The following is a 55,716-nucleotide window of genomic DNA, read 5'->3' as shown; positions in this document are numbered from 1 at the left end:
GCCCTCGAAACCGGCCTGAGTGAGGATCGTGACGCCGTAGTACTGGATGACGTTGATTCCGGAGATCTGGTTGATCACGGCCATGCCGAAGCCGATGGTCATGATCCGGCGAATCCATGATTCGGCGAAGAGGTCGCGGAACCGCCGACGGGACGCCCGGCTGTCGTGCTCGGCGAGGCTCCGCACGTCTTCGACGTCGCCGGACACCGGGTGGGTGACCTCATCGGTGTCGGGGTGGGGTGCGTCGGCCGCACCGTAGCGGGAGGCGTCGTAGTCCGGTGAGCCGTACACCTTCTCCCGTATGGTGCGGAGGGCCTCGAGCATCTCCCCGATGCGTCCCCGCCCGGCGAGCCAGCGCGGCGACTCCGGGACGATCGTCATGCCGACCCAGAGAGCGATGGCCGGGACGAGGCACAGGGTGAGCATCCACCGCCACGTCCCGGACTCCTCGGCGCCACCGACGCGGGCGATGAGAGCGTTGAAGCTGAAGGCGAGGAACTGGCCGAACACGACCATGAACTCGTTCTGGTTCACCACGCGACCTCGCAAGTGGGTCGGGGCGAGCTCGGCGAGGTAGATCGGGATGATGCCGGAGGCCGACCCCACGGCGAACCCCAGCACGACGCGGCAGAGCATCAGCACCACCCACGTCGGCGACAGCACTGAGCCCAGGGACCCGAGGACAAAGACCACGGCCACGATGACGACGGTGCGGTGGCGTCCGATGCGGTCGGCGATACGTCCGCCGAGGATCGCCCCGAACACCGCGCCGAACTGCAGGGCGGAGGTGACGATCCCCTCGAAGCGTTCCTCGAGGCCCAGGTCGGAGGTCAGGGACGGCAGTGCGCCGTTGATCACCCCGGTGTCGTAGCCGAAGAGCAGTCCGCCCAGGGGCAGGACGGTGACTGCCGCCCAGAAGCGCCGGTTCGGCGGTCCGGCCTTCGGTGGCGGCGGGGCCGCCCGCAACCCCTTCCGCCTGTACTGCCCTCTCTGCCGTTTCTGCCGGGTCTGCTGTTCGCTGCCGTCGTCCACGTGCGTGCACTCCTCCGTCCGTTAAGAGTTAGGAACTAATAGTTAACAGGAGGCGGGGCGCGGCTATTCCTGACGAGACAGTGCGCCTAGTGTCCCTCCGACCCCGGTGCGGGGCGACCGAGCAGGTCCGCGACGGTCTTGGACACCATCGCCGCACTGCTCATGACCGTCAACTCCAACTGTGCGTCAGCCATCGCGCTGGCCGGTCGGTGGATCAACGCACGCACCACCCAATCCGGCTGCTCCTGGCTGCCCAGATTCACCAACGCTGCCGTGGTGCCGGTGACGTTGTCATTGTGCGCCGCCACCGCCGTGGCCATCGCCTCCAACTCCGGCCGGCACAAACTCCACCCCAGGAGGGGCGATAAGTTTCTACATTCATTTACGACATATGTAGTGACTCACCTGCGCCAACGGAATTTCGCATCAGCGCTACGCCCACGTCTGATCCCCGGGCAGCCATTGTGCGAAATAGGAAACTGTTTTACGTTGAAATAACGAGCATCGTCCCACTCAGAAAGTGGTTACCTCATGCATTCCACACGTTCCCTGACGACATTTCGTCGTCGAGTATATTCGCTGGCCGCCAGCGTTTCCGTGGCCTCTGGTCTGGCACTGACGACACCATCTGCAATGGCCGACCCATCGGAAACTGCTTTCTCCGATCAGGAGGTCCGGTACCGAGAGGTATCGGCATTCCCGGACGACGTGGTCGACACCTTCGATCCCTACATTCATTTCGACGATTCACAACGCCAGTATGTGGAGCAGATCCCGTCGACCATCGCCGAAGAACATCCGGAAGACTACGCTGCAGTCATTCAGCAGATCGAATCGAAGAACAGTCTCATCCGAGAAACTGAAGGATCGCCTTACGCTCGTGCCGGCGTCACGAAATGGGAGCGGGGAAAATGGAACATCAATCCGGAACTGTGGCTGGACAGCAACGCCACTCGGCGAATATCCCTCGCCATCGCTACAGGTGGCGTCACAGAGACCGTCGTCTCGATCATGCGCCAGGTGGGGACCCGTTACGCCGCCGGCCCCATCATCGGAGCCGTATTGACGCTCGGAGGGGCGGGGATAGCATTCTGCGATCAAGGCAAGGGCGTAATAATCAGAATCCCAATGGGACACTGCAGGCCACAGTAACGATGACTGACGAGGATCAAGGAATCAAGGGCACCATTCCAGCTCGGAACATCTCCTTGGCGGTTGCCTTGGTCGGTTTACTCCTGGCGATCATCGCACTACTGACAGGATCCGCTTCGAGCGACCTCGCGAAGGCAGGATTCGCTATCGCCGTCATCGGCTGGGCGGGGTTCTTTGTCGTCACCCCCAGAAAACGGAAGTAGGCTCCCTTCTGCGACAGCAGGCTGGATTCGAGCCCTGGCCGGAAACTGCCCCGGACGCACAGAACGAGGCCCACCACAGTGTGGGCCTCGTTCTCCCGTCCGGGATCAGTCCGCGATGGCCTCCAGCGGTTTCACCCGCGACGCCTTCACCGCAGGCCATGCGGCGGCGACGACACCGACCACACCCGAGGCCACGACCATGCCCGCCACCTGCCCCCAGGGCACGGCGGTCTCGGTGAGCCCCTCACCGGCGAGGACCTCCAGGAAGGCCCAGCCCAGGCCGAGCCCCACGACCACACCGACGAGTGCACCGTAGAGGGAGATCTGCACCGCCTCGAGGGTGATCATGCGTCGCACCTGGCCGCGCAGCGTACCCACCGCCCGGAGCATGCCGATCTCCTGGCGCCTCTCGATCACGTTCAGCGCGAGGGTGTTGATGATGCCGAGCACCGCCACGATCACCGCCAGCGCCAGCAGCGCGTAGAGCACGTTGAGCATCTGGTCGATGAGCACGGCCTGCTCACCGGCGTACTCCTCCGGCGTGAGCACCTGGACCACGATCTGGTCGGCGGTGGCCTCCTCCAGCCGGTCACGCAGGGTGTCGGCGTCGACCGAACCGTCGCCGTTGACGAAGACGGCGTAGATGTTCGCCGAGGCCCCGGCCCCGAGCTGCGACGCCAGCGGTTCCAGCGCCGACCAGGACACCAGGTGCTGGCCGAAGAGCTCGTTGGGCTCGTAGGTGCCCTGCAGGGTCACCTCGCCGCTCTCACGCTCCGGGCCGTCCGGCATGCGCACGGTCAGCGGCAGTTCGTCGCCGACCGACCAGCCTTCGTCCGCGGCGACCTCCTCGTCCGCGATGACACCGGGGGTGTCCAGGGAGAGGTCGCCCTCCACTGTCTCCAGGCCGCCGGAGACCGTCGGGTCGCCGTCGATGATGCCGGTGCCGCCGCTGAACCCGCCGACGGTGACGGGCAGGAAGCCGAAGCCGGCGGCGGACTCCACCCCGTCGACGTCGCGGACGGCGTCCAGCGCGGACTGCGGCACCGGGAACGCTCCGTTGGACGGCCCGGACAGGACGTAGTCCGACTGGACCGAGTCGCCGATGAACCCGCTGATGGAGGCCTTCATCGAGGCGCCGAGCATCCCGATGCAGGCGACCAGCGCCACGCCGAGGGTCAGCGCGAAGGCGGTGGTGGCGGTACGCCGGGGGTTGCGTCCGGAGTTGGTGGCCGCGAGTCGGCCGACCTGACCGAACGGTGCCCCGATGACCCCGCCGATGGCCCTGACCACGGGGATCGACAGCGCCGGGGACAGCAGGAAGGTGCCCAGCACCACGCCGAGGGCGCCGACGCCGACCAGTGCCGCGCGAGGCCCCGTGTCGGACCCGCTGAGCAGCACGCCGGCCAGCGCGGCGGCCACGCCCAGGAGGAAGAGTCCGACACCCACGGTGGTGCGTCCACGCAACGGTGAGCTGGACGACTGGTCGCCGCTGCGCATCGCCTCGACCGGGCGCACCGCGCCGGCACGTCGGGCCGGGGCCCACGCCGAGACCACGGTGACGATCACCCCGAGGATCAGCGGCAGCAGGACGGAGCCCCCGGTGACGTCCACGCCGGTGTTGGGCAGGCCGGCGCCGGTCGCGCCGATCACGGCGTAGATGGCGTGGGTCAGGCCGACTCCGGCGAGCACGCCGAGCAGGGACCCGATGACCCCGACCACGACCGCCTCGAAGACGACCGACACGGTGAGCTGCCTGGACGCCACACCCAGGGAACGCAGCAGGGCGAACTCGCGCATGCGCTGCGCGACGATCATGGAGAAGGTGTTGGCGATGATGAAGGTGCCGACGACCAGGGCGATTAGCCCGAAGGCGATGAGGAAGTAGTTGACGAAGCTGAGCGCCTCGTCGATCTGCGCCGCCTGCTCGTCGGCGACCTGCCCGCCGGTCTTCACGTCGACGTCCCCGAGTTCAGGGTGGTCGGCGGCCAGCGCGTCGGTGACCTGGGTGGCTAGGGTGTCCGGGCTGGTGCCCGGGGTGGCGGCGAGGGAGAATTCGCGGCCGGTGTCGCCGTCGGTGAAGGTGTCCACGTAGGCGGGCTCGTCCATCATCAGGCCGAGGAACCCGCCGCCGTCGATGTCGATGTCGTAGACGCCGGACACCTGGACCCGGTGGCTGCCGGTGGGGTCGACCACGGTGAGCGACTGCCCCACGGTGAGGTCGTGTTCCTCGGCGGCGGTGCTGTTGACGGCGACCTCGTCGGGGCCGCGCGGCGACCGGCCGTCGACGATGCCGGTCTCCGGGCCGACGGCGTCGTCCGGGTCGTACCAGGGCATGACGAACGCCGGTGCCCCGCCGGTCTGCAGGGTCTCCGGGGTGCCGTTCCCGCTCTCGGGGTCGACGGCGACGACGACGGTGGTCTGGTCGCTGAGGTTCACCTTCCCCACACCGGGGACCTCGGCGAGGTCCCCGGCCAGGTCCAGGGGCAGTGCCGCCCCGGACTGCGGGGCGGACACGACGACGTCGATTCCCTTGGTGGTGGACTCGGTCAGCGTGTCGAAGGTCTTCTGCAGCGAGGAGGTGAACATCAACGACCCCGCGATGAACGCGGTGCCGAGCACCACGGCCAGGACGGTCAGGACGAGGCGGATCTTGTGGGCGGCGAGGTTGCGCAGCGAGACGCGGCGCATGGTGGACACGGAGGTGCCGGAGGATGCAGCGGACATGGCGTCTACAACCCCTCGATACCGGTCATCGTGGTCAGGATCTGCTCCACGTCCGGGTCGCGCAGCTCGTGGACGATCCGGCCGTCGGCGAGGAAGACCACACGGTCGGCGTAGGCCGCGGCCTTGGCGTCGTGGGTGACGATGACCACGGTCTGGTCGTCGCGGTCCACGGCGGTGCGCAGGATGTCGAGGACCTCCGCCGAGGAGTTGGAGTCCAGGTTGCCCGTCGGTTCGTCGCCGACGATGATCTCGGGTCGGGCGACGAGGGCTCGGGCGCAGGCGACGCGCTGCTGCTGGCCACCGGAGAGTTCCGAGGGCCGGTGGCCCAGCCGGTCGGTCAGTCCGAGGCGGGAGGTGATCTCCGCGAACCACTCCTTGTCCACCTTGTCCCCGGCGATGTCGATGGGCAGGGTGATGTTCTCCGCCGCGGTGAGCGTGGGTACCAGGTTGAAGGACTGGAAGATGAATCCCAGCCGGTCGCGTCTCAGTGCGGTCAGTGCCTTGTCCCCCAGCCGGGAGATGTCTGTGTCACCGAGGAACGCCGAGCCGGAGGTGGGGCTGTCCAGGCCTGCCATGCAGTGCATCAGGGTGGACTTGCCGGAGCCGGACGGCCCCATGATCGCGGTGAACTCGCCGCGGGTGAAGTCGACGGTGACGTCGTCCAGGGCGGTGACGCGGGTGTCGCCCGCGCCGTAGGTCTTCGTCAGGCCCTCGGCGCGGGCGGCGGAGTGTGCGGTGGTGACGGTCGTCCGGGATTCCACTGGTCTGGTCCTCTCTCGCGGTGGGGGAGAACGGTTCTCCCCGTCGTTACCTCACGAGAGTAGGGGGCCGTGGACGCCAGCACATCCGGGATGCCCCTGAGAAACGTCCCTGAGAAACCTCCCTGAGAGGTGTCCCTGAGAAAAGTCCCCGGGGCGGGGCACCCGACGGGACCTACCCGAGGCCGTCCACGACCTGCCCGCCCCTGATGACGTGGCGCAGGTGGCGGTCGGGTGCGGCGAGCACCTCGATGTCCTGCTCCGGGTCTCCGTCGACGATGATCAGGTCGGCGTGGGCGCCTCCGGCGAGGGTGCCGATCTCGCCCTCCATGTGCAGCAGTCGCGCGGCGGTGCTCGTGGCGCTGCGGATCACGTCGAGGTTCGGGATCACCTGCGCCCGGATCCGGAACTCGTCGAGCTGGCGGTACTGCAGGCCGCCGAGCAGGTCACTGCCGTAGACGATGTTGACCCCGGCGCGGTAGGCCTTCTCGAGGTTGTCGACGGCGGCGAGGCGGACCTCGTCGAGCTTCTTCAGCGACGCGGGCGACAGGCCGGAGGCGTCCCCTGCCTCGTACATCGCCTGGTAGGTGATGATGGTGGGCACCAGGTAGGCGTCGTTCTCCACCAGCAGGCGGATGGACTCGTCGTCGATGAGGTTGCCGTGCTCCACACACCGCACGCCCTCCTCCAGGGCCGCGTTGACGGCCCTGGGGTGGTAGGCGTGCACGGTGACGTAGCGGTTGTGGTTCTCCGCCTCGACGACGGCGGCCCGGATCTCCTCGCGGGTGTACTGGACGGCGGAGATCTCGTCCGCCGGTGAGGCGACACCGCCGGAGACCAGCACCTTCAGGTGCTGTGCGCCCTTGCGGAACTCGTCGCGGGCGGCGTGCCGGACGGAGTCGACGCCGTCGACGACGCGGGCGAAGTCCGGTGAGAGCTGGCAGCACCCGCAGGAGTCGTCGTTGAGGGTGCGGAAGTCCCCGTGGCCGCCGGTCTGTGACAGGGCCTTGCCCCCGAAGATCAGGCGGGGTCCGGGGAGGAGCCCCTCCTCGAGGGCGCGGGCCATCCCGTGGTCGGCGCCTCCGACGTCCCGCACGGTGGTGAAGCCGCGTCGCAGCATGTCCCCGGCGGAGAGCAGGGCGCGCACGGTGGCGTAGCCCGGTGACCAGTTCGCCCGGTCTGCACTGTCGGTGGAGGTGATGAGGATGTGCACGTGGGCGTCGACGAGTCCGGGCATCACCGTGGCACCGGCGGCGTCGATCACCTCGACCCCGTCGTCGGCGGCGGGTGGTTCACCGGTGCCGGTGGCGGTGATCCGTCCGTCCCTGACGTCGATCCAGGCGCCGTCCCGGCGTTCGCCGGTCTCGGGCTCGAGGGTGTGCGCGTTGATGATGCGGATGCTCATTCAGGTGTCTCCTTTGCAGACGACGGTGGTTGTTACAGGGTGGTACAGGTGGCGCGGCGCGCCCCTAGTCGGGGACGTCCTCGTTGAGGGCGCGTCCGGAGGTCTTCTCGCCGAAGGCCACGATGAAGACGACGGCGACGGCCAACGCTCCGACGAGGACGAGGAAGACGTTGGTGAAGCCGATGGAGGCGTACATGTAGCCGATGGCGATGGGGGCGGTGATCGCCCCGATACGGCCGACGGCCGAGGCCACACCCATGCCTGTGGCACGGATGGAGGTCGGGTAGAGCTCGGAGGTGTAGGTGTAGTACACCGCGGCGACACCGTTGGTGAAGGCCGCGAGCAGCGACGAACCGAGCAGCAGCATCCCGACGTTGCCGGCCAGGGCGATGATCACGGCCGAGACCGTGGCACCGGTGGCGTAGATGGCGATCAGCCACTTACGTTCCATCCGGTCGATCAGCATGCTCGCCACGTAGTAGCCCGGGATCTGGGCCAGGGCAGTCACGAAGGAGAAGAGGAACGACCCGGTCAGGCTGAAACCCTTGGCGGTGACCAGCAGTGCCGGGAGCCAGCTGGAGAAACCGTAGTTCACGCCGGTGAGGATGAACCAGAGGACCCAGATCACCATGGTGGTGCGGAACAGCGGTCCTCTCCACAGCGCAGCGAGGGTGGATAACGGCCCGCGGCTGGACACCCTGGCCTCGGACTCCAGGTTGTCCCCGCCGACCGCCTTCGGTGCCGGTGCCTCGGCGGCGATGGCGGCGTTCTTCTCGGGCTCGACTCCACTGCGGCGTTCGAACTCCTCGATGACCGCGGTCGCCTCCTCGATCCGCCCCTTGGACAGCAGGAAACGGGGGGACTCCGGCAGGGCGCGACGCCACCAGAGCAGCAGGATGACGGGCAGCGCGGCGACCACGGCGGCGATGCGCCAGCCGACCTCGGGGTTCGGGGAGATGATGATCGGGGCGAGGACACCGGCGAGGATGTAGCCGAAGGCCAGGAAGCCCACGGTCCGGGACACGAACTTCCCGCGCACCCGCGCCGGCAGGAACTCGGAGATGTAGGGGGCGATCAGGGCGGTTTCCGCGCCGATGCCGATTCCCGACAGAGCCCTCCAGATGAACAGCTCGGCCACGGAGTTCGCCGTTCCCATCAGGAGGCTGCACGCGGAGAAGATCAGCAGCGCTGTCATCATCAGCTTGCGGCGGCCGAACCTGTCGGCGAGGACGCCGGAGACCAGTGCCCCGACGAGGTAGCCGAAGAAGATCGACGACAGGAGCCAGCCGGACACTGATTCGGGAATCGCCCAGATGACGATCAGCGCTGAGAGCGCGTACCCCATGAGCTGGCCGTCGAAGGAGTCGAAGGTGTAGCCGAGGCCGCCCATGACCATGAGACGGCGGTGCGGCTTGCCGGGCTCGAGCTTGTCGAGACGTGCGAGTAGTTCTTCCTGCTGGGCGCTCGATGCGCCCGTCGATGTGGTCATCACGACCTCCATTCACTTTCGGTGTGGAATGCACCACTAGATGTATGACGTGATCCATGCAACACTTGGAACATGACTTGTCTCACACTTCTCACACTCCGGGTCCCCGCGGGGCGCGGCACCGACGTTGTCCGTTACTACGGGACCGCGGGCATCCTGGAGGCCTCCGGCGCCACATCCACCACACTCGGGCTGCGTTCCGCCGCTGACGACAGCGAGAGCGGCGAAGCCGGCGAAGGCTGCGAGGGCGGCGGCACCACCGACACCGTCCTCGTCGTCGCCGAATGGCCGGACCGGCAGGCCTACGCGGACTGGCAGGCGGATCCGGTCCGGGAGTCCTTCTCGGCGGGGATCCTCGCCTGCGCAGGTGATATCGTGTCTGCAACAAGCGAGATATTCGAGATTGTCTGACGGGTCCGGCCGGGTACCGCCGGACCATGGAGAGAACGGGGCACCCGCGGTGACGGTTGAGACCTTGCTCGAGGAGCGGGCCGCACGCTCACCCCTCGGAACCCAGGCGGAGCGGGTGGTGCGGATCATCGCCCGGATGCCGCAGTTCGCCTCGTACGCCTCCGCCCGCGAGGTCGCCGAGCGTGCCGGGGTGAACGTCTCCACGGTGGTGCGCACCGCACAGCAGCTCGACTTCGACGGGTGGGCCGACCTGCGGCAGCGGGTCCGTTCGGAGTACCTCGACTCCATCTCCTCCACCGAGCCGGAGCGCGCGACCGCCTCGGACGCCGTCTCGCTGGGGCTCCGTCAGGACATGACGAACCTGTCTGCCGCGTCGACACCGGAGAACATCCGGGCGATCAACGCCATCGCCGACGCCATCCACACCGCACGGCGCACCGTCGTCATCACCACCGGTTCCGGTGCCGGCCCGGCGCAGATCCTCTCCTACCTGGGGTCCATCCACGGGTACGACATCCAGGTCGCCGCCGGCCCGGCGACGACCCAGGCCGTCGCGGTCTCCCACATGGACGAGCGCGACTGCCTCATCGTGATCAACGTGTGGCGTCTGACCAAGGCGCTGCGCGACCTCACCGAACTGGGCCGTGACAAGGGTGCGACGGTCGGCGTCCTCACCGACCTGCAGTCGTCCCCCCTGACGGACGCGGCCGACCACGTGATCCTCACCCCGATCGAAGGGGCCGACGCGACGCCGTCGCTGACCGCCATCGTCTCCGTCGTCCAGGCGATCCTCGCCGTGCTCGCACGGTCGGCGTCCCGCTCCTCCCTGGCCGCGGTCGAACGCGCCTGGGACTCGCTGGGGCTCATGGACGACCGGTCATAGCTCCGTCTGACCCGCCCCGGCAGCCTAGGTCGTGCTGCGCTTCACCTGCCACGCCACGGCACGACCGATGGTGCGGAGCGTGAAGAGGTACGGGATCCGCGTGAAGCGCTTGGAGTACCAGCTGAACGTGGCGATGCCGTCGGGGGTGACCACGGACCGTCGCGCCCCGATCCCCTTCACCGCGCGCCGTGCGATGATCTCCGAGGTCAACCAGGTCTTGCTGAGCAGGACGCGGGCGACGGCGTCCATCGCGTCATCGTCACCGATGAGCGAGTCCGACAGGCCGGACTTGAAGAACTGCGGGCAGATCACGGTGGTGCTGATCTTCCGGTGCCGCAGCTCGGCGTCCATCGTCTCCCCGAGGGCGACGGTGGCCGCCTTCGTCGCGTTGTACGTCGCCATCGCCGGTGCGTGGACCAGGCCGGCCGCGGAGGCGGTGAGCACGACCCGCCCGCCCTTGCTGATCTTCGGGACGAAGGCCCGCAGTGCGCGGACGGAGCCGAGGAGGTTGATGTCGAGGGCCTTCTGCCAGGTGTCCATCCTCGTCTCGGTGATCCGGCCGCCGATGGCGATGCCGGCGTTGCTGACGAGGATGTCCAGGGCGTCGACGGAGTCCGCCGCGTCCTGCCAGTCCTCGTCACGGGTCACGTCGAGCCGGCGGTAGCTCCAGTCGCCGTCCAGCCCCCGGACGGCCGACGGGGCCTCCTCGTGGAGGTCGGTGAGGATCACCCGGTCGCCCTTGGCCAGGAACTGCCGGGAGATCTCCAGCCCGAGGCCGGAGGCGGCTCCGGTCACCAGCACTGTACGGGGTCCGTTCTTCTCGGGCATGAACATCGTCAGTTCACCGTCTCCTTCTGGTTCGCGTCAGTGCGGTTCTCGTCCTGGGGCGTCGCCCAGACCCCGAGCAGGAAGCGCTGGTACTGTTCCGCGAACTCCTGCGGGTACTCGAGCTGGGGCATGTGGCCGCAGTCGTCGAAGACCACCGCGTCCCGCACGTCGATCTGCTCGAGCCCGGCGCGGAAGTCCGAGTACGGCAGGATCAGGTCCTTCCGGCCCCAGGAGAGCATGACCGGGGTGGTCCCGGCGGTGGCCCTGTTGAACCGTGCGATCAGGTCACGGCGCCAGCCTTCCCGGATCCCGAGCGGGGTCCCGAGCTGCCGGACGAAGGAGTAGAAGGTCGGGGTGCGGTGCGGGTGGCGGGCGATGCGTCCCTGGAGTGCGACCCGTCGGCGCGTGGCCGCTCCGGGACGACGCAGGATGACGTGCTCGACCGGCTGGTGGATCGCCCGCAGCCGCGTGGTCGCGGCATTGAGCCGTCCCAGGCCGGGCACGGCGATCAGGCGCAGCAGGGGTGTGGTGCTGTCGCCGAACCCGGCGGGGTCGACGAGGGAGACGCTGGCGACGTCGTCAGGACGCTGTGCGGTCATCTCCATCGACAGTGCCCCGCCCAGGGAGTTGCCCACCAGGTTGACCCGGGACTCCCCGAGCTCGTCGAGGACCTTCCACAGCAGGTCTGCGGTGTCGGCGAGTGTCACCCGGGCCGCGGGGTCGCTGAACCCGAAGCCGGGGATGTCCAGGGCGACGTACCTGCTGTTCTCGCCGATGAGGACCGCCTGGTCGTCCCAGTCCTCCAGGGAACGCCCGATGCCGTGGATCATGACCACGGCCCCCTCGGCAGCACTGTCGGCGCCGGACGGACCGCCGCGCCGCACCCGCACCGTCCGGCCGTCCACGGTGACGGTCTCGGTCGGCGGGAGCGACCGCGTGTCGGTGGCGACGAAGGGGCTGTCGACGCTGACGGTCTGCACGTCCGGCCCCGGACGGGCGGCGCCGGCCTGCTGCAGGCAGTGCTCCCCGAACACCATGTCGCGGCGCTGGTCCCCGAAGGCCAGGTCGGGGAGCTCGGCGAGGTAGTTCTGCGTGTACTGCCAGGGGGAACCGTCGCCCTGGGTGGGCAGCCGGTGCTCCCCACGCCTGATGTAGCCGGCGTCGAAGTCGAGCAACGGGCGGTCGTTGCGGCCCGGCACCAGGGCGGGGCTGTAGTACTCCTCGCCGGTCTTCCACAGCTTGACCATGTAGCGGGACACCATGTCCGAGCGCAGTGTCCAGGACGCGTTCACGTAGCCGACGGTGAAGCTGAAGTTCGGCAGGCCGGCGAGCATGATGCCCCGGTAGAAGACCTGCCGGTGGTTGTCGAGGGGTTCGCCGTCGATGCTGAGGGTGCCGCCGCCGAAGACCTCGATCTCCAGGCCCGTCGCGGTGACGATGATGTCGGCCGGCAGTTCCCGGCCGGACGACAGTCGGACACCGTCGGCGGTGAACCGGTCGATGGTGTCGGTGACGACGTGGGCGTTGCGCTTCAGCGCGGAGAAGATGTCGCCGTTGGGCGCCTTGCAGACGCGCTGGTCCCAGGGGTTGTAGCGGGGGGTGAAGTGCTCGTCGATCTGGTCCTTGGAGAGGTAGGGGCGCTGCATCAGTCGCAGTGCCTTCTTGAACAGCCACGGGGCGCGCTGGGCGACCACGAACTGCGCCATGTCCCGGGCGGCGTGGTTGAAGCGGGCCACACGGTACGCCGGCCCGTCCGGCAGCAGTGTCTTCCAGATGCGGCTGATGAAGTCGACCTCGGGCAGCGGGGCGACGTAGCTGGGGCTGCGCTGCAGCATGGTGACGTCCGCCCCGGCCTTCTCGAGGGCGGGGACCAGGGTGATCGCGGTGGCGCCGGAACCGATGACCACGATGCGGCGCCCTTCGCAGTCGAGGTCCGCCGGCCACTCCTGGGGGTGGATGATCTGGCCGGTGAAGTCCTCTTCACCGGGGAAGTCGGGACGGAAGCCCCTGCCGTGGGAGTAGTAGCCGGAGGCGTAGTGGACCCGGCGGGTGTAGATGGTCCGCTCCCCCTCCGCGGTCACGGAGGTGACGGCGTAGAGGTTCTTGTCGGTCTGCCAGTCGGAGTCCCTGATCCAGGACCCGGTCCGCAGACGTTCCAGGGCACCGCAGTCGCGTGCGACGTCGCGGATGTACTCCTTGATGTCCGGGCCCTGCCCCAGGGTCCCCTTGTGGGGCCAGGGGCGGAAGGGGAACCCGAAGGTGGCCATGTCCGAGTCGGAACGGATGCCCGGGTAGGTGAAGGTGTGCCAGGTTCCGCCGAGGTCGTCGTGGGTGTCGTGGATCTCCCACGACCAGTGGGGGAAGTTCTGGGCGACGTGGTGGGCGAGGTCGATGCCGGAGAGGCCTGCGCCCACGATCAGGAGATCGAGGGGCTGGTCGGGTGTGCCGGATTCTGTATTCATGACTACACCATAGTTATGTCTCCGGAACGATAGCGGTTATCCGTTGAATTCCGCCGGGTCCGGGCCCGTGCGCAGTCCCCGGTCGAGGCTGTCGAGCACCTCGAGGTCCCGGTCACCCAGGGTGACGTCGACGGCGCCGAGGTTCCCGGCGATCCGGGCCGGGGTGACGGACTTCGGGATCACGATGCGCCCCTGCTGCAGGTGCCACGCCAGGACGACCTGTGCCGGGGTGGCACCGTGGGCCTCGGCGATCCGCACCACGGCGGGGTCGGCGAGCGCCGCGCCCTGCCCCAGGGGGCTCCACGCCTCGGTGAGGACGCCGTGGCTGGTGTTGGCCGCGACGGTCTCCCGGTTCTGCAGTGCCGGGTGGAGCTCCACCTGGTTGACGGCGGGGACGGTCCCGCCGAGGTCCACGACGCGCTGCAGGTGCTCCGGGAGGAAGTTCGAGACGCCGACGGACCTGGTCAGGCCGGCGTCACGGACCTCCTCCATGCCTTCCCAGGCACGGAGGTAGTTGTCGGTGGCGGGGGCGGGCCAGTGGATGAGGAACAGGTCGACGGAGTCGAGGCCGAGCCGCTCCAGGCTGGCCTCCAGGCCGGGGCGGACCCCGTCCCGGGAGAGGCCGTCCACCCAGAGCTTGGTGGTGATGAACAGGTCGTCGCGGTCGATACCGGACTCGGCGACGGCACGGCCGACGCCGGCCTCGTTGCCGTAGACGGCCGCGGTGTCGATGCTGCGGTAGCCGGCCTCCAGGGCGGTGGCGACGGCGCGGTGGGCGTCGTCGTCCGGGACCTGGAAGACGCCGAAGCCGAGCTGCGGCATGGTGGTGGAGTCGTTGAGGGTGACGGTGGGGATCATGGTTGTCTTCTTTCTGGGTGTCGGGAAAGTTCAGGCAGGGACGGGGACGGCCGGTGCCGCGGCAGCGGTGTCCCGGGCGAACTCGCCGCCGCGGACGCGGGTCGCGATGACCAGCAGGCCGAGGCCGAGCACGGTGACGACCGCGCCGACCCACAGCGGGGAGGTGTAGCCGAGGCCGGCGGCGAGGGCGAGCCCGGAGAGCCACGCGCCGACGGCGTTGCCGACGTTGAAGGCGGCGATGTTCGCACCCGAGGCCAACGTCGGGGCGTCGGACGCGAAGTTCATGATCCGCATCTGCAGTCCGGGTACCGTCGCGAACCCGACGCCGCCCATCAGGCCCAGGGCGATGACGGTGGCCACCTGGCTGGTGGCGGTGAGGGCGAACGCCACGAGGATCACGGTGAGGACGCTGAGCAGCACGACGAGGGTGACGCCGAGGTTGCGGTCGGCGGCGCGTCCCCCGGCGAGGTTGCCGATGAACAGGCCCACGCCGAAGATCACGAGCAGCCACGGCACGGTGGAGGACGAGAAGCCGGAGACCTCGGTCAGGGTGAAGGCGATGTAGGTGAAGGCACCGAACATGCCGCCGTAGCCGAGGACGGTCACCGCCATCGACAGCCAGACCTGCCGGGAGCGGAACAGGGCGAACTCCTGCCGCACCGACCCTGCGTTGGCGGGGGTGGCGGGCACGAGCGCGGTGATCGCGGCCAGGGCGACGATGCCGATGGCGGTGATCGCCCAGAACGTGGCACGCCAGCCGAAGGCCTGGCCGATGAAGGTCCCCAGCGGCACGCCGGCGACGTTGGCGATGGTCAGCCCGGCGAACATCACCGAGATCGCTCCGGCGCGTCGGGCCGGGGCGACGAGGTCGGCGGCGACGACGGCGCCGATGCCGAAGAAGGCACCGTGGCACAGTGCGGCGACGACGCGTCCGGCGAGCATGACCCCGTACGTGGGCGCGAGGGCGGACATCAGGTTGCCGGCGACGAACAGCACGAGCAGGCCGAGGAGGGCCTTGCGCCGCTCCAGGCCGCGCAGGGCGACGGTGAGGATGATGCCGCCGACGGCGACGGAGAGCGCGTAGCCGGAGATCAGGTACCCGGCGGCGGTGTCGGTGACACCGAAGTCGGCGGCGACCTCAGGCAGCAGGCCCATGATCACGAACTCGGTGAGTCCGATGCCGAACCCGCCGAGGGCCAGCGCGTAGAGGGCAGCAGGCATGATGGATGACGTCCTTTCCTTGCGAATGCATCAGTTGCACGTGCAGTAGTTGCAGGCGCAACGTTGAAGATACTTGCACACGCGGGATATGAGCGCAAGTCGGCTATAGTGGTCCGCATGAGCATTTCCGACGACGCGGTCGAGATCCGCACCCGCGGCTGGCGCACCCTCGCCGCACTGCACGGCGCCATCGACACAGCCCTGGAACGGGCGCTGAAGGAACACCACGACCTCTCCGTCGTCGAATTCGCCGTGATGGACTCCCTGGACCGCCAGGACGGCTGGCACATGCGCATGGCACAGCTCGCCCGCGCCGCCGCCCTCTCCCCCAGCGCCACGACACGGCTGGTCAGCAGGCTGGAGAACCGCGGACTGCTGCGCCGCATCCTCTGCGACGACGACCGCCGCGGCATCTACACCGAGCTCACCGACGAAGGCCGGGACCTGCTCAACGCCGCCCGTCCCACCCACGACCGCACCCTGGAGGCGGCGCTGGACGAGGCGTCCACCGTCCCGGAACTCGCCCCCCTGGCGGACGCGCTGCACGCCGGCAGCTTCCGGTAGGCAGACAGGGCAGGCGGGACAGACGGGGCAGACGGCCCCCTGCCACGGCTACGCTGGTCACCATGGACACGACACGGCAGGTGCAGATCACGTTCGACTGCCGGGAGCCGGCGACGGTGGCGGAATTCTGGAAGGCGGCCCTCGGCTACGTCGACCCACCGGTACCGCCGGGATTCGGCTCCTGGGAGGACGTCGACGCCTCCCTTCCCGAGGAGGAACGGGGGTCCACCTGGGCATGCCAGGACCCTGCGGGGGTCGGACCCCGCCTCTTCTTCCAGCGGGTGCCTGAACCGAAGACCGTGAAGAACCGCGTGCACCTCGACGTCCGCGTCGGCACCGGCCTGCACGGCGACGAGCGGGTCACCGCCCTCGAGACCGAGGCCACCCGGCTCGAGGCACTCGGCGCGCGCCGCCTGCGGCTGCTGCCGGCCGACGGCGTCAACGAATCCTGCCTGGTCATGCAGGATGTCGAGGGCAACGAGTTCTGTCTCGACTGAAAGGCCCCGTCCATGACCGCAGAGACCTGGAGCATCCCGCACCCCTCCCTCGGGCTCATCGAGGTGGTCACCGGCACCGGCGAGGAGCTGCACGCCCTGGACCCGGGTTTTCCGCGGGGGAAGCCCACCTCGACCACCCGTCGTCTCCTCGTGCGGGCCGGGGGGACTGTCGTCGCGAGGAGGAAGACCCTGGGCAACGTGAAGGTCGACCTCTCGAAGGCGACCCTCGGCGACGAGGGGAAGTTGCCCGCCGCCGGCGAGTACGGCCACCCGGAGGGAATCGTCCGTCCACTCCTGGAGATCGAGTCGAACTGGGCGGACACCTGGGTCCGCAGCGTCACCGTCCGAGTCAGGGACACCGTCGTCCTCCTCGACGCACCCGCGGGCTCACGAGCCGCGAAACGGCAGGCGGCGATGGAACGCTCCGCATTCAAGCGGTGGCTCTACCCGACTCTCGCCGGTGTGGGCAAAGGCGGCTGGGCGATGGGGGTCATCATCTTCGGCCCCCTGGTCGCGGGACTGCTGCGCCGGCTGTGGCAGTGGCTGTCGCAGTACCTCCCCGACTGGCACATCACCCTGCCGTCCATACCGTGGCCGGACATCACCCTGCCCTCCTTCACCCTGCCGTCGATCCCCTGGCCGGACATCTCCCTGCCCAGTTGGGACGCACCCTGGTGGGTGGACTTCCTCGCCGAGTACTCGAAGGTGTGGGTACCGGTCCTGATCGGCATCGCGGTGGGTGTCGCCGCGATCCGGAACCACCGGCGTTCGGAGCGGACGAAGGTGGAGTGGGAGGCGGCGCAGGCGGCACGTACCGACGCCGCACGCTCCGCCGTCGCCGCGACGCTGGAAGCGCCGACGGTCCGGGCGGCGCGGGTGTTCCGGGCCAGGATGGAGCGGATGGCGGCGTCCGACGTCGGGTGAGGGTGAGGCAAGGCGCAGGCGGTTCCCCGCCACCGCGCGTACCGTGGCGTCATGTCGCACACCGCCGCACTCAGCCAGAAGGCCCGCCTGCTCCTCGACCTGCACCACCGTTCCGCACCCCTGGTCCTGCCCACCGTGTGGGACGTCTGGAGCGCCCGACTCGCCGAGGACGCCGGCTTCGACGGCCTCACGGTCGGGTCGCACCCTGTCGCCGACTCCCTCGGCTACCCCGACGGTGAGAACACCCCGGTTGACCTGTACTTCGAGGTCGTCGCCCGCATCACCGCCTCGGTCTCCGTCCCGGTCTCGGTGGACGTGGAGTCCGGTCTCGGCCTCCAGCCGGCTGAACTCGTGCAGCGGGTGCTGGAGGCCGGGGCCGTCGGCGTGAACATCGAGGACACCGTCCATTCGGAGGACCGTTACCGCAGTCCTGAGGAGCATGCCGCCTACATCGCCGCCGTCCGCGCCTCCGCCGACGCGCAGGGGGTGCACCTGGTCATCAACGGGCGCACCGACGCCTTCACCAAGGACGGGGAGGACGACGCGAAGCTCGGGGACGCACTCACCCGACTCAGCCTGCTCGAGGAGGCGGGCGCGGACTCGCTGTACCCGGTGCTGGTCCCCTCCACCGCCGCTCTGCAGCGCATCCTCGACGAGGTGTCCACGCCGTTGAACGTGACCGCCCATCCGCGCACCGGGGCGATCCCCGGGTCCATGAGCTTCGCTGACGCCGCCCGTGCAGGGGTCGGGCGGATATCCTTCGGCCCGCTGCTGCAGGCGGCATTGGCCGACACCACCCGCGAGTTGCTCGGCGACTGGAAGGACGTCGCCGGGGACGGCACGGACTAGGAGGGGAGTGCGGAAGCCATCCGCACACGGCGGTGACCTGGGAAAGAAGGAATTCCTCCGGAAGTTCCGCGAAAGATGTTGACACTGCTCACAGAGCGGACTACGGTTCTGCGATGTAAGCACCGTCAACTCATGAAAGGGCTCCAGCCCATGTCCTCCAACTCCTCCGCAGAGACCGTCTCCGTCACCCTCGGCACGCGCACCGTCGAGGTTCCCAAGGGCGGGCTCTACGACCGCTACCGCATGAACCCCGACCTCGACGCCATCGCCGAGGATCCCCGGGTCAGCAGCGTCGACTTCTTCCGCACCCTTCCCAAGACCAGGGTCGACTCCCCCATCGGCGAAACCTGGACCCCGAACTTCTACTACCGCAACTCCACCGCACGGATCGCCTTCCTCGCGAAGTCCAGCGCCGCCCGCCGGCGCCTCCCCGCCGAACTCGACCCCCTGGAGGTAGTCCCCGGAGTCGCCCTCGGCTTCCTCATGTTCTTCCGCTACGACGTGGCCGACATCGACTTCTACACCGAGGCGGCCGTCGGGGTGGTCGTGCGGCCCGCCCGCCACGGGAAGGTCGGCGCCGCCGACCTCGCCAGCGGCCTGGGCAACAACCACCTCCACGCCCACGTCCTGTCCCTGCCGGTCAACACCGACATCGCCCAGGTCCGCGGCCACGACGGCTACGGCTTCCCGAAGTGGCGCACCGACATCGACGTGAACATCGACGACCGGCGGGTGTCCGCCCAGGTCTTCAACGCCGACGGCACCAACGACATCTCCCTGTCCGCCCCCACACCCAAGCAGAGGCGCTACCGCAGCGGTGAGAAGGTCGGCTCCCTGACCTCGTACACGAAGATCGGCGACAGCTGGCACTCCACCCTCACCCAGACCAACATGCTCGCCGGCGGGGTCTCCCTGCTCCCCCGTGACATCGACCTCACCCTCGGCACCGGACGGGTCTCCGACGACGTCCGTTCCCTGGAGCTCATCCGGCCGATGCAGTTCGAGGTCGCCACCGAGACCCAGATCGCACTGCACATGCCCGCCCCGATCTCCGTCGCCACCCGCTGACACCACATTTCCCCGAAAGAAGAACCCCAGCCATGTCACGCACATCAAGCACCACATTCCCCGGACTCTCCCCCACCTCACCCGAGTTCCTCGACCGGCTCGCCCGACGCGTCGTCGTCGCCGACCCGGAGCGGGTCCTGCACATCTCCGACGCCATGACCGGCGGCACCATGGGCACCGTCCCCGCGTCCACCGCGGAGGACGTCGCCGCCGCCGCGAAGCGCGCACGGAAGGTGCAGCGCGCCTGGGCCGCACGGCCCGTGGAGGAGCGGGCGGACGTCCTGCTGCGCTTCCACGACCTGGTGCTGGAACGCCAGGACGAGGTCCTCGACATCATCCAGCGCGAGAACGGCAAGGCCCGCCGCCACGCCTTCGAGGAGATCATGGACGTCGCGCTGAACGCGCGCTACTACGCCCACACCGCGGCCGACTACCTGAAGCCGAAACGGCGCCAGGGGGTGCAGCTCGCCCTGACCAAGGTGGTCGAGGTCCACCACCCGAAGGGACTGGTCGGCGTGATCTCCCCGTGGAACTACCCGTTGACCCTGGGCATCAGCGACTCCATCCCCGCCATCGTCGCGGGCAACGCGATCCTCACCAAGCCCGACCAGCAGACCCCCTACGCCACCCTGTGGGCCGTCCAGCTCCTGGAGGAGGCCGGCATGCCCGAAGGCCTGGTGCAGGTCGTCACCGGCCGCGGTTCGGAGCTGGGCAGCCCGATCATCCGGCACTCCGACTTCCTGATGTTCACCGGCTCCACCGCCGTGGGCCGCACGGTCGCCGCCGAGGCCGCCGAGAACCTCATCGACTACTCCATGGAGCTCGGCGGCAAGAACGCCCTGCTGGTCCTGGACGACGCCGACGTCGACGAGGCCGTGCGCGGCGCGGTCCGGGCGTCCTTCTCCAACACCGGTCAGCTGTGCATCTCCATCGAGCGGATCTACGTTCCGGACTCGATGTGGGACTCCTTCACCTCCCGCTTCGCCGCCGCGGCGAAGAACCTGAGGCTCACGCCCGACCTGGACTACTCCACCGACATGGGGTCCCTGGTCTCCGAGAAGCAGCTGAACACGGTCACCACCCACGTCGAGGACGCCCGGGCCAAGGGTGCGACGGTGCTCGCCGGCGGCACGGCACGCCCGGAGATCGGCCCGCTGTTCTACGAGCCGACGATCCTCACCGACGTCACCGAGGACATGATCGTCTTCGACCACGAGACCTTCGGCCCGGTCGTCTCCCTGTACCGGGTCGGCAGCGAGGAGGAGGCGATCCGCCTGGCGAACGACAGCGAGTACGGACTGAACTTCAGCGTGTGGACCAGCGACCCCGCACGCGGGCGCCGCGTGGCCGAGCAGCTCGAGGCCGGCACCGTGAACGTCAACGACGCCTACGCCCCCACCTGGGGTTCCGTCGACGCCCCGATGGGCGGCATGAAGGCCTCCGGTGTGGGCCGCCGCCACGGCGAGCACGGCATCATGAAGTACACCGAGTCGCAGACGATCGCCGTGGAGCGGCTGCTTCCCGTCGGTGCCCCGCACTGGCTGGACGCCGGACGCTACGCGAAGGTCATGACCGGTGCCCTGCGCCTGGCGAAGAAGCTCCCGGGGGTGAAGTAGCCGTGGCCGCCAGTCCGGACACTCCCGTGAACTACGCCGGCACCACCGTCCTGGTCACCGGGGCCAGTTCGGGGCTGGGCGCGGAGTTCGCCGCACAGTTCGCCGCCCGGGGCGCGGACCTGGTCCTCGTCGCCCGGCGGAAGGACCGGCTCGACGACCTCGCCGCCAGCCTCCGTACGCGCCACGGTGTCTCCGTCACCGTGATCGCCGCGGACCTCGGCGCCCCCGGTGCCGCAACCGCCCTGGTCGACGATCTGGACGAGCGTGGTCTCGAGGTCAACTCCCTGATCAACAACGCCGGCTTCGGCATGGGCGGCCGTTTCGTCGACGAGGACCCGGACCGGCTCTCCGCGATGGTCGAGCTCAACGTCCGGCTACTCACCGACCTCACCCGCCTGCTGCTGCCTCGGCTGGTGGAGCGTGCGCTGCACAGCGGTGGGCCGGGCGTCCTGCTCAACGTCGCCAGCACCGCCGCCTACCAGCACACTCCGGGCCTGGCCGCCTACGGTGCCACCAAGGCCTACGTCCTCTCCCTCACCGAAGCCCTGGCCTACGAGACCAGGAGCTCTCCGCTGCGGGTCCTCGCCCTGAGCCCCGGGCCGACGAAGACGGAGTTCTTCGAGGTCCTGAGCAGTTCCGCCCCGAACGGCACCGACGGCACGGGCAGCTCAGACGGAACGGACGCCGCCGTCGGCAGCTTCCAGACCGCCGACGAGGTCGTGGCCCACGCACTGCGGGAACTCGACCGGGGCACACCCCGCCCCAGTACCGTCTCGGGGCGCAGGAACGCCCTCGTCGCCACCATCGCACAACTCGCCCCCCGGCGCCTCACCCTGGCGCTCGCAGGAAGGATCTCACAATGACCGCCAAGACGACCGACAAGACGACCGACAAGACAATGAAAGCAGTCCGCAACAACGACCTCGACCTCGAGGACACCGCCGTCCCGGCCCCCGGGCCCGACGAGGTCCTGGTGAAGGTGGCCGCCGCGGGCGTGAACCGCGCCGACGTGATGCAGCGGGAGGGCAACTACCCGCCGCCGCCCGGTGTCACCGACATCATCGGCATGGAGCTCTCCGGGGTGATCACCGAACTCGGTGAGAACGTCGCCGCGGACGGCCGGTGGGCCCCGGGCGACGAGGTCGCCGCGATCATCTCCGGCGGCGGCTACGCCGAGTACGCCGTGGTCCCCGTCGGGCAGCTGATGCCGATCCCGGCCGGAATGTCCCTGGTCGACGCCGCCGCCCTCCCCGAGACCGCGGCCACGGTGTGGTCGAACCTGGTGATGGAGGCGGAGCTGACCGCCGGGCAGACCGTGCTGATCCACGGCGGCGGCAGCGGTATCGGCACCCACGCCATCCAGGTGGCGAAGGCGATCGGGGCCACCGTCATCGTCACCGTCGGTTCCGAGGGCAAGGCCGCGCGGGCCCGCGAACTCGGCGCCGACCGGGTGATCAACTACCGTGAGCAGGACTTCGCCGAGGAGCTGGAGGGCAGCGTCGACGTGGTGCTCGACATCATCGCCGCGAGGTACCTGCCCGGCAACGTGCGGGTCCTGGCCCCGGGCGGGAAGCTGGTGATCATCGGCATGATGAGCGGCACCCACGGTGACCTGGACATCGGGGCGCTGATCAACAAGCGGGCCCGGGTGATCGGCACGAATGTGCGTCGGCGCCCGTTGACCGGCCCCGGTTCCAAGGCGGAGATCACCGCCGCGGTGGTGGAGAACGTGTGGCCCCTGGTGGAGGACGGGACGGTGAAGCCGGTGATCTCGGCGACTCTGCCTCTGGCCGAGGCCCGTGCGGCGCACGACATGCTCGACTCCGCCGACTCCGTCGGTAAGGTCCTTCTCCTGCCGTAGCCTGGCGTGACGCGACAGGGCCGTCGCCCGGGCCGCCCTCCCCCACGGGAGCCGGTCCGGGCGACGGCCCTGTCCTGCACTGTCCTGCGCTGTCCTGTCCTGTAGGAGCGCTACTCCCCGATGCCGAGCACGTCCCTCAGGTGTGCGACGGCCTGGGCCACGGCGGCCACGGCCTGCGGGGTGTCGTGCATGGAGTTGACCATCACGAAGTCGTGGATGATGCCCCCGTAGCGGACCTGGGTCACCCTGACCCCGGCGCGGCGGAGCTTGGCGGCGAAGGCCTCCCCCTCGTCGCGCAGGACGTCGGCCTCGGCGGTGATCACCAGCGTCGGCGGGAAGAACGCCAGCTCCTCCTCGGTGGCGCGCAGCGGGGAGGCGGTGATCTCGTTCCGGGCGTCCTCGTCGGTGGTGTACTGGTCCCAGAACCACTTCATGCCCTCCCGGGCCAGGAAGTAGCCCTCGGCGAACTCCCGGTAGGACTCCGTGTCGAAGTTCGCGTCGGTGACCGGGTAGAACAGGGCCGCACCCTTGAAGGACACGTCGCCGCGCTCATGGCCCATGATGTTCAGTGCGATGGCCATGTTGCCGCCGACGGAGTCGCCGGAGATCGCCACGCGCTCGGGGTCGAGGCCGTGCTCGGCACCGTGGTGGACGATCCACTGGGCGACGGCGTAGGACTGCTCGTTCTGGGAGGGGTACTGCACGTCGGGGGCGCGGACGTACTCCGGGAAGACGACCGCCGCACCGGTGCCCACGGCGAGGTCGCGGACGAGCCGGTCGTGGGTGTGGGCGTCGCCGAAGACCCAGCCGGCGCCGTGGGTGTACAGGACGACCGGGAGCACGCCGGTGGCGCCCTTCGGCCGGACGATGCGGGTCGGGACCTCACCGGTGGGACCGCCGGCGACGGTGATCCACTCCTCGTCGATCTCGGGCTTGTGGATCTCCTCGTCCTGGACCCCGTCGACGGCCTTGCGGCCCTCCTCGGGCGGGAGCTGGTAGAGGAACGGCGGTTCGGAGGTCGCCTCGGCGAAGGCCTGGGCGGCGGGTTCGAGGGAGATGTTCTTCGGGTTGGCGGTCATGGGTCGTCCTTTCCTGGACTGTGTGTCCTAGCTGAGCGTGGAGACGAGGGTCTCGGCGAGTTTCCTGGAGGACTGCGGGTTCTGGCCGGTGTAGAGGTTGCCGTCCCGGACCACGTGGGGCCGGAACGGGATCAGCGCCTTGTCGTAGTCGGTGCCGATCTCCTTGAGCTTGTCCTCGAGCAGCCAGGGGGCCTTCTTCGCGAAGGAGTTGATGAGCTCCTCGCGGTTGGACAGGCCGGTGACGTGCCGCCCGGCGAAGGGGGTCGAGCCGTCCTCGTCGACGGTGGCCAGCAGCGCCGCCGGGGCGTGGCACAGCAGTGCCAGGGGGCGTCCGGAGGCCAGACGGTCGGTGAGGATGCGCCCGGAGATCCTGTCGACGGCGAGGTCCTCCATGGGGCCGTGGCCGCCGGGGTAGAAGACCAGGTCGTAGCCGTCCAGGTCATCGGTGGTGACGGAGTGCAGGTCAGCGGGGTTCTCGAGGACGGGGGCGAGGTCCTCCAGCTTGGCGCGGAACTTCTTCACGGTGTGCGGGAGGATGCCGCCGGACAGGCCCAGGCTGAGTTCGTCGACGATCGGCGTGGCCGCCCCGGGGGTCGCGACGGTGACGTCGTAGCCGGCGGCGGTGAAGGTCTCGTAGGGGACGAGGAACTCCTCGGCCCAGAAGCCGGTGGGGTGCCTGGTGCCGTCGGTCAGGGTCCAGTGCCGTGCCGCGGTGACTGCCATCAGGACGTTGGTCATGGAGATGCACCTCTCGTGGTCTCTCCCCGTGGGGCAGGTGGTCCTGCCGCGCAGCGGTGGTCGGTGGTGTGAACCGCCGACGGGGCGCCGGCGATGTTCCCAGCGTAAAACCAGATGTGAACGCTGTCAACAACTACCGACGCCCCTGCGCCGCCGCTACCGCGCCACCGCCTACCCCGCCAGTCCGAGCACCGCGGCGAAGGCGGAGCGCACGCGGTTGTCCATCTGGTCGGAGGGCTCCGACGGGAACTTCCCGTCCAGGTGCAGGAAGGCCAGTCCGTGGACGGTACTCCACAGGCCGACGGCGAGGTCGTCGACCGCGGTGCCGGGGTAGATCGCCTGGAGACGTTCGGTGAGTGCGGCCTGGAGGAACCCGGCGGCCTGCACGCGCTCATCGTTCTCGTCGTCACACTCGGTGCCGAACATCAGCCGGAACATCCGGGGACGTTCGACGGCGAAGCGGACGTAGCCGACGGCGAAGTCGGGCAGGTCCTCCGGTCGCGTCGGTACCTCGCGTCCGGCGAACAGCTCCTCGCCGAGCGCCCGGAACCCCTGCGCCGCGACGGCGGACTCCAGCTTCGAGCGGTCCGGGAAGTGGCGGTAGGGCGCGGTCTGCGAGACGCCGGCCCAGCGCGCGACGGCGCGCAGCGAGAAGTTCTCGCCCTGTTCGAGCATCTCGACGGCGGCGTCGATCAACGCCTGCCGGAGATTTCCGTGGTGGTAACTCTGCGTGGGCGAGCCTGACCCTGATGTTGACATCGCTAACATCCTCTCCTATCGTTATGTGAGCACCGTACACATACCCCGACAACAAGGGAAATCATGTCACATCCGCTCTTCACTCCGCTCAACCTCCCCAACGGCCAGGTTCTTCCCAACCGCATCGCCAAGGCGGCCATGGAGGAGAGCATGGCCGACACCGGCCAACTCCCCGGCACCCGGCTGACCACCCTCTACCGCACCTGGGCCCGCGGCGGCGCCGGCCTGCTGATCACCGGCAACGTCATGGTCCACGACGCCGCCCTCACCGGCCCGGCCGGTGTGGTCCTCGACCGCGACACCCCCCTGGAGCCGTACCGCCGGTGGGCCACCGCCGCCCGCAGCGGCGGCGGGAAGGTGTGGATGCAGATCAACCACCCCGGCCGCCAGATCCAGAAGAACATGCCCGGCGTGGCCTGGGGCCCGTCCGCCACCCGGGTCGACACCGGACGCACCAGCGCCATGTTCGCGGTACCGCAGGAGATGACCGCCGCGCAGATCGAGGCCACCGTGGAACGGTTCGTCGACACCGCCCACCAGGCCGAACGCGCCGGCTTCGACGGCGTGGAGATCCACGCCGCGCACGGATACCTGCTGTCCCAGTTCCTCTCGCCGCTGTCGAACACCCGCACCGACGACTGGGGCGGCAGCCTGCACAACCGTGCCCGCCTGCTCCTGGACATCACCCGCCGCACCCGGGAGGCGGTGTCGGAGGGGTTCGCCGTCGCCGTGAAACTGAACTCCGCGGACTTCCAGCGCGGCGGTTTCGACAAGGACGACGCCCGGCAGGTCATCGACTGGCTCGCCCCGCTGGGCGTGGACCTGGTGGAGCTCTCCGGCGGCAGCTACGAGAGCCCCGCGATGACCGGCAACGCCGCCGAGGGGCAGGACGCCCGCACCGCGGCACGGGAGGCCTACTTCCTGGAACTCGCCGAGGAACTCGTCGCCGACAGCCCCGTCCCCCTGATGGTCACCGGCGGGGTGACCCGACGCGCGGTCGCCGAGAAGGTCGTCGACAGCGGCGTGGACGTCGTCGGAATCGGTACGGCACTGTCCGTGAACCCGGACCTCCCGAACGACTGGCGGAACAGCGCGGGCACGAACACCGACACCGACACGGCCGCCGTCCTGCCGCGCGTCCGGATCAGGGACAAGGCGCTGGCGTCCGCAGCGTCCATGGCACTGGTCCGCCACCAGCTGCGACGGTTGAGCGAGGGGCGTCCGGCGGGCACCCGCGCCAACGCACTGAGGGTCTTCGGCGCCGAACTGGTCCGGGACACCCTCGCCCGGCACCGCTACGCCAGCTGGCTGAAGGAGCGGACGCAGGTGGGGTGACCCGGCCCTCTCCCCGGCCCCGGCCTGCGCCCGGCGCCGGGGCGACCTATAGTCAGGGACTGACAGCCGGAACCACCCCTCACGAGCGGACCCACGCATGAGAATCATCGACGGACACGACTGGTCGCCCGAGGGCACCGTGACCACCTGGTTGCCCTCGGCCGCCATGACCGCCGCACACGCCGACGTCGCCGAGGACCCCACCCCGGCGTCGTTCCTGCAGACCGACCACGTGCGCGGGGTGCTGGCCGGACGCGCGCAGGGGCGTGCGCACCACGCCTACACCTGCTCGGTGGCGACCCTGCCCGGTGTCCCCGACCGGGACCGCATGACCCGGGCGGTCAACGCCTTCGTCGCCGCCCACGAGGGACTGCGGTCCACGCTGTCGGTCGAGGGGGACGCACCGGACGGCCCGCTCCGTCGCCGGACACTGCCGGCCGACGCCGTCGACCTCGTCCCTGCACCGGTCACCGGCACCGTCACCGACCTGCTGGCCACCACCGCGGTCTTCGACCACGTCCCCGCCCTCGCGGTGGTCACCGTCGCCCGGGAGGACGGCCGGTCCTTCGACCTGCTGCTCGCCCTCGACCACGCGTCCGGCGACGGGATCTCGCAGATGACCGGGCTGCTGGAACTGATGGCCCGCTACACGGGCGGTACGGCAGGCGCGGCAGGTGCGGCGGAGTCGGCCGGTGAACTGACCGTCGGCACCCACCCCAGTTTCCTCGACCACGTCCGTGACGAACAGGCGCAGGCCGCGTCCGTGTCCGACGACTCCCCGGGCGTACGAGCCTGGCGGGGCCTCTTCGACCTCACCGGCGGGCGGGTCCCCGGGTTCCCGCTGCCCACCGGCATCGTCGACGGCGAACCGCAGCCGGTCGTCGGTGTCGAGGGCGAACTGGCCGACCGTGACCTCACCGGCCGCCTGCACACCCTCGCCCGCGCACACGGGGTCAGTTTCAGCACCGTGGTCTACGCCGCCCTGGGGCTGGCGCACGCCCGCCTCACCGGTGCGGACCACTACGCCACCGTGGTGGTCTCCGCGACCCGCGGGCGCCGCTACGCCCTCTCCCAGGGGTGGTTCTGCAACTTCACCCCGCTCTACTTCCCCGTCACCGGGACCACGGTGGAGGACGTCCTGCCGGACGTCGCGGCCGCCCAGGCCAGGATGAAGGCCGCGCTGCACGAACCGGTGCACGCCTCGCTGGGGCACCTGATCCTCAGCGGCCAGGTGGACCCGTCGGTGATGGGCAGCCCGCAGATGGTGACCTACCTCGACCTCGGCTGGTTCGAGGAACCCGCGGGGGCGGACATCCGGCTGTTCACCGGATTCGGCCGGACGGTCAACGCCAACCTGTGGATCCACCGCAACGCCGACGGCCTCGGCGTCGGATGCCAGGCCCCGGACAACCCGACCGCACGGGAGTCGGTGGACACCTACGTCGCCACCGTCCGCGACATCCTCGCCGCGGTCTGAGAACGCCCGTGGAGGTCACCTACCTGGAGCACGTGCCCCTGACCGGGCCGTTCACGGAGCTGGAGCTGCGCTGGCCGGACGTGCCGTCGGGCCCACGGGCGCCGCTCACCTTCAACCAGCGCAACCACCTGGCCGCAGCGGCGGCGTCCGGTCGGTCGACCTGGATCGGCGGGACGGTGGGTGTCCCGGACGGCACGTCCCCCGCCGCGGTGGCCGGGGCGGTGCGCGCCGTCGTCGACGGGGTGGACGCCCTGCGCACCGTGGCCCGCCACGACCACCAGCAGGCGTTCACCGCCGGTGCCCTGACCGTAACCACCGGCGGCCCCCGTCCCGACGTACCCGGCACCGCGGAGCTGGAGGCCCTGATGGCCGACCGGTGCCGTCCCGGCCCGGTCCCGGGGCTGTTCTTCGCACTGTGCGGGGACGTGCTGTTGTTCGGGCTCGACCACTTCCACGCCGACATGCTGAGCGTGGACCTGCTGCAACGGCGCCTGCACGGGGAGCTCCACGGGCACGGCCGGGAGCCCGCCCCCTCGTTCCTGGGGACGCTCACCGCACCGGCCCAGACCGCACCGGATGCCCGGGCGCTGGGGATCTGGCGTCGCTTCCTGGGCACCACCGGGAACCGGATCCCGGCGTTCCCGGTGGAGCTCGGCGCCACCGGCGCCGCACCGGCCCCACCGGTCCATGACGTGCGACGGCTCCTCGACGGCGACGGCCCCGAACGGCGTTCCTTCGCGGTGGTCCTCACCTGCCTCGCCGAGGCACTGGAACCGGTGACCGGGTCGGCGGAGTTCCCCACGGTCATCCCCGTGCACACCCGTGGCCGACGCGACGACCCACGCCACGGGATCGTCGGCTGGATGGTGGGCAACGCCCCGGTCATCGCCCGGGCCGGTGACGTCGACGCCACCGCCGCCTGGCTTCGTGACGCGGTGACCGTGGCGGGGCTTCCCCTGGAGACCATGGTGCGGGAGTGTTCGCCGGAACTTCCCGCCGGTGCGGTCCCGATGGTCTCCTACATGGACTTCCGGGGGCTCGGCGACCCGGTGCCGCAGGCCAGGTACGTGTCCTCGACGTCGCCGACGGACACGGTGCAGCTGTGGTTCTCGCGGACCCTCGACGGTCTCTCCGTGCGCGCGAAGTACCCGGACACCCCGGAGGCGCGTCAGGTCATGGGCGGGGTGCTCGACCGGCTGTCGAAGGCGCTGCCGACTCACTGCTGACCCCCCGCGAAGCGACCCGCGAGGACACCGACACGGCAAGGATCCGCGCCACCGTCTCCTTCCGGGTCAGCTCTGAGACGTCAATGCTCTCGAACTCACGGCGAATCCAGTCTGCGTCCCGGAAGGCCGGAAACCTGCTGAGTCTCCACCGGAGCGCACCAGACTCCTCAGTGTCGTCGGTGGCACGGCGACAGTGCTCCTCCGGGTCCACATGCAACGCCACCGGTGTGAGGAATGCCGTCGGATCGAGCTCAGAAACAATCTCCGACCAGTATTCCTCCACTGTGACAGTCTGCGGGACGATGACAACTGACTCAGGGCCCTCCGGAAGTTCCCGGAGTACGGAGTTGAGTGTGGCAGCGACGAGCCGTCGCCATGCCGACCACTCCTGGAAGTCCCGTACTGGAGCGACCGGCTGCAGTATCGGACGCAACAGGGCACCGACTTCCTCCGGATCAACGACGACCGCACCCGGGATCTCATCCGCCAGGAGATTCGCGGCTGTCGTCTTTCCCGCACCGAATGCACCATTGATCCAGATGATGTGGTTCTTCCTACGCTGCATCCCGGTAGCCTAACCCGTCACGCCGGTCACGGCCCTACAGCCACCGGGTCGCGTCCCTCCCCCACACCAGACCCCACCGGCCCAGCTCCTCCCTCACCAGGTCGAGCAGGTGCGCCTCATCGCGCACGTGGACCGGGTCCAGGGACGTGAAGGACAGCGACAGTGATCCCCCGGACCGCACCGCCCAGGCGCTCACACCACCCTGACGTTCGGCGAGTTCGCGCGCGGACCCCGCCCGGATCACGGAGCGCAGGGCGACGTCGCATCCGTCGCGGCCCAGTTCCGGTCCCGTTTCCGGTCCCAGCCCCAGTCCGGTGAACGCCTCCGACGGCTCCCCCAGGTTCGAGGCCAGGCACACCGGTGTGGTGGACCCCGCGGCGGCCCGTCGGACCAGGGAGTCCGGCAACGCCTGGGCGACCTGTGCCATGGCGGCGACCCTGTCGGGGCCGGTGCGGGCGCTGACCTGCCGGTAGGCCGACTTCGCCGCGGCCCGCAGTTCCCCGAGGTCGTCGTAGCGCCCCGGGTCCAGCCGCACAACGACCGTGGCGCCGGTGGTCGCGTTGGCGCGCAGGTCACCGGCCCCGTCGCCCCTGACGGACACGGGCACCGCGAGGGGCACGGTGTCGCCCTCCCGGACGCGCCCCGAGCCGACGAGGACGCCGAGCGTGACCGCCTGGAAGAGGGTGTTGGACGTGCCACCGCGCGAGGACGCCGCCACGTCGAACCGGGCGGCGTCGACCCGCACCGCCACGGTGGGCACCACCGCCGGCCCCTCCGGTGCCGTCCCCTCGTTCGGCGGGACGCCCACCTGTGCCGTGGCGGGTGTCCGCAGTGACACCGCCGCCCGTCCGACCGCGGTGAGCAGGGAGAGGGCGTCACGCACGGTGTCGCCCCGGCGTGGTGCGCGGGGTGTCGTGGACTGTCCGCCGACGGCCTCGGTGACCGCGCGGATCATCGCGGCACCGTCGGCGACGACGTGGCTGCGCACCAGGGAGACGATGACGTGACCGTCGGTGGTGGGCACGGCACCGAGTTCCCAGGACGGGCCGCGCACGCTGTCCACCGGCGCGGTCAGCCTGTCGTGCAGCCAGCCGCTGACCTGCCCGGGGGCCACCGGGGCGCGGTCGATGCGGACGTTCCCGGCGCGCGGGGTGTACTCCCACCGGTCGCGGACGGGACCGCGGGTGCGGCGGACGAGGCGGGACAGCCGTCCGGCGGTGAGGTTCCGTCCCGTCTCCTCGACCCGGTCGAGCACCGGTCCGGTCGCGTCCACCCGCCAGATGACCTGGGGCACCACCGGCACGCCCAGCACCTGCTCCATGACGACGAACAGGTGGTCGTCGGCGGTGAGGCGGTGGCCGTCGGGCAGGTGGGTCACCGGGTCAGCCCTCGTACACCGGCGTGCCGGTCTTCTCGTCGGAGCGTCCGAACGGCAGCGAGGACGCGTCGCCGGTGTCCACCACACTGTGCAGCACGGTGAAGTACTCGGCGACCAGGGCGCGCACCGAGTCGCGGGTGCAGGGGGCGTCCGGGAAGCGCATGGAGATGTTCACACCGCCGGTGGTACGCACGACCCACACGTAGACGTCGGTGGAGCTGTAGGCGACACCACGCAGGGTCCGGTCGTGCGGCGTCCAGGCGTCCGCCCCGGGGATGTACCGGGTGTCCACGTAGGACACCACGAAGCGCGGCGGCTCGCTCACACCCAGCAGCTCGGCGACCTTCGGGTACGGGTAGGCGACAAGGTCGCGGTTCTCCTTCACCGCCGCGGTCGTCGCCGCCACGGCCTCGGAGAACGCGGCACCGCGCGGCATCGGGTCCTCCACCGGCATCAGGCCCACGAACCATCCGGCGGACAGCGCGAACTCCGCCGAGGTGCGGGTGTGCATCGGCATCACGTAGCGGAAGGTGTCGCCGCACAGTCCGTGACGGTCGGCGCGTGCGGCGGCGACCTTCAGCGCGGCCAGCAGGCCGGTGACCTGGCTGCCGCCGTGGCGCTTGCTGATCTGGCCGAAGACGGTGGCGTCCACGTCGCCGAGCAGCCACATCGAGGTGCTGACCTGCTTCACGTCCTCCTCGTCCCCGGTGTGGGCGCCGGCCAGGGGAAGCCGCGGCGTCGCGGGCGCCCCGTCGGCCCCGGTGAGGAAGTGCCTCCACCGCTGCACCACGGGGTGGTCGGCGGTGAGGGAGTCGGCGAGTTCGCGTTCGCCCCGGCTGTAGTCGACGTGGGATCCGGCGAGCGGGAGTTCCGGGGTACGGCCCTCGACCTGTGCGGCGTAGATCTCGCGCAGCTCCGCGATGGAGACGATCTGGGTGTAGGCGTCCATCACGGCGTGGTCGGCGGCGAAGACCACCGTGAACCACGGCGCGTCCTGCACGACGGTGGCGACGGTGAGGTGGGGCCAGCTCAGCGCGGACACCCCGGTGGCGAAGTGGTGGTCCAGGACGTCGCGGACGCTGTCGGCGTCCGGCAGGTGACCGAGCGGGCGGGACGCCACGTCGACGGCGTCGGCCGGGAGCGTCTGGCGGTGCAGCCCCCCGCCCTCCACGCCGGAGTCGCCCGCCGTCGCCGCGACCGCGGTGGTGCGGTAGGCCTCGTGGCGCACCATCCAGGCGCGCAGCGTCGCGGCGAACGCCCCGGCGTCGAAGCTGTGGTGGATCCGGAAGGCCGTGCCGATCCAGTTGTCGCCCCGCGGCGACGGGTCCGCCGTCCCGGCGGACAGTGACTCGCGGACGTGTGCTTCGTGGTTGCTGGACAACGGACGCGGGTCGACGGTCCAGGCGTCGGTGGCGGTGGGGGTCCAGGTGGTGACGTCGCCGGCGTGCAGCCGGTACGCCGAGAGTTCGGTGTACTCCATGGGGCGGGGTCCTTCCGGGGGTTCAGAGGTGAGGTGACGCAGGAAAGGGCGGTGACACGAGAGGTGGCGTGGGCGGTGGCGAAGGCGGCGGACGGCAGGGCACGAACATCAGGGCCGGATCGTCAGTACCGGAACGTCAGGGCTCTGTGATAACACGCCCCCGCACCCGCCGCAGCCGGTGGACACCGCATCGTGACTGAAGACACAGCGGCCGCGTCCCTATCCCGCCGCGTCCCGGTCGGCGAACCGCGGGTGGTCGAGCTTCCAGGTGACCACGGCGATCACGGTGGACATCAGGGCCAGCGCCGCCAGGGAGTTGTGCGTGCCGAAGGAGTGGAAGACGGTCCCGCCGAGCACGATGCCGGCGAGGAAGCCCGCGTAGGTGACGACCTGCGCCACCCACACCCACCGCCGCACACCGGAGAGGTGCAGCGCGAAACCCTGGCCCATCTTCACCAGGGTGCCGGTGACGTAGGACAGGGGCATGGCGACCTGGTTCCCGCGGCTGATCGAGGTGTTCAACGCCCCGAGCCCGAAGGCCAGCGACAGCACCGGGACCACACCCAGGGGCGCCTCCGCGTCATTGGTGAGCACGTCGACCAGCCAGGCGGCGTAGGCGGCCACCATCGTGACCAGCGTGGCGCCGTGCCGGGACTTCCTCCACCAGTGGATACGCGCCAGCGTGGCGGCCATGACACCCACCAGGAAGGCGATCACCGTGGCCAGGGCCCCGAACCCGAGGACATGGTGGCCGGTGAAGTGTTCGAGGACCATCCTTTCGGTGTTGCCGGTCATGAAGGTCACGTACCAGCCGGAGGTGTGCAGCCAGGCGGCCGCACCCATCGCTCCGGCGAGTCCGGCGAGGACGATGCCGAGGTTCATCTCGCGGCGGTCGTGGTAGGGGCCGAGGGCAGGATGCTTCAGGGACATGTGGAGAGCACTTTCGGTGAGGGGTCCGGGCGTCCGATGGTACGGGGGCCGGCGGCACTCTGCGCGGTACGTCCCAGGCGTAGCGTGGGGAGTGAACGGGGCGGCAACCCCGCGTTCAGTTCTCGAAGAAGGAGCAAGTCATGCGTGCAGTGTCCTACGTCCGGAACAACACGGTCGAGGTGCAGGAGAAGCCCGTCCCCGAGATCGGGGCCGACGAGGTCCTGCTGAAGGTGGCGGGTGCGGGGCTGTGCCACTCCGACCTGCACATCATCGGCGGCGGCGATGACAGTCCCCTGGTCGGCTCCACCCTGGGCCACGAGGTGGCTGGGGTGGTGGAGAAGACCGGCGAGGCGGTGACCGGCTGGAACGTCGGCGACAGTGCCCTGGTCGCCCTGGTGCTCAGCTGCGGCGAGTGCGACAGGTGCCTGGCCGGGCGCGACAACGAGTGCGAGGTCGCCAGCCCGCGCGGTTCCCTGGCGCCGTTGTCGCCGGGCATCGGCTCCCCGGGTGGCATGGCCGAGTACATCGCGGTGAAGACCCACCACCTCGACCCGCTCGGCGACCTCGACCCGACCACCTCAGCCCCGCTGGCGGACGCCGCCCTGACCCCGATGCACGCGGTGAACAGCGTGCGCGACCGTCTCGTGGGCGGGGCCACGGTGGTGACCGTCGGGCTCGGCGGGCTCGGCCACGTCGGCCTGCAGATCCTCGCCGCGACCACGGGCGCCCGCATCATCGCCCTGGACACCGACCCGGACAAGGTCGCCTACGCCGCGGAACACGGTGCGGACCTCGCCATCCTCAGCGACGCGGACGCGGCGTCCCGCATCATGGAGGAGACCGGCGGACGCGGCGCGGACGTCGTCCTCGACTTCGTGGGCGTGCAGCCCACCGTGGACCTGGCGCTGTCGGTGGTCGGCGTGGGCGGTGCGATCCGCTTCGTCGGTCTCGGCGGCGGCTCGTTCAGCTACGACGCGGACAGCTCCGCCCTCCCGTGGGGCGTGAACATCGAACGCGCCTACGGCGGCACCCGTGCCGACATGCGCCAGGCCGTGGCCCTCGTCCAGCAGGGAAAGCTGCACCTGGAGACCACGACGTACCCGCTGGAGGACGCCGTACGCGCCTTCGACGACCTGCGGGACGGCAAGGTCGCCGGACGTATCGTCCTGGTGCCGTAGCAGCCACCTCACACATGGCCCATCCGGCGCGACTACCGGGTGTGACGACGATGACGGGACCCCGATGACGACACCCTTCGACCAGGCCGTGACGCGGCACGGGCCGACCGTGCTGCGGGTCTGCCGCGCCGTGCTCGGTCCGGGCCCCGACGCCGACGACGCCTGGTCGGAGACGTTCCTGTCGCTGCTCCGCGCGTGGCCGGACCTGGCGGACGGCACGAACGTGGAGGCCTGGCTGGTGCGCGTCGCCCACCGCCGGGCCGTGGACGTCGTCCGTCGTCGCGCGCGGCAGGCCGTCCCCACCGACACCGTCCCCGAACAGGTCTCCGACCTGGGGGTCCCGGGACACCGGGACGACGGGCTGTGGGACGCCGTGGCCTCGCTCCCGGACCGCCAGCGCCTGGCCGTGGCCTACCACTTCCTCGGGGGACTGACCCACGCCGAGACCGCGGTGCTGATCGGCGGTCGTGCCGACGCGGTCCGCCGGGCCAGTGCCGACGGGGTCCGGACGCTGCGGCGCATCTACACTACCCAGAAGGAGAGCCCCGATGACCACTGACAGCCCCCTGTCCCCCACCGACTTCCCCGCCGGGGACGGTGACCTCACCCGACTGCGGTCCCGGCTCGGCGCCGACGCCGCCGCCTCGGGGCTGCTGGACGTGGCCTACCGCACGGTGGACTCCCCGGTCGGCCCGCTGCTTCTCGCCGCCACCGACCGGGGGCTTGTGCGGGTGGCGTTCGCCCGGGAGGGGTTCGACGAGGTGCTGGCCGTCCTGGCGGAGAAGGTCAGCCCGCGGGTGCTCGAGGCGCCACGGCGCCTGGACACCGCCGCCACCGAACTCGACGAGTACTTCACCGGGGCCCGGAAGGACTTCGACCTTCCCCTGGACTTCGCGATGTCCTCCGGTTTCCGGCGGACAGTGCAGTGCTACCTGCCGAGCATCGGATACGCGCGGACGCAGTCGTACAAGCAGGTCGCCGAGGGTGTCGGCAATCCGCGTGCGGTGCGTGCGGTGGGTACCGCCTGTGCGACGAACCCGCTGCCCGTGGTGGTCCCCTGCCACCGGGTGCTGCGCAGCGACGGCGGGCTCGGCGGGTACCTCGGCGGGGTCGCGGCGAAGTCGGCGCTGCTGGCGCTGGAGACCGGTGCGGAGAACTGACCATTGGCTTCTTCCCCGATCCGGTGTAGGCTGAAACGCGGTTACAGTTTCTGATGTTGTTTTTCCCTTCCGAGTTCCGGAAGGAATCAAGTTCACGGAAGTTGTCTTGAGGACGCGAACTTGTTCCTTGCGGAACATTCGGTCGACCCAGCGCACGGAAGAATCCGGTCGCTGACACTGAAGAAGGGATGATCACATGATCAACGGCACTGTCAAATGGTTCAACGCTGAAAAGGGCTTCGGCTTCATCTCCCCCGAGGACGGCTCCGCTGACGTCTTCGTCCACTACTCGGAGATCCAGGGTGGCGGCTTCCGCTCCCTCGACGAGAACCAGAAGGTCACCTTCGAGACCGAGGACGGCCGCAAGGGCCCGGCCGCGGTCGGCGTGACCGTCGTCTAAGGACGACCCACAGACTCAACCCCGGCACCGTCGACGACGGTGCCGGGGTTGTTCTCTGTCCGGGGACGTTCCCGGTCAGGGGTTGCACCCGCCTCCGCCACTCACCCCGCGTCCAGGACGATCATCCAGATCGCGATGTGGTGCAGCCCTGCGGCGACGATGGTGCCGGCGTGGAAGACCTCGTGGAAACCGAACCAGTGCTCACTGATGGTCGGCCACTTCAGGGCGTACACCAGCGCCCCCAGGCTGTAGATCACCCCGCCGGCGATGATGAGCGCCAGCTCCGGCCCCGTCAGCCCGTCCCACAGGATGCGCATCCCGAACAGGGCGATCCAGCCCAGGCAGAGGTAGATCGTCACCGACAGCCACCGCGGGTGGCTGATCCACAGGATGTTCACCCCCACCGCGAGCAGCGCGGTGCACCAGCACAGGACGAGGATCGGCGTCCGGTTGCCCGGGGCGTCCGCCCCGACGAACACCGGCCCGTAGGTGCCGGCGATGAAGATGGCGATCATCGCGTGGTCGGCCCGTCGCCACCACTGGACCGACCCCTCGCTCTTCCAGGGGACCCGGTGGTACAGGGCGGAGACGCCCAGCATGCCCGCCAGGCACAGGGAGTAGACCGCGGTGGCCACCGCCAGCCCGGAGAACCCGGTGTTGGCGAAGGACAGGACCGTCAGGCTGGTACCGGTGCCGAGGAAGAACCAGAACGCGAACAGGTGCAGGTAGCCCCGCAGGACCGGGCGGGGGCCGCGGTAGAACACCGTGCGGGTGGTGGACATGTGGGACCTCCTCAGTCGGTGGCGGTTTCGCTGCGCAGCCGCGGCTCGACACGTGCCCCGGGACGCAGACCGGACTTGTCGCGGTAGAACTCCCGGACACGGTCCATGTCGGCGGAGACGTCACCGGTGATGTCCATGGTCGGCCCCAGTCCGGTGGTCATCGTGGGACGGTCCACGTACCCCAGGGTGACGGGCAGCCCCGTCCGCTCGGCGAGCCGGTAGAACCCGGACTTCCAGTGGGTGTGGGGGCCACGGGTGCCGTCCGGGGTGATGACGAGGGCGGTGGCCGGGTCCGCACTGATCTGCTCCACCAGCTCCCCGACGACCTCGCTCGGCGCGTCGCGGTCGACGGGGATGCCGCCGAGGGAACGCATCACCGGGCCACGCCACCCGTCGAAGAGGCTGGTCTTGCCCAGCCAGCGGATCCGGATGCCCAGTTTCCAGGCGATGGCGAGCATCAGGATGAAGTCCCAGTTGGAGGTGTGCGGCGCGCCGAGCAGGATCGTGGGGCGCTGCGGCGCCGGCGCGGAAACCAGCCGCCACCTGCTGAGGGACCAGAATGCACTGGCGATGAGGCGTTTCATCATTTACCCGATACTACATGGATCGCCCGGGCTCCCCGACCGTTGCAGCAGCCCGCCTCAGCAGCCCTGACCGGCCAGGACGAGCAGCACACTGAGCAGGCCCAGCGCCACGGTGCAGGCGGTGAGGGCCAGGACCGCGCCGGCGGACGTGCACACCCGGTTCCGGGCGACCCCGTGCGCCGCGACCCGGTAACGGCTGCGCTGACCGGCGTGGATCCCCAGGGCGACGAGCACCAGCCCCACGGACACCGCGGCGACCGCCGTGCCGTGCTGGGGAACCCACCGCAGGGTGACCGCCGCGGCCACCAGGTACGCCAGCGACGTCCGCGCCCACGCCATGCTGGTGCGCTCCGGCTGGAGTCCGGGGTCGGCGACCGGGATGGACGTGCCGGTGGTCACGTCGCCACCAGGACCAGCAGGACGACCGCGATGAGCAGGGCCGTCAGTGACAGTGCCGGGACGATCGCCGGGGCGGGCAGGGGACGCCCCTCCCGCATGGCGCGCTCCACGCGCAGCCACCGGAACGCCGCCCCCGCCGCCAGCACGATACCCAGGCACAGCGCCAGCAGGGCACCGGCGTTCCGGAGCGACGCCGGGACGGTGTCCATGGGCAGGGCCTCCAGGGCGACACCGCCGGCGATGAACGCCAGGGCGGTGCGCATCCACGCCAGGAAGGTCCGTTCATTGGCCAGGGTGAACCGGGGGTCCGGCTCCGTCCCTGTCGGGAACAGCGCCTTCGCCAGGGCGGAGCGGTCCCCGTCGGGGTCGTCTGCAGGTGCGTTCACGGTGCCCCAGTGTAATCCGCCGGCACCTCACCGTCCGACCCGCGCCCGTCCGACCCGCTCCGTCCGACAGAGGTACTGTCGCCGGTACGAGGCTTCCGGCGTACGAGAGGGTGACCCCGCCATGGTGGACGACCGACGACATGTTGAACTCAATCCCCTGTTCGCCCGCGTCGGTGAGGCCACGAGCTTCCCGCGCAACCGCATCCCGGAGACGGAGTCCCTCCCGGAGACCGCCTACCAGGTGATCCACGACGAGGCGATGCTCGACGGCAATGCGCGGATGAACCTCGCGACCTTCGTGGGCACGTGGATGGACGACCAGGCCGACCGGCTCTACCGGGAGGCCTTCGACAAGAACATGGTCGACAAGGACGAGTACCCCGCCACCGCGGACATCGAGGACCGCTGCTGGCGGATGATCGCCGCCCTGTGGAACGCCCCGGACCCCGACGCCACCGTCGGGACGTCGACGGTGGGGTCCTCGGAGGCCTGCATGATGGGCGGGCTGGCGCTGAAGCGACGGTGGCAGCAGCGGCGGCGTGCGCAGGGTGCCCCGACGGACCGTCCCAACATCGTGATGTCCTCCGCCGTCCAGGTGTGCTGGGAGAAGTTCTGCAACTTCTTCGAGGTCGAACCCCGGTTCGTGCCGATCACCGAGGAACACCGGGTGTTCGACGGCCACGACCTGGAGGCCTACGTCGACGAGAACACCATCGGGGTCGTGGCGATCCTGGGCGTGACCTACACCGGCATGTACGAGCCGGTGGGTCGGATCTCCGCGGCGCTCGACCGGATCCAGGCCGACACGGGCCTGGACGTGCGCATCCACGTGGACGCGGCCTCCGGCGGGATGGTCGCACCGTTCCTGCAGCCGGAGCTGGAGTGGGACTTCCGGCTTCCCCGGGTGGCGTCGATCAACGTCTCCGGGCACAAGTACGGGCTGGTCTACCCCGGGATCGGGTGGATCGTGTGGCGGCAGGCCGCCGACCTGCCCGAGGACCTGGTCTCACGGGTGAGCTACCTGGGCGGCGACATGCCGACCTTCGGGCTGAACTTCTCCCGTCCCGGCGCGCAGGTGCTGCTGCAGTACTACCTGTTCCTGCAGCTGGGGATGCAGGGCTACCGGCGGGTGCAGCAGAACACCGTCGACGTGGCGCGTTACCTCGCCCGCGAGATCGGACAGCTCCCGGACCTGGAGCTCTGGAACGAGGCGCAGGACATCCCCGTGTTCGCCTGGCGCCTCACCCCCGACCCGGACCGGTGGTGGACGCTCTACGACCTTTCTGACCGGCTGCGGATGAAGGGGTGGATCGTGCCGGCCTACCCGATGCCGGACAACCTCACCGATGTCACGGTGCAGCGCATCGTGGTGCGCAACGGCCTGAGCCACGACCTGGCGTCCTTCCTGGTCCGCGACCTGAGGGCGTGCGTGGACCACCTCAACCGGGCCGACGGCGCCGCACCGGACGAGCGGCGTTCGGGCTTCCACCACTGAGATGCGCCGCAGCGTACCGTCGTACATGTCCGGCAGAGACAGGCAGAGACCGCGACGTGCGAGGAAAGGCACCACGATCAACACAGGAATTCGCGGCACCGTGGGAAACACCCCGATGGTGCTCCTGGAACGGCTGTTCCCCGGGCCGGGCCGGGTGTGGGCGAAGCTCGAGGGCTTCAACCCCAGCGGCAGTGCCAAGGACCGCACCGCCGCGGCCCTGCTTGACGCTGCCATGGACTCCGGTGTCCTGGAGCCGGGGGGATGTGTGGTGGAGTCCAGCTCCGGCAATCTCGGCGTGGCGCTGGCCCGGGACTGTGCACTGCAGGACATCGACTTCCACTGCGTGGTCGACCCGCGGGCGAACCGGCAGACGGTCGCGGTGATGGAGGCACTGGGAGCCACCGTGCACCGGGTGACCTCGCCGGACCCGGTCACCGGTGACTGGCTGGCCGCCCGCAGGGCACTGGTCGGCGACCTCCTGACCGGCCTCCCCGGTGCAGTGAATCTCGACCAGTACTCCAACCGGGCGGCCTTCACCGCACACTCCTCGGGAACCATGCGTGAGATCGTCGAGCAGCTGGGCCATCCACCTGACCGGCTCTTCGTCGCGGTCAGTACGACCGGGACGGTCGGCGGTTGCGTACGTTATCTGCGCGAGGCCGGCGCCCGGACGCGCGTGACCGCGGTGGACGCGGAAGGTTCCGTGCTGTTCGGCGGCCGGCGCGGGGACCGGAAGCTACCCGGCTTCGGTGCGGGCGTCGTTCCGGAACTCGCCGCACTCACCCCGGTCTCCCACGTAGTGCGTGTCACCGCCGGGGAGACGGTGTGCGGTGCGCGGGCGCTGTCCCGCCGCGAAGGCATCCTCCCCGGAGCGTCCGGCGGTGCCGTCATCGCCGCCGCCGGCGGGATCGCGGTGGGGTCCGACGTGGGCCGGGCCGGCGACCGGGACAGCCGGGACACCGTGGTGATCCTCCACGATTTCGGCAACGCGTACATGGACACGCTCTACAACGAGCGGTGGGTCGCGGAGAACATCGGGGAGGTCCCCGAATGGGCATGAGTGGGGAGAAGAACACGGACATGGGTCAGGTGGACGTGAGGGTCGCGGTTGTGGGCGCCGGGCCGCGGGGCCTGTGGGCCACGGAGGAACTCCTCAGCCAGGCGTGGGACCACGGGGTAAGGGTCACCGTGGATGTCTGGGACGACCGCCCGCCCGGGGCGGGCGCCGCGTACGGCCCGGACCAGCCGGACCACTGGACCCTGAACGTGTCCTCACGCATCGTCAGCAGTGGCCTGGGCGACTTCGACGACTGGCGCCGCGACCACACCGACTCCGCGCCGGACCCGTTTCCCCCACGGGCGTTGGTGGGACGGTTCTTTGCGGAGTCCTGGGAGGCGTTGCTGGACACCGTGCGCCGCCGGTCGGACACCGGGTGCACGGTCCGTGTGGTGGACAGGCGGGTCACCGCGCTACACCGGCAGGACGGGAAGGGTGCCACCGGGTGGGTGGTCAACGGCCGGGGGTACGACCACGTCCTGCTGACCACCGGTCACGCGTCGACCTGGCCGGGCGCCTTGCCTGCCACCGTGACCGGCACGGCCGGGACGGTGCCGGTCGTCGGCGTATATCCGGCCGACGGCCTGCGCACCATCGCGCCGGGAGCCCTCGTGGACGTCCGTGGTGCGGCTCTGACCTTTGTCGATGCAGTCCTGGAGCTGACCGTCGGACGGCAGGGGGCCTTCGTCACCGGGGAGAACGGGGCGGCCTACGTCCCCAGCGGTGCCGAGCCCTCGGCGATCCGACCGTTCAGCCGGACCGGACGTTTCATGACCGTGAAACCCGACCCCGCCGGACCGCTGGCGGGCCTGGTCCCACCGGACGGGCTCGGAGCGGAGGACCGGCGGGTGCGCACGAGCCGCAGTACCGGGGACCTGCGGGAGGCGCTCGCCTGTGCCGCGGACCGTCTCCTGGCGGCCGCGGGTGCACGGCCCGCCCCGGAGCTGGTGCGCAATATCGTCGCCGGCGAGGACCGGCCCGCTGACGCCGACCCGGTGGGCGAGCTCCGCCACTCCTGGGCCGTGGCCACGGGTCGTGCGGCCCCGGACGCGGTGTGGGCGGTCGGCCACGCCTGGCGGCTCCTCTACCCTGCGGTCGTCTGGCGTTCGTCCTACGGCCGACGCCGCACTCTCGCGGGGTTCGACGCACTAGCCCGCACCATGGAGCGGGTCGCGTTCGGCATGACGCCTCCGAACGCCGCCCGGCTGCTCGCACTCGTCGACGCTGGCATCGTGCATCCACCGTCCCGGGGCGCGGCCGGAACGCTCGACCCACCTGCGGACGTGGTCGTCGATGCGGTGGTCCCGCCTCCCGGGCTGGTCCCGGGGACCCTGGCCGCACAGGTTGCCGGGGGTTCCGGTGACCGACCCACGGCTACCTGTCGGGTCGACGAGGACGGACACGTCCGGGGGGTGGCGCAGTTGGCGGTGATCGGCCGGGACGCTGACGGCACGATCACCGGCGCAGACTCCCTGGGACGTACCGGGGGAGCCGGGACCACCGTCATCCCCCGGTGGGCCCGGAGGGTCGTCGCCCACCACCGCCGCCGGCGTCTCGACAACCCCGGGGCCGAGGGGACGGTGCCGTTGACCGCACGGCTGGAACCCTGGACGGTGAGTCTCCTGTCCGACAGCGGCCGCTGCCGGACCCTCGTCGAGGAACGCGGTTCACCGGTCAACGTCCTGCGGACCGCCCCCATGGTGCGGAACATGGCGGAACTGCGCGACGCCGGTGCCGACGCGGGAGTGGACACCCGCGTGTTCTACGCCCGCAAGGCGAACAAGGCTCTGAGTTTCGTGGACACCGCCGTACGGGCGGGTCACGGAGTCGATGTCGCAAGTGAGAGGGAGCTGCGGCAGGTCCTGGACCGCGGAGTCCCCGGGGACCGGGTCATCCTCAGTGCCGCGGTCAAACCCGACCGGCTGCTGCGGCTGGCCGTGGACAACGGGGTGACGGTGTCCGTGGACTCCGTCGCTGAACTTGCCCGCCTGCGCGGCCTCGGGGCGTCGCCCGGAGGCCGTCGCCCGCGTGTCGCCCCGCGGATCGCCCCCGACCCGGCGCACCTGCCCCCGACCCGTTTCGGCGAGCGGCTCCGCGTATGGGAGGGGGCCCTGCGCGACCTGTCTGCCGGCACCGGCCTCCTGGCGGACACGGTGGACGTTGTCGGGGTACACCTCCACCTGCACGGGTACTCCGCGTCCGACCGTCTGTTCGCCCTGGGAGACGCCCTGCACCTCGTTGACACGGCGGTGGAGGCGGGCCACCGGCCGGAGTTCGTGGACCTCGGTGGTGGTGTGCCGATGAGCTACCTCGACGACGGGGCCCAGTGGGCCCACTTCCAGAGTGCCCGGACGGCGATGGTCGACGGCGCGGGTCCGGCGTTCACGTGGAAGTCGGACCCGTTGGCGAACACGTACCCGTTCCATCAGGCGCCTGTGCGTGGAGGGTGGTTGCGGGACCTCCTCCACGGCCGGGTCGGTCTGCCGTCCACGCAGGAGACGGCGGCGACTGCGTTGACTCGCAGAGGGCTGCGACTGCACCTGGAGCCCGGTCGTTCCGTCCTCGACGGATGCGGGGTGATCCTCGCGCGTGTGGCGTTCCTGAAGGACCGTAGTGACGGTGTGCCGTTGGTCGGGGTCGAGATGAACCGGACGCAGTGCCGGACCACCTCGGACGACATCCTCGTCGACCCGCTCCTGGTGCGGGTCGGTGACAGCTCCGGGCCCGGGCGGGCTCCCGGGTCGGAGGGCTTCCTGGTGGGGGCCTACTGCATCGAGGACGAGGTGATCATCCGGCGGCGCCTGCGCTTCCCGGAGGGGATCTCCACCGGTGACATCATCGCCGTGCCCAACACCGCCGGGTACTTCATGCACATCCTGGAGAGCGCGTCACACCAGATCCCTCTGGCGGCGAACGTGGTCCTCGACGCCGACGGGGGCGCCCGGACCGACGGGATCGATCTCCCGTAGGGATATCTCCCGGTGGCGTCTCATCGCGGCGTCCGGCAACCCCGGCCCGGCGTACGTCGTCCACGGCGGGTTCACCGTTTTCACTTCCAGAACGATCGCATCTCAGGTAGGTTTGTGTGACGAGCGCTACATTTTCACGATATCTACTTGAAGGAGGGCACCATGTCCTGCCCCTTTACCGGTGACGAGAGCAACTCCCTCGGTCTCGCCGACGCCACGATCCCGGCCGCAGCGAACGGGAACGGATCCTCCGTCGACGAGAAGTCCGGCGACACCTCCGGCCGGAAGCCGTTCCGTCGCGGAGGGAAGAACGACAAGATCACCCGTGCCGACGAAGGCTGGTTCGGCCCCGGGTCCGTCGCATGGAAGGTCTGGCTGTAACCCACGGCCGCGCTGCAGGGCTTCGCCCGCGCGGTGACCATCGAGCACCTCGACCCTGATCTCGTCGCCGCGGTGGACGCCTCCGGCCAGGTGTACAAGCGCACCCCGGTCCGCTACGACCGGACGATGGAGTACTTCACCTCCTGGATCACCGCGGACTCGCAGACCGTGATCCGGATGTCCGACATCCTGATGAAGGTCCACGACCGCTCCTACGGCGTGAACCCGGTCACCGGCAACAACTTCGAGGCGAACAAGCCGGAGTCGCAGCTGTGGATCCACGTGACCGCGTGGCACTCCATCCTCTACACCTACGAGACCTTCGGTCCCGGCAAGCTGTCCCGCGACGAGGAGAACGAGTACTGGTCGCAGATGGTCACCGCCGCTGCCGCCCAGCCGATCCGCCAGGAGGACGTCCCGCGCACCCGCGGTGAGGTGCAGAAGTACCTTGACGACTGGCGTGAGAAGCTCTCCGCCTCAGAGGCCGCGATCCGCAACGTGGACGTCATCCTCGACGGGTTCGAGACCATCGAGCCCGACCTCCCGAAGTGGCTGCAGAAGATCGGCCGCCCACTGCTGCGCAAGAGCATCATCGCCACCTACCCCCGGTGGATGCGTCCGATGCTCGGGGTGAAGCAGTCCCGGGTGACGGACACGCTGGCGATCGCCGCGTGGAAGCCGATCTACCGCGTCCTGGCTGCGAACCCCAGGCTGTTCCTCTGGCTCATCGGACGGATCTGCCCCAGGGCCCTGCGGTACTACGAGCCGGCGCTGCTGAACATCCCGGCCCAGAGCCCCCGGGTCCTGAGCCCCGAGGTCTCCCGCCGCATGTACGGCAACCCGCTCACCCCGCTGGAGCAGCGGGAGGAACTGCTGCGGAAGCGTCAGGAAGGTACCGGCCAGAAGGCCTACGACCACAACCACACCGACCAGATCCTCGAGTTCCGGGCGGCGGACGACCCCGAGACCGCCGAGGAGGCCCTCACCGCGGACGGCTTCAAGGTCGGCTGACCGACCTTCCCCGGGGCGATAATGTCCCCGGTGAATGGAAGTGGGAACAGACGGGCCGGTTGTGCGGTTGACTTCGGACATGACACTGATCACCGACCGCACGGCCCGTACCGACGCCCCCGTCCTCGACGTCATCGCCGACCGCTGGAGTCCGCGCATCTACGACCCCCACTCCCCCGTCGACGAGGACGGGCTGCGCAGCGCACTCGAGGCCGCCCGGTGGGCGCCGTCCGCCTTCAACCGGCAGCCGTGGCGCTTCCTGGTCACCCGGCGCGGGAGCGCGTCCCACCGGGCTGTGCTGGAGGCGCTGGTCGAGTTCAACCGGGGGTGGGCGCAGGACGCCGGTGCGCTGGTGGTGGTCCTCGCCGAGACGGTCGGCGAGGACGGCCGGCCCCTGCCGGAGGCCCGCTACGACGCGGGCCAGGCGGCGGCGTACCTCACCCTCCAGGCGCACGCCGACGGCCTGGTGGTGCACCAGATGAGCGGCTTCGACCAGACCGGGCTGTCGCAGGCCTTCGGGCTGGGCACGGACCTGGTCCCGCTCACCGTCATCGCCGTGGGCACTCCGGGGGACGCCTCCGGCGCCGACGAGGCCGTGCTCGCCCGGGAGAACGCCCCACGCACCCGCCGCCCCCTCGCCGAGTCGGTACTGCTCAACGACTGACGCTGCCCGGTGCAGCGCCACCGGCGGCGTTGCGCAGCAGCTCCACCACCCGCACGACCCGCGGGTCGGGGGTGCCGTCCGCACCCTCCGACAACCAGTCCGCCGCCGCGGCGGCCTCCTCGCAGCGCAGGTCGAACACGGTGCGTGGCTGCACGGCGACGCCGGGTGCCGTGTGGGTGAAACGGTAGGCGGCCAGGGCGAGGCGCGCGGCCTTCGCCGGGTCCGGTTGCCGCGCCGCGCTGCGGTACGCCATCGACTGCGCGTGCGACCTGAGGCGGTACGGGGCGGGGCGCAGTGCACGGACCACCGGGAGCCAGGCTGCACCGGCCGTGCCCTGCGTGACCATGTGGGGGCTCACCGCCCATTCCGCGTACGGGACGGACTCCCCGACCCGGTCGAGTATGTGCGTCACCGCGGCGAGGGTGAGGTCCAGCCGGTCCGACACGGTCGCGACGGGACGGGGCAGCGGGTCCGCGACCGCGACGAGCACGTCCAGGTCGCTGCCGGCGTGGTCCAGGCCGCGGAGCGCCGACCCCGTCACCGACGCCAGCAGCGGGGTGAGCCCCTGCCGTCCCGCCGCCGCCAGCCCCTGGTGGGCGGCCCGGAGCTTGTCGTCCGTGGTGTAGCGGGCGGGAGGTGACGGCTCCACGGGGTTCCTCCTGTGCCGGGCTGGTGCCGGTGTAGCGGGTACACGTTCCCACCAGCATGGCCACCGGCGTGCCCCGCAGGCAACCGCGGGCGTGCCGGGAAAAGGCCGGGAAGGGGCGGAAAAGGGCCCTTAGGGGTGGTGTCCGGGCCCCTCTGACGCCACTAGGCTGACCCCGTTATGCATGTGTTCTCGGGTGGGAAAAGTCGACGTGGTGACGGGCGGCGGGCCCACAAGGCTCTCGAGGGGTACCTCCGGTTCGAGTACGAGCGCCACCTCGCCGTCGCCGCCCTGGAGGCCTCCGGGCTCCTCCTGCCGGAACCGACGGTGCTGCGCTCCGCCACGCAGGTGTACACCCTGGACCCCGACACGATCCTGACGAACATCCGGGGCGAGGCCCTGACCGCCGCCCACCTGCACTCCCTGCCGTCCGCGGAACTGGAGGCGTCCCTGCGCTCCGGGTTGGCCGTCGTGGTCACCGGCACGCAGGCACGCGCCATCAGGCAGCGGATGACCTGCGGTGCCCCGGCGCGGCGCTCAGCGGACCCGGCGGGATGAGGCGGGCAGCCGTGGGGTGGTCGCCACGCTGCGGGACATCTCCCAGACCAGCACCTCCGCCCGGTCCTGCCCCTCGGTGCGGCCGTCGGTGAGCGCCTCGATCCGCAGGGCTCCCCCGTCGACGACGCGGGCGGCGTCCCCCTCCCGCAGGTCGTGGACCTCCGGGGTGTGCAGACGCACCGCGCCGGAGACGACGAAGACGTGCGTGTAGCGGGCGGGGTCGGTGGTGACCGCCTGTCCGGGAACCGGGCGGGCAGCCCTCAGCCGGGCGCCGGACGTCCGGATCCGTAACGCGGCTGGAGCGGCTGGAGCGTCCGGGCCGGGGTCAGGGTGACCGGCGGCGACGGTGACGAACTCCCCGACGGCGGAGGCGGCGTCCAGCGCGTCGTCGAGGTCGGCGACGGCGTGGGACGGGTCGGCCCCCGCCTCGTCCGTCGGCAGCCACATCTGGACGACACGCACCGTGTCCCTGGAGGTGAAGCCTGCGGCGTTGGTCTCGGCGTGGCGTACGCCCCGTCCGGCGGTGATCGCCTCGGCCTGCCCGGGCCCGAGGACGGTCTCCGTCCCGGAGGAGTCCCGGTGCCTGAGCCGGCCGTGCACCACCCAGCTGACGATCTCCACGTCGGCGTGCTGGTGCATGTCGAACCCCTCACCGGGTTCGACGATGTCGTCGTTGTGGATCAGCAGCAGGCCGAAGGCGTAGTCGGTCATGCGGGTCGACCCGGTGGCGGGGAACGACTGGCGCGAGACGATGTCACTGCCGGGCCAGCGGGCCCGGTCGGCGGACGGGATCACCGTGGTGTGCATGTCACGTCCTGTCCCGGGGCGCCGGTGCCGGCGGGTGCCCCGACGCGATGGAGATGCGGTTGTAGGCGTTGATGAGCACCACGGCCCATTCCAGCGCGCTGAGCTGGTCGTCGTCGAACTCGCGGGACGCCGCGGCGACGGCGTCGGCGACGCTGGTGCGTCCGGTGCCCGGCTGCGGCTCGGTCAACGCTTCGGCGAGCTCCAGGGCCGCCCGCTGGGGTGCGGTGAACAGCTGCGAGGTGTCCTGCCTCCAGCTGGGCAGCAGGTCCAGGACCTGCGGGTCCACCCCGGCGTCGCGGGCCGCCGGAACGTGGATGCTCAGGCAGGTCGGGCAGCCGTTGATCTGGGATACCCGCACGTTGACCAGCTCCACCAGGTCCAGCGGCAGTCCGACGGCGGTGTAGGACGTCCGCGCGGCACGGACGGCGCCGTTGAGTGCCCGGTAGATCTCCGGGTTCATCTTGTCGATGTAGGGGCGGGTCATTCCTGTCCTCCTGAGGTGTGTTCCCGGACCGCGGCGAGGTCCGTGTCGGTGGGTGTGCGCACCGGCCCGTCCCACCCGGTCCTGCCGATCCGTCCGCGGACGTAGGGGCACACGGGGACGACGGTCCTTCCCTGACGTGCCGTGTCCGCCAGGGCGTGGTCGACGAGGATGCCGGCCAGTCCCCGTCCCGCGTACTCCTCCCCGACCGTGGTGTGGAAGAAGATGCGGTCGTCCCCGTCGTCGAGGTAGTACGTGGCGCCGGCCCGCTCCCCGCTGTCGTCGAGGTAGACGGCATAGGCGGCGTAGGCGGCGTCCTGTGCGGTGGGACGGACGGAGACGGCCGCTCCGGTCCTGTCGTGGATGTCGGTCACGGGTGGTTCCTCCCCGGTCGTGGACGGTAGGGGTCGTCGCCGGCGCGGGCGACGGGGGCGGGGTTGGTGCGGGGCCGCAGGCGAGTCTCGGGCATGTCCGGGGCAGGCAGCCGGAACGGGCCGTCCGGGTGGTGGGGCACATAGCCGTGGGTCTCGCCGAAACGCTCGCCGTGGGTGTTCCACTCCTCGCGGTAGCGGCGGATCTCCGCGTCGTCGCGGCCGATGAAGTTCCACCACATCACCACGTCCTCACCGAAGGGTTCACCGCCGATGAGGATGATCCGGGCCCGGTCGTCCCCGGTGTTCGCCACCGTCAGCGACTCCGCACCGGTGCCGGTGTAGGCCAGCTCCGTCGGCGCCACGGGCACACCTCCGACGGTCACGTCGCCGGCGTCGACGAGGACGCCGTGCTCGAACGACGCGTCGACGTCGAGGTGCAGCACCGCCCCCGGGTCCAGCCGGAGCTCGGCGCCGACCAGCGGCGTGAAGGTCGGCACCGGGGAGGTCGACCCCATCAGCGAACCGAGGAAGACCAGCGCGGAGCCCCCGGTGAAGGTCACCGGCGCCGGGGCGTGGTGGTCGAAGCGGCGGGGGCCGTGCCGGGCCTCCTCCGGCAGGACGGTCCACAGCTGGACACCGTGCAGCTCCACGGTGTTCTCCGTGGAGACCTCGGAGTGGCAGATCCCCGCGCCGGCGGTCATGAGGTTGATCTCGCCCGGGCGGACGAGTTCGTGGACGCCGTGGGAGTCGTCGTGCCGGATCTCCCCGTCGAACAGCCAGGAGACGGTCTGCAGTCCGGTGTGCGGGTGCGGGGCCACGTCCATGCCGCCGGTGGTGGCGACAGGGTCGGGACCGTAGTGGTCGAGGAAGCACCAGGCGCCGATGAGACTGCGTCGACGCTGGGGCAGGGTGCGGTGCACCGTCATGGCGCGCGGACCGCCGAGGGGCACGTCGCGCGCGGTGATGATCTCGACGGGGACGTGCTCTGCTTCGCGGGTCTCTTTCGTGGGCTCTTGCGGGTTCGACATCTCCAGTCCCTTCGCTCCGGGTCGTCGCCACACCATGTAGTTGATGTATCAACTATTTCAGTGTAGCTCAATCCCCGCCTCCGGGGCCCGATCCGTCTCCCCCGGACATTACGCGCTTGTACGCTGTGAGCATGGTTACCCGCCCAGGCTCCCCGGAGAACCCCCTCGACCTGCTGATCGTCGGCGCCGGACTCTCCGGTGTCGACCTGGCGCACCATGTCGCCCGCAACTTCCCCGACTGGTCGTGGGAGATCCACGACGCCAACGCGGACCTCGGCGGCACCTGGCACACCTTCACCTACCCGGGGATCCGCTCCGACTCGGACATGGCGACCTACGGCTTCCCCTTCGCCCCGTGGCCCCACGAGGGGACCCTCGGCCAGGGGGCGGACATCAAGGAGTACATCCGCGACGTCGCCCGGGACTGCGGCGCCCTGGAACGCCTGCGCACCGGCTCCTGGATCCGCGACGCGAACTGGCGGACGGACCGGCGGATGTACGAGGTCACCGCCGTGACGGAGGACGGCGAGCACACCGTCCACGCCCGGCGCGTCCACTACGCCTCCGGGTACTTCGTGCACGGGCGCGGCCACCGTCCCGCCTTCCCCGGCGAGGAGGACTTCACCGGGACGATGATCCACCCGCAGGAGTGGCCGGAGGACCTCGACTGCGCGGGACGCCGGATCACCGTGATCGGCTCCGGCGCCACCGCGGTGACCCTGGTGCCCGCACTCGAACGGCTCGGCGCGCATGTGACGATGCTGCAGCGCAGCCCCACCTTCGTGGCCCCCATGCCGGCGGTGGACACCATCAGCAGGGCATGGCGCACGGTGCTCCCGGCGAAGGCGGCCTACCCCGCCGCGCGGTTCACCCACGCCGTCCGGGACATGGCGCAGCACACCGTGGGCCAGCGTGCCCCGTGGCTGTTCACCCGGGCCCTGCGCCGGATGCAGCACCGCTACATCGACAGCGGGCTGATCGACCGGCACTTCACGCCGCGTCACCGGCCGTGGGAGAAGCGGGTGTGCAAGGCACCCGACGGCGACATCTTCACCGCCCTGCGCGGCAACGCCCGCATCGTCACCGACACCATCGACCGCGTCACCGCCGACGGTGTACGCGTCAGCTCCGGGGAGGAGATCCCCGCCGACGTCATCGTCACCGCCACCGGACTGGACCTGCAGGCCTTCGGCGGCGGCACCCTCAGCATCGACGGACGCCCGCTGGCCGTCAACGAGCAGGCCTTCTACCGCGGCATGATGCTCGCCGGCCTGCCGAACTTCAGCTTCACGGTGGGCTACATCAACGGGTCGTGGACGCTGCGCTCGGACCTGGTGTCGCGCTACATGGTGAAACTGTGGAAGAGCGGCGTGGAGACCTACTTCCCCGCTCCCCCGCCGGGGCCCGTCGACCGGCCGTTGTTCGACTTCGCCGCCGCCTACCTGCGACGCAGTGCCGACAGGTTCCCCAGGCAGGGGCACTCCTCGCCGTGGGTGTACACGCAGAACTACCTCCGGGAACTGGTGGAGTTCTCCTTCGGCGACCAGCGACGCGACATGGTGCTGGGTGAATGACCTCCGCACGTCCGGTGGCGGTGTCAGCGGCCGTGAGTGGCGTGAGTGCCGTGACGGCACTGGTGCTCTACGCGGTCCTGTGGGCCGGCTGGGCCCGCGGGTGGCCGTGGGTCGACGGGCCTGACGGCCGGGCCCTGGAGGCCGCCCACGGACTGGCGCAGGCGCACGGCTGGTGGGTTCCGCTGTGGGACGGCCTGAGCACGGTCTCCGACCCGGCGGTCTGGCGGGCCCTGGTGGTGGTGCCCGTGCTCCTGGAACTGCGCCGCGGCAGGACGCGCGTCGCGGTGTTCCTCGCCGTCAGCGTCTGGGGCAGCGGGATCGTCTCCGTGGCGGCCAAACAACTGGCGGAGCGGGACCGGCCGGTGACGCAGCTCGTCGCGGCGTCCGGCATGTCCTTCCCGTCCGGCCACGCGCTGGGCGTCCTCGTCGCCGTCGGCGCGCTGCTGGTGGTGTACGCCCGGTCGGTGCGGGCGCACGTCCGTGGCGTCCTGACCGTCGCCGGTGCCGTCCTGTGCGTGGCGGTGGGGGTCGCGCGGGTGGCGTTGAACGTGCACCACCCGTCCGACGTGCTCGCCGGGTGGGCACTGGGCTCCGCGTGGCTGCTGCTGTGCCTGTACGGGTGTCTCTACCGCGGGCGGTACACCGGCAGCACCCGGTAGTGGGAGACGAACTCCACGGTCGACCGCGCCTCGCCGACCTCCCCGTCGTGCGCCACCGGGGTGGGCTCGCCGAGCACCTCGAACCGGAACACCGGCCGGTGCAGCTCATGGTAGAGCGGACTGCGGTTCAACCGCCCGGTCAGCAACGACGCCGTGATGCGCAGCCGGGCGAAAGGCCTGCCGATCTCCAGCATGCGCACGTCCAGCAGGCCGTCACCGACACCGGCGCGGTCGACCGGGGCGAACCCGGACGGCCGGTACACGGAGTTGCCCAGGAAGAACAGGGACGTGGTCACCGTCCTGTCGTCGAACCGGATCCGCACCGCCTGCTCCTCGGTGAGCACCTTCCACGCCGCGACGGCGGAGGCCAGGGTCTTGCCGATCTTCCCCTCGTAACGTTCCCGGGTGGTGACGAACTGCGGGTAGGCGCCGATGCTCGCCGTGTTCAGCAGTGTGGTGTCGCCGTTCAGGGTGGCGACGTCGACCATCTCCAGGGTGCCGGCGCGCACCGCCTTCACCGTCTGCTGCGCGGTGGTGCAGCCCATCTGCTTGGCGAAGTGGTTGAAGGTGCCGGCGGGGAACACCGCCAGGGGCGTGCCCGCCCGCAGTGCGACGCCGGCCGCTGTGGCCACGGTGCCGTCACCGCCGGCCACGCCCAGGACCTCCGCACGGTCCGCGGCGTTCTCCAGCACCTCGACCACGTCGTCGTCGGGGGACAGTGCGATGATCTCGGCGGACGGGAGCGCCTTCTCCACGTGCCGGAGAATGCGTTCCCCCGTGCCGTCCCCCGAGGCGGGGTTGACGACGAGGACGAGGCCCTCGCCGTCCGGGCGCCCCCGGCGCTCCACGAACAACGGTTCGGTGGAGACGCGGGCCCGGGTGGTGGGCGGCGGCACCACCGCGCCACCGACGGCGGCGACGAGGGCACCCAGACCCCATCCGACGACGACGTCGCTGGGATAGTGGGCGCCGGTGTACACGCGGGAGAACCCGACGAGCCCGGCCAGTGCGCCGAGACCCGCACCGGCCGGCGGATTCTCGAGACCCGCACCGACGGCGAAGGCCGCGGCACTGGCGGAGTGCCCGGAGGGGAAGGAACTGGACCGTGGGTAACGGCGGATCCTCCGGGGGAGGGGGACCGAGCCGTGCCCCGGGCGGGCCCGGCGCCACGACCTCTTGGCCAGCTGGTTCGCCACGAGACTGGCGCAGGCGAGACTGACCAGGCCGCGGGTAGCGGCACGCTGCAGTGAAGGTTGCCGTGTGAGTGCCATCGCGCCGGCGGCCCCGACCCACAGCCGCGAGTAGTTCGCGGCCGTCGTGAGGCGCGGGATCACCGCATCCAGTTGGGGGTTGTCCGCCCCTGCGACGGCGGCGAAGACGTCATGGTCGAGCCGCCGCAGTCCGGCAGCCACCTCATCCACCGCGGTGTTCCTGCGACGATCTCCCACTGTCTGGCCTTCCGCTGCATGTGTCTGCCGGCGACTGTCCGGTGCAGCTCATGGTACCCGTGTCACCGGTCGACCGTCGGGGTCCAGACGGACAACTCGTTCCCACCGGGTTCCCTGAACTGAAAACGACGCCCGCCGGGGAAGTCGAAGGGTTCGACGGTGATGACCCCGCCTGCGGCGATCACCGTCTCGCGCATCTTCCCGAGGTCGTCCACCCGGAAGATGGCCAGCGGCGGTGGGGGTTCGGGGTTGGTCTGGAAGGCGACGGTGAAGCCGTCGCCGACGTGCACGTCGTAGTAGGAGTCGCCGTAGAGGGTGCTGGGGTGCTGGAAGACGTCTGCCATGAAGGCGGCCGACGCCGCGGCATCGGTGGAGTACATCTCGACTGTCGTGAACGTCGCCATCCCATGATTTTACACCGGAAACCACCGGAGTTCCCGATGCAGGCCACTCCACGGTGCGGGCGCAGGAAGCCGCTCAGCCGAAGGCCTCGAGCTCGCGCTTGACGACCTTGCCGATCGGGTTACGCGGCAACGGCCGGTCCATCAGCACCACGTCCCGGGGAATCGCCGGAGCCATGAAGTTCTCCCGCACATGCTCACGGATGTCGTCCTCGGTCAACTCGACGGAACCGTCGGTGACGACGTACGCCTTCACCCGCTGGAACGTCTCGTCGTCCTCCACACCCACACAGTACGACTCGGCCACACCCCCAGCCCGGTCGATGATGTCGGACACCGAGGTCGGCCAGATGTTTTCACCGCCGACGATGATCATGTCGTTGTTACGGCCCAACACCCGCAACCGCCCGCTCTCCGGGTCGATGACACCCTTGTCACCGAGGCTGAGCAGTCCACGGGTCGCATCCTCGCGATCCCTGGTACCCAGGTACCCCTTCATCGACATGGCGTTGCGGGCGTGAACCACACCCACCTGACCTGGCTCGACCTCGCTGCCGCTGTCGGGATCGAGCAGTTCCAGGCGCCCGTTCCACACAGGGTGCCCGGCCGTCAACGGATCTTCCCTGAGATCCGACGGACTGGAGTAGGACACGAGCAACCCCTCGGTGGACCCGTAACCGGAACCGAGGATGTACCCGTAGCGCTCCTGCAGGCCACGGACCAGGTCCTCGCTCATGGCGTTACCGGCGTTGAGGATGAAGGTGAGCGAGGAGGTGTCGTACCTGCCGGGGTCGGACTCGTGGACCGCGAGCTGGTCCTTGAGGAACACAGCGGAACTGATCAGACCGTCACACCGGTACCGGTCGAGCTGGTGCAGCACGTTCTCCGCGTCGAAGTGCCGCTGCGTCACGATCGTGCAACCGGCGAACAGGGCGATGCACGACGCACCCCACCCGAGGACGTGGAACATGCTCGCAGTCATCTGCAGGGTGCACCCGGCCTGCAACCCACAGGTTTCGACGGGGGGACCGAGAACGCCCAGCGGCACATGCGGTTCGCCGTGCCCCACCGCCTTCGGCGTGCCACTCGTCCCTGAGGACATCAGGACAACTCCTCCCTGACGGGGACGGCGTCCGAATGTCACGTCCGATGTCCCCGGCGTGGCCCACAAATCACGGAAAGAGGGGAAAGTGATGTCCTTCCGCGCACCGTCTCCGATCCACGAATGGCAGATACTGACCTCTGAACTCTGGTCGGGAACCCTGTCGTCGAACTCTGAGTCCACGAAAAGGAAGCTGATGTCGTGGTCGTCGACGATACTGGCGATCTGTGTCCTGCTGGCCCCCACATTCAGCAGGAACACGGTGAAACCCACGTACCCTTTGGCCGCCAGGGGAATGAGGAATCCCCTGCCGTTGCGCGCCATGATTCCCACCTTGCTGTCAGCGCCGACCCCGTTGGCGACAAGCGCCTGTGCGGTGAGTACAGCCTGGTCACGTAGT

57 protein-coding genes (1 of these 57 only partly in view) are annotated in these 55,716 nt (G+C 70.1%); 28 read left to right on the top strand and 29 right to left on the bottom strand.

The window, feature by feature from the left end; all coding sequences use genetic code 11:
- Nucleotides 1–1,032, bottom strand: the 5' portion of a protein-coding gene (locus Q0A34_RS12175; RefSeq protein WP_291480264.1) for an MFS transporter. The gene continues 540 nt to the left of window position 1, outside the view; 1,032 of the gene's 1,572 nt are visible here — the first part of the coding sequence; the start codon lies at nt 1,030–1,032; its stop codon lies off the left edge, out of view.
- Nucleotides 1,033–1,118: 86 nt separating this feature from the next.
- Nucleotides 1,119–1,352: a hypothetical protein gene (locus Q0A34_RS12170; RefSeq protein WP_291480263.1), complete on the bottom strand. Its 234-nt coding sequence runs from the start codon at nt 1,350–1,352 to the stop codon at nt 1,119–1,121.
- Nucleotides 1,353–1,563: 211 nt separating this feature from the next.
- Between Q0A34_RS12170 and Q0A34_RS12165 the strand changes: the two genes are divergently transcribed.
- Both Q0A34_RS12165 and Q0A34_RS12160 read left to right on the top strand, forming a co-directional pair.
- Nucleotides 1,564–2,184 carry a hypothetical protein gene (locus Q0A34_RS12165; protein ID WP_291480262.1) on the top strand — a complete coding sequence of 207 codons (621 nt, stop codon included), beginning with the start codon at nt 1,564–1,566 and terminating at the stop codon, nt 2,182–2,184.
- Nucleotides 2,185–2,186: 2 nt separating this feature from the next.
- Nucleotides 2,187–2,387 carry a hypothetical protein gene (locus Q0A34_RS12160; RefSeq protein ID WP_291480261.1) on the top strand — a complete coding sequence of 67 codons (201 nt, stop codon included), beginning with the start codon at nt 2,187–2,189 and terminating at the stop codon, nt 2,385–2,387.
- Between the two features lie 105 nt (nt 2,388–2,492).
- On the opposite strand, the gene Q0A34_RS12155 is transcribed toward Q0A34_RS12160, so the two are convergent.
- From Q0A34_RS12155 to Q0A34_RS12140, 4 genes are all read right to left on the bottom strand, one after another.
- Nucleotides 2,493–5,111, bottom strand: coding sequence for an ABC transporter permease (locus Q0A34_RS12155; protein ID WP_291480260.1), 2,619 nt, complete (start codon nt 5,109–5,111; stop codon nt 2,493–2,495).
- Between the two features lie 5 nt (nt 5,112–5,116).
- The gene (locus tag Q0A34_RS12150; RefSeq protein ID WP_291480259.1) at nt 5,117–5,872 is read right to left on the bottom strand and encodes an ABC transporter ATP-binding protein; all 756 of its coding nucleotides are present in this window, start codon (nt 5,870–5,872) and stop codon (nt 5,117–5,119) included.
- Nucleotides 5,873–6,044: 172 nt separating this feature from the next.
- Nucleotides 6,045–7,274: an amidohydrolase family protein gene (locus tag Q0A34_RS12145; protein ID WP_291480258.1), complete on the bottom strand. Its 1,230-nt coding sequence runs from the start codon at nt 7,272–7,274 to the stop codon at nt 6,045–6,047.
- 64 nt (nt 7,275–7,338) lie between these two features.
- Nucleotides 7,339–8,763 carry an MFS transporter gene (locus Q0A34_RS12140; RefSeq protein WP_291480257.1) on the bottom strand — a complete coding sequence of 475 codons (1,425 nt, stop codon included), beginning with the start codon at nt 8,761–8,763 and terminating at the stop codon, nt 7,339–7,341.
- 72 nt (nt 8,764–8,835) lie between these two features.
- On the opposite strand from Q0A34_RS12140, the gene Q0A34_RS12135 reads away from it, so the two are divergent.
- Nucleotides 8,836–9,174 carry a hypothetical protein gene (locus tag Q0A34_RS12135; RefSeq protein WP_291480256.1) on the top strand — a complete coding sequence of 113 codons (339 nt, stop codon included), beginning with the start codon at nt 8,836–8,838 and terminating at the stop codon, nt 9,172–9,174.
- Nucleotides 9,175–9,223: 49 nt separating this feature from the next.
- A complete protein-coding gene (locus Q0A34_RS12130; RefSeq protein WP_291480255.1) occupies nt 9,224–10,057 on the top strand; it encodes a MurR/RpiR family transcriptional regulator in 834 nt (277 codons plus the stop codon).
- 24 nt (nt 10,058–10,081) lie between these two features.
- On the opposite strand, the gene Q0A34_RS12125 is transcribed toward Q0A34_RS12130, so the two are convergent.
- Genes Q0A34_RS12125 through Q0A34_RS12110 form a run of 4 tightly spaced genes read right to left on the bottom strand, consistent with a single transcriptional unit; the run spans nt 10,082 to nt 15,426 of the window.
- Complete coding sequence (locus tag Q0A34_RS12125) at nt 10,082–10,885, bottom strand: SDR family NAD(P)-dependent oxidoreductase (protein WP_291480254.1); 804 nt, start codon at nt 10,883–10,885, stop codon at nt 10,082–10,084.
- Between the two features lie 8 nt (nt 10,886–10,893).
- The gene (locus Q0A34_RS12120) at nt 10,894–13,347 is read right to left on the bottom strand and encodes an alpha/beta fold hydrolase (protein ID WP_291480253.1); all 2,454 of its coding nucleotides are present in this window, start codon (nt 13,345–13,347) and stop codon (nt 10,894–10,896) included.
- A gap of 36 nt (nt 13,348–13,383) precedes the next feature.
- Nucleotides 13,384–14,205 carry an aldo/keto reductase gene (locus tag Q0A34_RS12115; protein WP_291480252.1) on the bottom strand — a complete coding sequence of 274 codons (822 nt, stop codon included), beginning with the start codon at nt 14,203–14,205 and terminating at the stop codon, nt 13,384–13,386.
- A gap of 30 nt (nt 14,206–14,235) precedes the next feature.
- Nucleotides 14,236–15,426 carry an MFS transporter gene (locus Q0A34_RS12110; protein WP_291480251.1) on the bottom strand — a complete coding sequence of 397 codons (1,191 nt, stop codon included), beginning with the start codon at nt 15,424–15,426 and terminating at the stop codon, nt 14,236–14,238.
- 117 nt (nt 15,427–15,543) lie between these two features.
- Here Q0A34_RS12110 and Q0A34_RS12105 point away from each other — a divergent pair, with 117 nt between their 5' ends.
- From Q0A34_RS12105 to Q0A34_RS12070, 8 genes are all read left to right on the top strand, one after another.
- Nucleotides 15,544–15,990 carry a MarR family transcriptional regulator gene (locus Q0A34_RS12105; RefSeq protein ID WP_291480250.1) on the top strand — a complete coding sequence of 149 codons (447 nt, stop codon included), beginning with the start codon at nt 15,544–15,546 and terminating at the stop codon, nt 15,988–15,990.
- A 62-nt stretch (nt 15,991–16,052) separates the two neighbouring features.
- A complete protein-coding gene (locus Q0A34_RS12100) occupies nt 16,053–16,487 on the top strand; it encodes a VOC family protein (protein WP_291480249.1) in 435 nt (144 codons plus the stop codon).
- Nucleotides 16,488–16,499: 12 nt separating this feature from the next.
- On the top strand, nt 16,500–17,411 hold the full coding sequence (locus tag Q0A34_RS12095) for a hypothetical protein (protein WP_291480248.1): 912 nt from the start codon (nt 16,500–16,502) through the stop codon (nt 17,409–17,411).
- A gap of 51 nt (nt 17,412–17,462) precedes the next feature.
- On the top strand, nt 17,463–18,260 hold the full coding sequence (locus Q0A34_RS12090; RefSeq protein WP_291480247.1) for an isocitrate lyase/phosphoenolpyruvate mutase family protein: 798 nt from the start codon (nt 17,463–17,465) through the stop codon (nt 18,258–18,260).
- A 150-nt stretch (nt 18,261–18,410) separates the two neighbouring features.
- Nucleotides 18,411–19,328 carry an acetoacetate decarboxylase family protein gene (locus Q0A34_RS12085; RefSeq protein WP_291480246.1) on the top strand — a complete coding sequence of 306 codons (918 nt, stop codon included), beginning with the start codon at nt 18,411–18,413 and terminating at the stop codon, nt 19,326–19,328.
- A gap of 32 nt (nt 19,329–19,360) precedes the next feature.
- Nucleotides 19,361–20,944 carry a succinic semialdehyde dehydrogenase gene (locus Q0A34_RS12080; RefSeq protein WP_291480245.1) on the top strand — a complete coding sequence of 528 codons (1,584 nt, stop codon included), beginning with the start codon at nt 19,361–19,363 and terminating at the stop codon, nt 20,942–20,944.
- A 2-nt stretch (nt 20,945–20,946) separates the two neighbouring features.
- A complete protein-coding gene (locus Q0A34_RS12075; RefSeq protein WP_291480244.1) occupies nt 20,947–21,807 on the top strand; it encodes an SDR family oxidoreductase in 861 nt (286 codons plus the stop codon).
- 35 nt (nt 21,808–21,842) lie between these two features.
- Nucleotides 21,843–22,805 (top strand): NAD(P)H-quinone oxidoreductase, encoded by a 963-nt coding sequence (locus Q0A34_RS12070; protein WP_291480307.1) that lies wholly within the window; start codon nt 21,843–21,845, stop codon nt 22,803–22,805.
- Between the two features lie 110 nt (nt 22,806–22,915).
- Here Q0A34_RS12070 and Q0A34_RS12065 read toward each other — a convergent pair whose 3' ends face one another.
- The 3 genes from Q0A34_RS12065 to Q0A34_RS12055 form a co-directional block, all read right to left on the bottom strand.
- Nucleotides 22,916–23,884 carry an alpha/beta hydrolase gene (locus Q0A34_RS12065; RefSeq protein WP_291480243.1) on the bottom strand — a complete coding sequence of 323 codons (969 nt, stop codon included), beginning with the start codon at nt 23,882–23,884 and terminating at the stop codon, nt 22,916–22,918.
- Nucleotides 23,885–23,911: 27 nt separating this feature from the next.
- Nucleotides 23,912–24,622 (bottom strand): type 1 glutamine amidotransferase domain-containing protein, encoded by a 711-nt coding sequence (locus Q0A34_RS12060; protein WP_291480242.1) that lies wholly within the window; start codon nt 24,620–24,622, stop codon nt 23,912–23,914.
- Between the two features lie 171 nt (nt 24,623–24,793).
- Nucleotides 24,794–25,381 (bottom strand): TetR/AcrR family transcriptional regulator, encoded by a 588-nt coding sequence (locus Q0A34_RS12055; protein ID WP_291480241.1) that lies wholly within the window; start codon nt 25,379–25,381, stop codon nt 24,794–24,796.
- A 63-nt stretch (nt 25,382–25,444) separates the two neighbouring features.
- Between Q0A34_RS12055 and Q0A34_RS12050 the strand changes: the two genes are divergently transcribed.
- From Q0A34_RS12050 to Q0A34_RS12040, 3 genes are all read left to right on the top strand, one after another.
- The gene (locus tag Q0A34_RS12050) at nt 25,445–26,716 is read left to right on the top strand and encodes an NADH:flavin oxidoreductase/NADH oxidase family protein (protein WP_291480240.1); all 1,272 of its coding nucleotides are present in this window, start codon (nt 25,445–25,447) and stop codon (nt 26,714–26,716) included.
- Nucleotides 26,717–26,813: 97 nt separating this feature from the next.
- A complete protein-coding gene (locus Q0A34_RS12045; RefSeq protein WP_291480239.1) occupies nt 26,814–28,193 on the top strand; it encodes an acyltransferase in 1,380 nt (459 codons plus the stop codon).
- An 8-nt stretch (nt 28,194–28,201) separates the two neighbouring features.
- Nucleotides 28,202–29,419: a hypothetical protein gene (locus Q0A34_RS12040; protein ID WP_291480238.1), complete on the top strand. Its 1,218-nt coding sequence runs from the start codon at nt 28,202–28,204 to the stop codon at nt 29,417–29,419.
- Here Q0A34_RS12040 and Q0A34_RS12035 read toward each other — a convergent pair.
- The 4 genes from Q0A34_RS12035 to Q0A34_RS12020 all read right to left on the bottom strand — a co-directional run bounded on the left by Q0A34_RS12035 (nt 29,367) and on the right by Q0A34_RS12020 (nt 33,772).
- Nucleotides 29,367–29,984, bottom strand: a complete 618-nt coding sequence (locus Q0A34_RS12035) for an AAA family ATPase (RefSeq protein ID WP_291480237.1) — start codon at nt 29,982–29,984, stop codon at nt 29,367–29,369. The genes Q0A34_RS12040 and Q0A34_RS12035 overlap by 53 nt on opposite strands.
- Nucleotides 29,985–30,018: 34 nt before the next feature.
- Entirely contained in the window at nt 30,019–31,362 is a 1,344-nt protein-coding gene (locus tag Q0A34_RS12030; protein ID WP_291480236.1) for a hypothetical protein, read from the bottom strand.
- Between the two features lie 4 nt (nt 31,363–31,366).
- The gene (locus Q0A34_RS12025; protein WP_291480235.1) at nt 31,367–32,842 is read right to left on the bottom strand and encodes a hypothetical protein; all 1,476 of its coding nucleotides are present in this window, start codon (nt 32,840–32,842) and stop codon (nt 31,367–31,369) included.
- Nucleotides 32,843–33,061: 219 nt separating this feature from the next.
- Nucleotides 33,062–33,772: a YoaK family protein gene (locus Q0A34_RS12020; protein ID WP_291480234.1), complete on the bottom strand. Its 711-nt coding sequence runs from the start codon at nt 33,770–33,772 to the stop codon at nt 33,062–33,064.
- 140 nt (nt 33,773–33,912) lie between these two features.
- Between Q0A34_RS12020 and Q0A34_RS12015 the strand changes: the two genes are divergently transcribed.
- The 4 genes from Q0A34_RS12015 to Q0A34_RS12000 all read left to right on the top strand — a co-directional run bounded on the left by Q0A34_RS12015 (nt 33,913) and on the right by Q0A34_RS12000 (nt 36,510).
- Nucleotides 33,913–34,950, top strand: coding sequence for an alcohol dehydrogenase catalytic domain-containing protein (locus tag Q0A34_RS12015; RefSeq protein ID WP_291480233.1), 1,038 nt, complete (start codon nt 33,913–33,915; stop codon nt 34,948–34,950).
- Nucleotides 34,951–35,014: 64 nt separating this feature from the next.
- Entirely contained in the window at nt 35,015–35,509 is a 495-nt protein-coding gene (locus Q0A34_RS12010) for a sigma-70 family RNA polymerase sigma factor (protein ID WP_291480232.1), read from the top strand.
- Nucleotides 35,499–36,110 (top strand): methylated-DNA--[protein]-cysteine S-methyltransferase, encoded by a 612-nt coding sequence (locus Q0A34_RS12005; RefSeq protein ID WP_291480231.1) that lies wholly within the window; start codon nt 35,499–35,501, stop codon nt 36,108–36,110. The genes Q0A34_RS12010 and Q0A34_RS12005 overlap by 11 nt, the downstream gene beginning before the upstream one ends.
- A gap of 196 nt (nt 36,111–36,306) precedes the next feature.
- Nucleotides 36,307–36,510 (top strand): cold-shock protein, encoded by a 204-nt coding sequence (locus Q0A34_RS12000; RefSeq protein ID WP_291480230.1) that lies wholly within the window; start codon nt 36,307–36,309, stop codon nt 36,508–36,510.
- Between the two features lie 101 nt (nt 36,511–36,611).
- Here Q0A34_RS12000 and Q0A34_RS11995 read toward each other — a convergent pair whose 3' ends face one another.
- From Q0A34_RS11995 to Q0A34_RS11980, 4 genes are read right to left on the bottom strand one after another with little or no spacing between them, the layout of a single operon-like run.
- Nucleotides 36,612–37,292, bottom strand: coding sequence for a hemolysin III family protein (locus tag Q0A34_RS11995; protein WP_291480229.1), 681 nt, complete (start codon nt 37,290–37,292; stop codon nt 36,612–36,614).
- 11 nt (nt 37,293–37,303) lie between these two features.
- Nucleotides 37,304–37,879, bottom strand: a complete 576-nt coding sequence (locus tag Q0A34_RS11990; protein WP_291480228.1) for a 1-acyl-sn-glycerol-3-phosphate acyltransferase — start codon at nt 37,877–37,879, stop codon at nt 37,304–37,306.
- 54 nt (nt 37,880–37,933) lie between these two features.
- Nucleotides 37,934–38,275 carry a DUF202 domain-containing protein gene (locus Q0A34_RS11985; RefSeq protein ID WP_291480227.1) on the bottom strand — a complete coding sequence of 114 codons (342 nt, stop codon included), beginning with the start codon at nt 38,273–38,275 and terminating at the stop codon, nt 37,934–37,936.
- A complete protein-coding gene (locus tag Q0A34_RS11980) occupies nt 38,272–38,661 on the bottom strand; it encodes a DUF202 domain-containing protein (protein WP_291480226.1) in 390 nt (129 codons plus the stop codon). The genes Q0A34_RS11985 and Q0A34_RS11980 overlap by 4 nt, the downstream gene beginning before the upstream one ends.
- Before the next feature lie 121 nt (nt 38,662–38,782).
- Between Q0A34_RS11980 and Q0A34_RS11975 the strand changes: the two genes are divergently transcribed.
- The 6 genes from Q0A34_RS11975 (at nt 38,783) to Q0A34_RS11950 (ending at nt 46,238) form a co-directional block, all read left to right on the top strand.
- Nucleotides 38,783–40,156: a glutamate decarboxylase gene (locus Q0A34_RS11975; RefSeq protein ID WP_291480225.1), complete on the top strand. Its 1,374-nt coding sequence runs from the start codon at nt 38,783–38,785 to the stop codon at nt 40,154–40,156.
- Nucleotides 40,157–40,256: 100 nt separating this feature from the next.
- Nucleotides 40,257–41,216 carry a pyridoxal-phosphate dependent enzyme gene (locus Q0A34_RS11970; protein ID WP_363316453.1) on the top strand — a complete coding sequence of 320 codons (960 nt, stop codon included), beginning with the start codon at nt 40,257–40,259 and terminating at the stop codon, nt 41,214–41,216.
- Nucleotides 41,213–44,182, top strand: coding sequence for an FAD/NAD(P)-binding protein (locus Q0A34_RS11965; protein WP_291480223.1), 2,970 nt, complete (start codon nt 41,213–41,215; stop codon nt 44,180–44,182). Before Q0A34_RS11970 ends, Q0A34_RS11965 begins: the two co-directional genes overlap by 4 nt.
- Nucleotides 44,183–44,344: 162 nt before the next feature.
- Nucleotides 44,345–44,563, top strand: coding sequence for a hypothetical protein (locus tag Q0A34_RS11960; RefSeq protein WP_291480222.1), 219 nt, complete (start codon nt 44,345–44,347; stop codon nt 44,561–44,563).
- 12 nt (nt 44,564–44,575) lie between these two features.
- Entirely contained in the window at nt 44,576–45,574 is a 999-nt protein-coding gene (locus Q0A34_RS11955; protein WP_291480306.1) for an oxygenase MpaB family protein, read from the top strand.
- Nucleotides 45,575–45,653: 79 nt separating this feature from the next.
- Nucleotides 45,654–46,238: a nitroreductase family protein gene (locus tag Q0A34_RS11950; protein ID WP_291480221.1), complete on the top strand. Its 585-nt coding sequence runs from the start codon at nt 45,654–45,656 to the stop codon at nt 46,236–46,238.
- Here Q0A34_RS11950 and Q0A34_RS11945 read toward each other — a convergent pair.
- Nucleotides 46,228–46,887, bottom strand: a complete 660-nt coding sequence (locus Q0A34_RS11945) for a hypothetical protein (protein ID WP_291480220.1) — start codon at nt 46,885–46,887, stop codon at nt 46,228–46,230. The genes Q0A34_RS11950 and Q0A34_RS11945 overlap by 11 nt on opposite strands.
- A gap of 177 nt (nt 46,888–47,064) precedes the next feature.
- Here Q0A34_RS11945 and Q0A34_RS11940 point away from each other — a divergent pair, with 177 nt between their 5' ends.
- Nucleotides 47,065–47,442 (top strand): hypothetical protein, encoded by a 378-nt coding sequence (locus Q0A34_RS11940; RefSeq protein ID WP_291480219.1) that lies wholly within the window; start codon nt 47,065–47,067, stop codon nt 47,440–47,442.
- Here Q0A34_RS11940 and Q0A34_RS11935 read toward each other — a convergent pair.
- Genes Q0A34_RS11935 through Q0A34_RS11920 form a run of 4 tightly spaced genes read right to left on the bottom strand, consistent with a single transcriptional unit; the run spans nt 47,422 to nt 50,132 of the window.
- Nucleotides 47,422–48,249, bottom strand: a complete 828-nt coding sequence (locus Q0A34_RS11935) for a pirin family protein (RefSeq protein ID WP_291480218.1) — start codon at nt 48,247–48,249, stop codon at nt 47,422–47,424. The two genes, Q0A34_RS11940 and Q0A34_RS11935, sit on opposite strands and share 21 nt — an antisense overlap.
- Nucleotide 48,250: 1 nt before the next feature.
- Nucleotides 48,251–48,733 (bottom strand): carboxymuconolactone decarboxylase family protein, encoded by a 483-nt coding sequence (locus Q0A34_RS11930; protein WP_291480217.1) that lies wholly within the window; start codon nt 48,731–48,733, stop codon nt 48,251–48,253.
- On the bottom strand, nt 48,730–49,104 hold the full coding sequence (locus Q0A34_RS11925) for a GNAT family N-acetyltransferase (RefSeq protein WP_291480216.1): 375 nt from the start codon (nt 49,102–49,104) through the stop codon (nt 48,730–48,732). The genes Q0A34_RS11930 and Q0A34_RS11925 overlap by 4 nt, the downstream gene beginning before the upstream one ends.
- Complete coding sequence (locus Q0A34_RS11920; RefSeq protein ID WP_291480215.1) at nt 49,101–50,132, bottom strand: pirin family protein; 1,032 nt, start codon at nt 50,130–50,132, stop codon at nt 49,101–49,103. The genes Q0A34_RS11925 and Q0A34_RS11920 overlap by 4 nt, the downstream gene beginning before the upstream one ends.
- A 131-nt stretch (nt 50,133–50,263) precedes the next feature.
- On the opposite strand from Q0A34_RS11920, the gene Q0A34_RS11915 reads away from it, so the two are divergent.
- Entirely contained in the window at nt 50,264–51,706 is a 1,443-nt protein-coding gene (locus Q0A34_RS11915; RefSeq protein ID WP_291480214.1) for an NAD(P)/FAD-dependent oxidoreductase, read from the top strand.
- Nucleotides 51,703–52,365: a phosphatase PAP2 family protein gene (locus tag Q0A34_RS11910; protein WP_291480213.1), complete on the top strand. Its 663-nt coding sequence runs from the start codon at nt 51,703–51,705 to the stop codon at nt 52,363–52,365. Before Q0A34_RS11915 ends, Q0A34_RS11910 begins: the two co-directional genes overlap by 4 nt.
- Here Q0A34_RS11910 and Q0A34_RS11905 read toward each other — a convergent pair.
- From Q0A34_RS11905 to Q0A34_RS11895, 3 genes are all read right to left on the bottom strand, one after another.
- Nucleotides 52,332–53,786, bottom strand: a complete 1,455-nt coding sequence (locus tag Q0A34_RS11905; protein WP_291480212.1) for a bifunctional phosphatase PAP2/diacylglycerol kinase family protein — start codon at nt 53,784–53,786, stop codon at nt 52,332–52,334. The two genes, Q0A34_RS11910 and Q0A34_RS11905, sit on opposite strands and share 34 nt — an antisense overlap.
- Nucleotides 53,787–53,875: 89 nt before the next feature.
- Entirely contained in the window at nt 53,876–54,217 is a 342-nt protein-coding gene (locus Q0A34_RS11900; protein ID WP_291480211.1) for a VOC family protein, read from the bottom strand.
- A 73-nt stretch (nt 54,218–54,290) separates the two neighbouring features.
- Nucleotides 54,291–55,716, bottom strand: a 1,426-nt coding sequence (locus tag Q0A34_RS11895; RefSeq protein WP_291480210.1) for an AMP-binding protein, incomplete at its 5' end; no start/stop codon positions are given.

Source organism: Corynebacterium sp. (genome assembly GCF_022712195.1).
Taxonomy (GTDB): domain Bacteria; phylum Actinomycetota; class Actinomycetes; order Mycobacteriales; family Mycobacteriaceae; genus Corynebacterium.
The sequence above is the reverse complement of the archived record's forward strand: the minus strand, read 5'-3'. Positions and strand labels throughout refer to the sequence as shown.

Coding starts and splice junctions, on each gene's coding strand:
- Q0A34_RS12170 (WP_291480263.1), bottom strand. CDS start 1,352: ATGGCCACGGCGGTGGCGGCGCACAATGACAACGTCACCGGCACCACG.
- Q0A34_RS12165 (WP_291480262.1), top strand. CDS start 1,564: ATGCATTCCACACGTTCCCTGACGACATTTCGTCGTCGAGTATATTCG.
- Q0A34_RS12160 (WP_291480261.1), top strand. CDS start 2,187: ATGACTGACGAGGATCAAGGAATCAAGGGCACCATTCCAGCTCGGAAC.
- Q0A34_RS12155 (WP_291480260.1), bottom strand. CDS start 5,111: ATGTCCGCTGCATCCTCCGGCACCTCCGTGTCCACCATGCGCCGCGTC.
- Q0A34_RS12145 (WP_291480258.1), bottom strand. CDS start 7,274: ATGAGCATCCGCATCATCAACGCGCACACCCTCGAGCCCGAGACCGGC.
- Q0A34_RS12140 (WP_291480257.1), bottom strand. CDS start 8,763: ATGACCACATCGACGGGCGCATCGAGCGCCCAGCAGGAAGAACTACTC.
- Q0A34_RS12135 (WP_291480256.1), top strand. CDS start 8,836: ATGACTTGTCTCACACTTCTCACACTCCGGGTCCCCGCGGGGCGCGGC.
- Q0A34_RS12125 (WP_291480254.1), bottom strand. CDS start 10,885: ATGCCCGAGAAGAACGGACCCCGTACAGTGCTGGTGACCGGAGCCGCC.
- Q0A34_RS12120 (WP_291480253.1), bottom strand. CDS start 13,347: ATGAATACAGAATCCGGCACACCCGACCAGCCCCTCGATCTCCTGATC.
- Q0A34_RS12115 (WP_291480252.1), bottom strand. CDS start 14,205: ATGATCCCCACCGTCACCCTCAACGACTCCACCACCATGCCGCAGCTC.
- Q0A34_RS12110 (WP_291480251.1), bottom strand. CDS start 15,426: ATGCCTGCTGCCCTCTACGCGCTGGCCCTCGGCGGGTTCGGCATCGGA.
- Q0A34_RS12105 (WP_291480250.1), top strand. CDS start 15,544: ATGAGCATTTCCGACGACGCGGTCGAGATCCGCACCCGCGGCTGGCGC.
- Q0A34_RS12100 (WP_291480249.1), top strand. CDS start 16,053: ATGGACACGACACGGCAGGTGCAGATCACGTTCGACTGCCGGGAGCCG.
- Q0A34_RS12095 (WP_291480248.1), top strand. CDS start 16,500: ATGACCGCAGAGACCTGGAGCATCCCGCACCCCTCCCTCGGGCTCATC.
- Q0A34_RS12090 (WP_291480247.1), top strand. CDS start 17,463: ATGTCGCACACCGCCGCACTCAGCCAGAAGGCCCGCCTGCTCCTCGAC.
- Q0A34_RS12085 (WP_291480246.1), top strand. CDS start 18,411: ATGTCCTCCAACTCCTCCGCAGAGACCGTCTCCGTCACCCTCGGCACG.
- Q0A34_RS12080 (WP_291480245.1), top strand. CDS start 19,361: ATGTCACGCACATCAAGCACCACATTCCCCGGACTCTCCCCCACCTCA.
- Q0A34_RS12070 (WP_291480307.1), top strand. CDS start 21,843: ATGAAAGCAGTCCGCAACAACGACCTCGACCTCGAGGACACCGCCGTC.
- Q0A34_RS12065 (WP_291480243.1), bottom strand. CDS start 23,884: ATGACCGCCAACCCGAAGAACATCTCCCTCGAACCCGCCGCCCAGGCC.
- Q0A34_RS12060 (WP_291480242.1), bottom strand. CDS start 24,622: ATGACCAACGTCCTGATGGCAGTCACCGCGGCACGGCACTGGACCCTG.
- Q0A34_RS12055 (WP_291480241.1), bottom strand. CDS start 25,381: ATGTCAACATCAGGGTCAGGCTCGCCCACGCAGAGTTACCACCACGGA.
- Q0A34_RS12050 (WP_291480240.1), top strand. CDS start 25,445: ATGTCACATCCGCTCTTCACTCCGCTCAACCTCCCCAACGGCCAGGTT.
- Q0A34_RS12045 (WP_291480239.1), top strand. CDS start 26,814: ATGAGAATCATCGACGGACACGACTGGTCGCCCGAGGGCACCGTGACC.
- Q0A34_RS12035 (WP_291480237.1), bottom strand. CDS start 29,984: ATGCAGCGTAGGAAGAACCACATCATCTGGATCAATGGTGCATTCGGT.
- Q0A34_RS12025 (WP_291480235.1), bottom strand. CDS start 32,842: ATGGAGTACACCGAACTCTCGGCGTACCGGCTGCACGCCGGCGACGTC.
- Q0A34_RS12020 (WP_291480234.1), bottom strand. CDS start 33,772: ATGTCCCTGAAGCATCCTGCCCTCGGCCCCTACCACGACCGCCGCGAG.
- Q0A34_RS12015 (WP_291480233.1), top strand. CDS start 33,913: ATGCGTGCAGTGTCCTACGTCCGGAACAACACGGTCGAGGTGCAGGAG.
- Q0A34_RS12010 (WP_291480232.1), top strand. CDS start 35,015: ATGACGACACCCTTCGACCAGGCCGTGACGCGGCACGGGCCGACCGTG.
- Q0A34_RS12005 (WP_291480231.1), top strand. CDS start 35,499: ATGACCACTGACAGCCCCCTGTCCCCCACCGACTTCCCCGCCGGGGAC.
- Q0A34_RS12000 (WP_291480230.1), top strand. CDS start 36,307: ATGATCAACGGCACTGTCAAATGGTTCAACGCTGAAAAGGGCTTCGGC.
- Q0A34_RS11995 (WP_291480229.1), bottom strand. CDS start 37,292: ATGTCCACCACCCGCACGGTGTTCTACCGCGGCCCCCGCCCGGTCCTG.
- Q0A34_RS11990 (WP_291480228.1), bottom strand. CDS start 37,879: ATGATGAAACGCCTCATCGCCAGTGCATTCTGGTCCCTCAGCAGGTGG.
- Q0A34_RS11975 (WP_291480225.1), top strand. CDS start 38,783: ATGGTGGACGACCGACGACATGTTGAACTCAATCCCCTGTTCGCCCGC.
- Q0A34_RS11965 (WP_291480223.1), top strand. CDS start 41,213: ATGAGTGGGGAGAAGAACACGGACATGGGTCAGGTGGACGTGAGGGTC.
- Q0A34_RS11960 (WP_291480222.1), top strand. CDS start 44,345: ATGTCCTGCCCCTTTACCGGTGACGAGAGCAACTCCCTCGGTCTCGCC.
- Q0A34_RS11950 (WP_291480221.1), top strand. CDS start 45,654: ATGACACTGATCACCGACCGCACGGCCCGTACCGACGCCCCCGTCCTC.
- Q0A34_RS11940 (WP_291480219.1), top strand. CDS start 47,065: ATGCATGTGTTCTCGGGTGGGAAAAGTCGACGTGGTGACGGGCGGCGG.
- Q0A34_RS11935 (WP_291480218.1), bottom strand. CDS start 48,249: ATGCACACCACGGTGATCCCGTCCGCCGACCGGGCCCGCTGGCCCGGC.
- Q0A34_RS11930 (WP_291480217.1), bottom strand. CDS start 48,733: ATGACCCGCCCCTACATCGACAAGATGAACCCGGAGATCTACCGGGCA.
- Q0A34_RS11920 (WP_291480215.1), bottom strand. CDS start 50,132: ATGTCGAACCCGCAAGAGCCCACGAAAGAGACCCGCGAAGCAGAGCAC.
- Q0A34_RS11915 (WP_291480214.1), top strand. CDS start 50,264: ATGGTTACCCGCCCAGGCTCCCCGGAGAACCCCCTCGACCTGCTGATC.
- Q0A34_RS11910 (WP_291480213.1), top strand. CDS start 51,703: ATGACCTCCGCACGTCCGGTGGCGGTGTCAGCGGCCGTGAGTGGCGTG.
- Q0A34_RS11900 (WP_291480211.1), bottom strand. CDS start 54,217: ATGGCGACGTTCACGACAGTCGAGATGTACTCCACCGATGCCGCGGCG.